The sequence below is a fragment of the Bradyrhizobium sp. 142 genome (genome assembly GCF_023074015.1).
GTDB lineage: Bacteria > Pseudomonadota > Alphaproteobacteria > Rhizobiales > Xanthobacteraceae > Bradyrhizobium.
Map to the genome: position 1 here is coordinate 1 of NZ_JADPKQ010000305.1, position 52,087 is coordinate 52,087.

At 63.3% G+C, this 52,087-nt stretch carries 45 protein-coding genes, 1 other RNA gene and 3 pseudogenes; 25 read left to right on the plus strand and 24 right to left on the minus strand.

All coding sequences use genetic code 11. The annotated features are described in order from the left end of the window. Positions 1-502 precede the first annotated feature (502 nt). Positions 503-1,012, plus strand: coding sequence for a DUF1465 family protein (locus IVA82_RS27285; RefSeq protein WP_247387035.1), 510 nt, complete (start codon positions 503-505; stop codon positions 1,010-1,012). Between the two features lie 237 nt (positions 1,013-1,249). Here IVA82_RS27285 and rpmE read toward each other — a convergent pair whose 3' ends face one another. Next, positions 1,250-1,477 (minus strand): 50S ribosomal protein L31, encoded by a 228-nt coding sequence (gene rpmE / locus IVA82_RS27290; protein ID WP_247387036.1) that lies wholly within the window; start codon positions 1,475-1,477, stop codon positions 1,250-1,252. 201 nt (positions 1,478-1,678) lie between these two features. Between rpmE and IVA82_RS27295 the strand changes: the two genes are divergently transcribed. Continuing rightward, the gene (locus IVA82_RS27295; protein WP_247387037.1) at positions 1,679-3,523 is read left to right on the plus strand and encodes an ABC transporter ATP-binding protein/permease; all 1,845 of its coding nucleotides are present in this window, start codon (positions 1,679-1,681) and stop codon (positions 3,521-3,523) included. A gap of 198 nt (positions 3,524-3,721) precedes the next feature. Here the strand turns inward: IVA82_RS27295 and IVA82_RS27300 are convergent, their stop codons facing one another. The 3 genes from IVA82_RS27300 to IVA82_RS27310 are packed head-to-tail and all read right to left on the minus strand — an operon-like array spanning position 3,722 to position 6,255. Next, a complete protein-coding gene (locus IVA82_RS27300) occupies positions 3,722-4,168 on the minus strand; it encodes a GNAT family N-acetyltransferase (RefSeq protein ID WP_247387038.1) in 447 nt (148 codons plus the stop codon). After that, complete coding sequence (locus IVA82_RS27305; protein WP_148738712.1) at positions 4,168-5,196, minus strand: peptidoglycan -binding protein; 1,029 nt, start codon at positions 5,194-5,196, stop codon at positions 4,168-4,170. Before IVA82_RS27305 ends, IVA82_RS27300 begins: the two co-directional genes overlap by 1 nt. 39 nt (positions 5,197-5,235) lie before the next feature. Then, positions 5,236-6,255 carry a flagellar motor protein MotA gene (locus IVA82_RS27310; RefSeq protein WP_247387039.1) on the minus strand — a complete coding sequence of 340 codons (1,020 nt, stop codon included), beginning with the start codon at positions 6,253-6,255 and terminating at the stop codon, positions 5,236-5,238. Between the two features lie 539 nt (positions 6,256-6,794). Between IVA82_RS27310 and IVA82_RS27315 the strand changes: the two are divergent. Together IVA82_RS27315 and IVA82_RS27320 are read left to right on the plus strand one after the other, a co-directional pair. Beyond that, positions 6,795-6,973 (plus strand): annotated as a pseudogene (locus IVA82_RS27315) (class I SAM-dependent methyltransferase); the annotation flags it as partial. Between the two features lie 358 nt (positions 6,974-7,331). Continuing rightward, on the plus strand, positions 7,332-7,556 hold the full coding sequence (locus tag IVA82_RS27320) for a hypothetical protein (RefSeq protein WP_247387071.1): 225 nt from the start codon (positions 7,332-7,334) through the stop codon (positions 7,554-7,556). Positions 7,557-7,727: 171 nt separating this feature from the next. Here IVA82_RS27320 and IVA82_RS27325 read toward each other — a convergent pair whose 3' ends face one another. Further along, entirely contained in the window at positions 7,728-8,132 is a 405-nt protein-coding gene (locus tag IVA82_RS27325) for a response regulator (RefSeq protein WP_247387040.1), read from the minus strand. 370 nt (positions 8,133-8,502) lie between these two features. On the opposite strand from IVA82_RS27325, the gene IVA82_RS27330 reads away from it, so the two are divergent. Both IVA82_RS27330 and IVA82_RS27335 read left to right on the plus strand, forming a co-directional pair. Further along, positions 8,503-9,696 (plus strand): efflux RND transporter periplasmic adaptor subunit, encoded by a 1,194-nt coding sequence (locus IVA82_RS27330; protein ID WP_247387041.1) that lies wholly within the window; start codon positions 8,503-8,505, stop codon positions 9,694-9,696. A 6-nt stretch (positions 9,697-9,702) separates the two neighbouring features. Next, on the plus strand, positions 9,703-12,852 hold the full coding sequence (locus tag IVA82_RS27335; RefSeq protein ID WP_247387042.1) for an efflux RND transporter permease subunit: 3,150 nt from the start codon (positions 9,703-9,705) through the stop codon (positions 12,850-12,852). A 134-nt stretch (positions 12,853-12,986) separates the two neighbouring features. Here the strand turns inward: IVA82_RS27335 and IVA82_RS27340 are convergent, their stop codons facing one another. The 8 genes from IVA82_RS27340 to tkt form a co-directional block, all read right to left on the minus strand. Continuing rightward, positions 12,987-13,778, minus strand: coding sequence for an inositol monophosphatase family protein (locus IVA82_RS27340; RefSeq protein WP_148738721.1), 792 nt, complete (start codon positions 13,776-13,778; stop codon positions 12,987-12,989). 96 nt (positions 13,779-13,874) lie between these two features. After that, entirely contained in the window at positions 13,875-14,951 is a 1,077-nt protein-coding gene (locus tag IVA82_RS27345; protein WP_247387043.1) for a tetratricopeptide repeat protein, read from the minus strand. 8 nt (positions 14,952-14,959) lie between these two features. Further along, on the minus strand, positions 14,960-15,628 hold the full coding sequence (locus IVA82_RS27350; RefSeq protein WP_247387044.1) for a thiamine phosphate synthase: 669 nt from the start codon (positions 15,626-15,628) through the stop codon (positions 14,960-14,962). A 3-nt stretch (positions 15,629-15,631) separates the two neighbouring features. Continuing rightward, positions 15,632-16,657: a class I fructose-bisphosphate aldolase gene (locus tag IVA82_RS27355; RefSeq protein WP_247387045.1), complete on the minus strand. Its 1,026-nt coding sequence runs from the start codon at positions 16,655-16,657 to the stop codon at positions 15,632-15,634. 335 nt (positions 16,658-16,992) lie between these two features. Beyond that, positions 16,993-18,060, minus strand: coding sequence for a class II fructose-bisphosphate aldolase (fba, locus tag IVA82_RS27360; RefSeq protein WP_247387046.1), 1,068 nt, complete (start codon positions 18,058-18,060; stop codon positions 16,993-16,995). A 38-nt stretch (positions 18,061-18,098) separates the two neighbouring features. Continuing rightward, entirely contained in the window at positions 18,099-19,310 is a 1,212-nt protein-coding gene (locus IVA82_RS27365) for a phosphoglycerate kinase (protein WP_247387047.1), read from the minus strand. A 138-nt stretch (positions 19,311-19,448) separates the two neighbouring features. Beyond that, the gene (gene gap / locus IVA82_RS27370) at positions 19,449-20,456 is read right to left on the minus strand and encodes a type I glyceraldehyde-3-phosphate dehydrogenase (RefSeq protein ID WP_247387048.1); all 1,008 of its coding nucleotides are present in this window, start codon (positions 20,454-20,456) and stop codon (positions 19,449-19,451) included. Between the two features lie 174 nt (positions 20,457-20,630). Then, on the minus strand, positions 20,631-22,646 hold the full coding sequence (tkt, locus tag IVA82_RS27375; RefSeq protein ID WP_247387049.1) for a transketolase: 2,016 nt from the start codon (positions 22,644-22,646) through the stop codon (positions 20,631-20,633). A 396-nt stretch (positions 22,647-23,042) separates the two neighbouring features. On the opposite strand from tkt, the gene IVA82_RS27380 reads away from it, so the two are divergent. The 5 genes from IVA82_RS27380 (at position 23,043) to IVA82_RS27400 (ending at position 25,740) form a co-directional block, all read left to right on the plus strand. Then, positions 23,043-23,333 carry a DUF4164 domain-containing protein gene (locus IVA82_RS27380; RefSeq protein ID WP_148738729.1) on the plus strand — a complete coding sequence of 97 codons (291 nt, stop codon included), beginning with the start codon at positions 23,043-23,045 and terminating at the stop codon, positions 23,331-23,333. After that, positions 23,330-23,713 carry a cell division protein ZapA gene (locus IVA82_RS27385; RefSeq protein ID WP_148738730.1) on the plus strand — a complete coding sequence of 128 codons (384 nt, stop codon included), beginning with the start codon at positions 23,330-23,332 and terminating at the stop codon, positions 23,711-23,713. Before IVA82_RS27380 ends, IVA82_RS27385 begins: the two co-directional genes overlap by 4 nt. Before the next feature lie 219 nt (positions 23,714-23,932). Beyond that, a non-coding RNA gene (gene ssrS / locus IVA82_RS27390) (6S RNA) lies at positions 23,933-24,093 on the plus strand. Between the two features lie 248 nt (positions 24,094-24,341). Continuing rightward, positions 24,342-24,938, plus strand: a complete 597-nt coding sequence (locus tag IVA82_RS27395) for a 5-formyltetrahydrofolate cyclo-ligase (protein WP_247387050.1) — start codon at positions 24,342-24,344, stop codon at positions 24,936-24,938. Further along, a complete protein-coding gene (locus tag IVA82_RS27400) occupies positions 24,916-25,740 on the plus strand; it encodes a TIGR00282 family metallophosphoesterase (protein WP_247387051.1) in 825 nt (274 codons plus the stop codon). The genes IVA82_RS27395 and IVA82_RS27400 overlap by 23 nt, the downstream gene beginning before the upstream one ends. A gap of 151 nt (positions 25,741-25,891) precedes the next feature. Here IVA82_RS27400 and IVA82_RS27405 read toward each other — a convergent pair whose 3' ends face one another. The 5 genes from IVA82_RS27405 to IVA82_RS27425 all read right to left on the minus strand — a co-directional run bounded on the left by IVA82_RS27405 (position 25,892) and on the right by IVA82_RS27425 (position 33,813). Continuing rightward, positions 25,892-27,235, minus strand: coding sequence for a cytochrome c (locus IVA82_RS27405; RefSeq protein WP_247387052.1), 1,344 nt, complete (start codon positions 27,233-27,235; stop codon positions 25,892-25,894). Further along, positions 27,232-29,406: a xanthine dehydrogenase family protein molybdopterin-binding subunit gene (locus tag IVA82_RS27410; RefSeq protein ID WP_247387053.1), complete on the minus strand. Its 2,175-nt coding sequence runs from the start codon at positions 29,404-29,406 to the stop codon at positions 27,232-27,234. The genes IVA82_RS27405 and IVA82_RS27410 overlap by 4 nt, the downstream gene beginning before the upstream one ends. An 8-nt stretch (positions 29,407-29,414) precedes the next feature. Next, complete coding sequence (locus IVA82_RS27415; protein WP_247387054.1) at positions 29,415-29,879, minus strand: (2Fe-2S)-binding protein; 465 nt, start codon at positions 29,877-29,879, stop codon at positions 29,415-29,417. A 576-nt stretch (positions 29,880-30,455) separates the two neighbouring features. Further along, complete coding sequence (locus tag IVA82_RS27420; protein ID WP_247387055.1) at positions 30,456-31,880, minus strand: methyl-accepting chemotaxis protein; 1,425 nt, start codon at positions 31,878-31,880, stop codon at positions 30,456-30,458. 184 nt (positions 31,881-32,064) lie between these two features. After that, complete coding sequence (locus IVA82_RS27425) at positions 32,065-33,813, minus strand: methyl-accepting chemotaxis protein (protein WP_247387056.1); 1,749 nt, start codon at positions 33,811-33,813, stop codon at positions 32,065-32,067. A 210-nt stretch (positions 33,814-34,023) separates the two neighbouring features. Between IVA82_RS27425 and IVA82_RS27430 the strand changes: the two genes are divergently transcribed. From IVA82_RS27430 to IVA82_RS27460, 7 genes and pseudogenes are all read left to right on the plus strand, one after another. Further along, a complete protein-coding gene (locus IVA82_RS27430; RefSeq protein ID WP_247387057.1) occupies positions 34,024-34,770 on the plus strand; it encodes a YebC/PmpR family DNA-binding transcriptional regulator in 747 nt (248 codons plus the stop codon). Positions 34,771-35,011: 241 nt separating this feature from the next. After that, positions 35,012-35,539, plus strand: coding sequence for a crossover junction endodeoxyribonuclease RuvC (ruvC, locus tag IVA82_RS27435; protein WP_247387058.1), 528 nt, complete (start codon positions 35,012-35,014; stop codon positions 35,537-35,539). 142 nt (positions 35,540-35,681) lie between these two features. Next, a complete protein-coding gene (gene ruvA, locus IVA82_RS27440) occupies positions 35,682-36,299 on the plus strand; it encodes a Holliday junction branch migration protein RuvA (protein WP_247387059.1) in 618 nt (205 codons plus the stop codon). Beyond that, positions 36,296-36,826 carry a hypothetical protein gene (locus IVA82_RS27445; protein ID WP_247387060.1) on the plus strand — a complete coding sequence of 177 codons (531 nt, stop codon included), beginning with the start codon at positions 36,296-36,298 and terminating at the stop codon, positions 36,824-36,826. Before ruvA ends, IVA82_RS27445 begins: the two co-directional genes overlap by 4 nt. Beyond that, positions 36,823-37,872 carry a Holliday junction branch migration DNA helicase RuvB gene (ruvB, locus tag IVA82_RS27450; RefSeq protein WP_247387061.1) on the plus strand — a complete coding sequence of 350 codons (1,050 nt, stop codon included), beginning with the start codon at positions 36,823-36,825 and terminating at the stop codon, positions 37,870-37,872. The genes IVA82_RS27445 and ruvB overlap by 4 nt, the downstream gene beginning before the upstream one ends. Before the next feature lie 132 nt (positions 37,873-38,004). Then, positions 38,005-38,922, plus strand: a complete 918-nt coding sequence (locus tag IVA82_RS27455; RefSeq protein WP_247387062.1) for a metallophosphoesterase — start codon at positions 38,005-38,007, stop codon at positions 38,920-38,922. A gap of 202 nt (positions 38,923-39,124) precedes the next feature. Next, positions 39,125-39,214, plus strand: a pseudogene (locus IVA82_RS27460) (acyl-CoA thioester hydrolase); the annotation flags it as partial. Here IVA82_RS27460 and IVA82_RS27465 read toward each other — a convergent pair. Next, on the minus strand, positions 39,187-40,890 hold the full coding sequence (locus IVA82_RS27465; protein WP_247387063.1) for a recombinase family protein: 1,704 nt from the start codon (positions 40,888-40,890) through the stop codon (positions 39,187-39,189). The pseudogene IVA82_RS27460 and the gene IVA82_RS27465 sit on opposite strands and share 28 nt — an antisense overlap. Positions 40,891-41,717: 827 nt before the next feature. On the opposite strand from IVA82_RS27465, the gene IVA82_RS27470 reads away from it, so the two are divergent. From IVA82_RS27470 to IVA82_RS27485, 4 genes are all read left to right on the plus strand, one after another. Further along, entirely contained in the window at positions 41,718-42,272 is a 555-nt protein-coding gene (locus IVA82_RS27470; RefSeq protein ID WP_247387064.1) for a hypothetical protein, read from the plus strand. A gap of 260 nt (positions 42,273-42,532) precedes the next feature. Beyond that, a complete protein-coding gene (locus IVA82_RS49095; RefSeq protein WP_346658764.1) occupies positions 42,533-42,952 on the plus strand; it encodes a hypothetical protein in 420 nt (139 codons plus the stop codon). Between the two features lie 21 nt (positions 42,953-42,973). Next, a complete protein-coding gene (locus IVA82_RS27480) occupies positions 42,974-43,417 on the plus strand; it encodes a protein phosphatase 2C domain-containing protein (protein ID WP_247387065.1) in 444 nt (147 codons plus the stop codon). Next, positions 43,392-43,742: a hypothetical protein gene (locus IVA82_RS27485; RefSeq protein ID WP_247387066.1), complete on the plus strand. Its 351-nt coding sequence runs from the start codon at positions 43,392-43,394 to the stop codon at positions 43,740-43,742. Before IVA82_RS27480 ends, IVA82_RS27485 begins: the two co-directional genes overlap by 26 nt. A gap of 102 nt (positions 43,743-43,844) precedes the next feature. Here the strand turns inward: IVA82_RS27485 and IVA82_RS27490 are convergent, their stop codons facing one another. Then, a complete protein-coding gene (locus tag IVA82_RS27490) occupies positions 43,845-44,690 on the minus strand; it encodes a hypothetical protein (protein WP_247387067.1) in 846 nt (281 codons plus the stop codon). A gap of 387 nt (positions 44,691-45,077) precedes the next feature. Here IVA82_RS27490 and IVA82_RS27495 point away from each other — a divergent pair. Further along, positions 45,078-45,194 (plus strand): annotated as a pseudogene (locus tag IVA82_RS27495) (ArdC-like ssDNA-binding domain-containing protein); the annotation flags it as partial. A 335-nt stretch (positions 45,195-45,529) separates the two neighbouring features. Continuing rightward, entirely contained in the window at positions 45,530-45,910 is a 381-nt protein-coding gene (locus IVA82_RS49100) for a cyclic GMP-AMP synthase DncV-like nucleotidyltransferase (protein ID WP_346658765.1), read from the plus strand. Here IVA82_RS49100 and IVA82_RS27500 read toward each other — a convergent pair. The 3 genes from IVA82_RS27500 to queD form a co-directional block, all read right to left on the minus strand. Further along, positions 45,811-47,583, minus strand: coding sequence for a recombinase family protein (locus tag IVA82_RS27500; protein WP_247387068.1), 1,773 nt, complete (start codon positions 47,581-47,583; stop codon positions 45,811-45,813). The two genes, IVA82_RS49100 and IVA82_RS27500, sit on opposite strands and share 100 nt — an antisense overlap. Further along, positions 47,504-47,767: a hypothetical protein gene (locus IVA82_RS27505; RefSeq protein WP_247493645.1), complete on the minus strand. Its 264-nt coding sequence runs from the start codon at positions 47,765-47,767 to the stop codon at positions 47,504-47,506. The genes IVA82_RS27500 and IVA82_RS27505 overlap by 80 nt, the downstream gene beginning before the upstream one ends. A gap of 1,161 nt (positions 47,768-48,928) precedes the next feature. Beyond that, positions 48,929-49,291, minus strand: a complete 363-nt coding sequence (gene queD / locus IVA82_RS27510) for a 6-carboxytetrahydropterin synthase QueD (RefSeq protein ID WP_247387072.1) — start codon at positions 49,289-49,291, stop codon at positions 48,929-48,931. Between the two features lie 780 nt (positions 49,292-50,071). Between queD and IVA82_RS27515 the strand changes: the two genes are divergently transcribed. Continuing rightward, positions 50,072-51,499 (plus strand): MATE family efflux transporter, encoded by a 1,428-nt coding sequence (locus IVA82_RS27515; protein ID WP_247387069.1) that lies wholly within the window; start codon positions 50,072-50,074, stop codon positions 51,497-51,499. A 337-nt stretch (positions 51,500-51,836) separates the two neighbouring features. Here IVA82_RS27515 and IVA82_RS27520 read toward each other — a convergent pair. Then, positions 51,837-52,087: hypothetical protein (locus tag IVA82_RS27520; protein ID WP_247387070.1), on the minus strand; the 251-nt coding region annotated here is incomplete at its 5' end.

Here is a 52,087-nt window from a genome sequence, read left to right on the forward strand (position 1 = left end):
CGAACGCTGGAAAGACGTTTTGGATGTGGAAACCTCGAGCCGGCCATGCGGCGGAAATCCAGGTCACTGGCCTTGGGAGCGGCGGGAAAGGGTGAAGCCGGACGGCGCCGCTCAAAGGAGCCGAAGCCGACGTGACGGAGCCCACCATCTGAACCTCTGGCGCGGACGCAAAACAAGCCGTACGCGCTCAATCCGGTGAACCGCCGTATACGGACCCGTATGTACGGTGGTGTGGGAGGGGAGAGTCGCGAGACTCCCCCTATCCCGATCCTCGCACAGCATGATCCGGCAAAGTGCGAAGCGGTTTTCCGATAGGATCATGCTCAAACAACACGCTAAAGCGCGATGCGCGCTTTAGCTCGGTTGCATTCCGAGGAATGACGCGCGGAAACCATATCCGCGCTTGTCGCTGGACTCCGCGGTTCGCCCGCGCAATGATTTGTTCATCATAATCCGGCGGCCAAGCCGGATCGGTAAATAAGTTGCGTAAGGGGCGTTAACCATGGAACGTTTGCAAGCCGACGGCGCTCTCGTTCAACTCAGCGAGCGGTTCACCAATTCTGCGGCGTTCGGCGCCCTGTTCCGTGAGGGCATGGACCTCGTCGAAGCAACCGCCGCCTATCTCGACGGCGCCGGCCGCACCGAGGCCAAGGCGCTCGACCGCGCCGTCAGCCTCACTTACGCCACCGAAAGCATGCGCCTCACCACCCGCCTGATGCAGCTCGCCTCGTGGCTGCTGCTGCATCGCGCGGTGAAGGAAGGCGAGATGACGCTGGGCCAGGCCAATCGCGAAAAGACCAAGGTCAAGCTTTCCGCCGCCGATCCCGGCCCCGCCGATACCATCGAGAAGCTGCCGTTGCAGCTCCAGGACCTGATCCATCGCTCGATGAGCCTACAGACCCGCGTGCGTCGTCTGGACACCACGATCCACACGCCGCCGGCCGAACAGCCGATGATCGGCAATCCGCTGGTGCCGCACCTGAACGCGCTGAAGGCCGCGTTCGAGCGGTGAGATCCAATCCGCGCACTTGAAACCGTCACACTGAGGTGGCCGCTACTTCAGCGGCCCTCGAAGGGCGACGGCCCGGCTGCTGCCGCGTGGCCGTTCATCCTTCGAGGCTCCCCACGCGACGCTTTGCGTCGCATGGCTCGCGCCTCAGGATGGCGGTTTGAAACCAGACTGCCGCCAAAAACAAAAACGCCCCTGGTTTTCCAGGGGCGTTTTTCGTTCGCGGCCGGAACGGCCGGATCAATCCTTTTTGAGGAAGCCCGAAAACTTCTTCTGGAAGCGCGAGACGCGGCCGCCGCGATCCATCAGCTGGGCGTTGCCGCCGGTCCAGGCCGGGTGCGACTTCGGGTCGATGTCGAGGTTCAGCGTGTCGCCTGCCTTGCCCCAGGTGGAGCGGGTCTGGTACTCGGTTCCGTCGGTCATCACGACCTTAATCATATGATAATCAGGATGAATTTCGGTTTTCATGGCAATTCGCCGGCGCCCGGCGCCTCTCGCTTGGGTGATGATCGATGACGGATTTGGGCGGCTCTATACCCCAGGGGGGACCTTAAAACAAGCCATTGCGGGGACAGGAGAACCGGGCCTCCCCCTAAGGGACATCCCGGATTTGCCAGTCCCCCTGCACCGGCCTATGTGGAGCAGACTTGTCCCCTTGGGTCCGATCTCATGAGCGCAGTGGAACGGCTTGACGACCAGTACCGCGACGAGGCCGCAAAAGTGCCCGTCGTCGAGATCGGCGCCGAGCTGATCGAGCAGCCGGCGAAGAGCCGTGCCCGGCTGCGGCCGCTGCTGGCGCTCGCGCCTTATGTGGCCCGCTATCGCGGCCGCGCGGCGCTCGCCTTCGTCGCGCTGACGATCGCCGCGCTGACGACACTGCTGGTGCCGATCGCGGTCCGGCGCATGATCGATTTCGGCCTGACGCCGGAAGGCATCGAGCTGATCAACAGCTACTTCTCGGTGATGATCGCTGTCGTCGCCGTGCTCGCGCTGGCCAGTGCCGCGCGCTACTACCTCGTTATGACGATCGGCGAGCGTATCGTCGCAGACCTGCGGCGCGACGTCTTCGTCCATCTCTTGTCGCTGTCGCCGGCCTTCTTCGATTCCGCGCGCAGCGGCGAGCTGGTGTCGCGGCTCACCGCCGACACCACCCAGATCAAATCCGCCGTCGGCGCCTCCGTCTCGATCGCGCTGCGCAATCTGATGATGTTCTTCGGCGCCGCGGCGATGATGGTGATCACGAGCCCGCGTCTCTCCGGCTTCGTGCTGCTGGCCATTCCGCTGATCGTGCTGCCGCTGGTCGCTTTCGGGCGCTGGGTGCGGCGTCTGTCGCGCAACGCGCAGGATACGCTCGCCGAGGCTTCGGCCTATGCCGGCGAGCTGGTCGGTGCGATCCGCACTGTGCAGGCCTATACCAGCGAGGAGCTGGCCGCAAAGCGCTTCGGCGGCGAGGTCGAGCAGGCCTACGAGGCCGCGCGCACGTCGACCCAGGCGCGCGCGGTGCTCACCGCCATCATCATCTTCATCGTGTTCGCAAGCGTGGTCGCGATCCTCTGGATCGGCTCCCATGACGTGCTGACCGGCACCATCACGCCGGGCCGGCTCGGCCAGTTCGTGCTCTATGCGGCTTTCGCAGCTGCCGGCCTCGGCCAGCTCAGCGAAGTCTGGGGCGAGGTTTCGGCCGCCTCGGGTGCCGCCGAGCGCCTGTTCGAGATCCTGCATGTCGAGCCGGAGATCGCCGCGCCCGCAACACCGCGCGCGCTGCCGGTGCCGGCGCGCGGCGAGGTCGGCTTCGATCAGGTCAGTTTCGCCTATCCGGCGCGGCCCGACGTCAATGTGCTCGACGCCGTCTCGTTCAGCGTGCGTCCCGGCGAGAAGGTCGCGATCGTCGGTCCGTCCGGCGCCGGCAAGAGCACGCTGTTTCATCTGCTGCTGCGCTTCTACGATCCGCGGGGCGGCGCGATCTCGCTCGACGGCGTGCCGGTCAGATCCGCCGATCCGCGCGACTTCCGCGCCCGCATCGCGCTGGTGCCGCAGGAATCCACCGTGTTCGCCGCAAGCGCCCGCGAGAACATCCGCTTCGGCCGGCCCGATGCGACCGACGCCGAGGTCGAGCGCGCCGCCGAGCTTGCGCACGCCGCCGAGTTCATCCGGCGCATGCCGGAAGGTTTCGAGACTCCGCTCGGCGAGCGCGGCGTGACGCTGTCAGGCGGACAGCGCCAGCGCATCGCGATCGCGCGTGCCATCCTGCGCGATGCGCCGCTGCTGCTGCTCGATGAAGCAACCTCCGCGCTCGACGCCGAAAGCGAGACGCTGGTGCAGACCGCGCTCGAAGAGCTGATGCGCCACCGCACCACACTGGTGATCGCCCACCGCCTCGCCACCGTGTTGTCCTGCGACCGCATCCTGGTGATCGATCAGGGCAGGATCGTCGAACAGGGCACCCATGCCGAGCTGGTGGCGGTGAACGGGCTTTATGCCAGGCTGGCGAGGTTGCAGTTCGAGGGGGCGTGAGGCGGTCCAAATATCCAAATATATGGTGTCGTCCCGGCGAAGGCCGGGACCCATAACCATAGGCCGTCGTTTGGCGAAGGCTCGTCGTTCGGTACTTCGATCGTCTGCAGTCGATAGATTCCGCGGTATGGGTCCCGCCCCCCGTGCGCAATTGCGCACTAGGCCGGGACGACACCGGGAGAGATCAGCGCACCTGCCTTACGGCTTCCATTCCATCTTCAGCACCGGCCGTCCCGAGGTCGGGTTCACGTCGTCGCCGGCTTGCGCAAAGCCGTTGCGCTCGTAGAAACGGATGGCTCGGGAATTGTCCTTGTTGACGAGCAGCGTGACGCCTGCCGGTGACAGGCGCTTCGCTTCCTCGACCAGCAGCCGCGCCGCATCCGAGCCCCAATGCGCGGGATCGACCACGAGCTGGTCGAGATAGCCGTCGCCGTCGATGGTGACGAAGCCGGTCAGCGCGCCGTCCTGCTCGGCGACGACGATCGAGGCCTTGGGTATCAAATCCTTGCGCCAGCGCTCGCGCCACCAGTCCAGCCGCGCCGCGAAGTCGATCTGCGGATAGGCCTGCTGCCAGGTGCGATGCCAGAGGTCGATGGAGGCTGCTTCGTCCTCGGGACGATAGGGGCGGAGGTTGAGGGCGCTCACTACCGCTCCGTCAGCTTCAGCTCGATGCGGCGGTTTCGCTTGTAGGCTTCCTCCGTGTTGCCGGTGTCGAGCGGCTGGAATTCACCGAAGCCGGCCGCGACCAGGCGCTGGGCCGGCACGCCGAGCGAGATCAGATATTGCACCACCGAGATCGAGCGGGCCGCGGACAGGTCCCAGTTCGACTTGAAGTTTGCGCCGCTGACCGGGCGCACGTCGGTATGGCCGTCGACGCGCAGCACCCAGGCGATCTCGTTCGGGATCTTCTTGTCGAGCTCGATCAGCGCGGTCGCCAGCGTATCGAGCTCGGCGCGGCCCTCGGGCAACAGCACCGCCTGTCCGGTGTCGAAGAACACCTCGGACTGGAACACGAAGCGGTCGCCGACGATGCGGATGTCGGGGCGGTTGCCGAGAATGGCGCGCAGACGGCCGAAGAATTCCGAGCGGTAGCGCGACAATTCCTGCACGCGCTGCGCCAGTGCGACATTCAGGCGGGAGCCGAGATCGGCGATGCGGTTTTGCGATTCCTTGTCGCGCTTCTCGGAAGCGTCGAGCGCCTCTTCCAGCGCCGCCAATTGCCGCCGCAGCGCGCTGATCTGCTGGTTCAGCACCTCGATCTGCGCCAGCGCCCGTGCCGATACCGCTTTCTCCGAGTCGAGCGCCTTGCCGAGCTCGGTGGTCTTGCCCTGCGCGTCGTTGCCGGCGCTGGCAAGGCCCTCATAGAGGCCCTTGATGCGGTCGCGCTCGGTCTCGGCCGAGGCGAGGCCGGCTTTCAGCTGCGAGACCTGATCGTCGAGGCTCAGCTTGCCGAGCTTCTCCAGCGACAATAGCTCGTTGAGCTGCGCGATTTTGGCGTTGAGCTGCTCCAGCGCCTTGTCCTTGCCGGTGACCTCCTGCGACAGGAAGAACTGCACGACCAGGAATACCGACAGCAGGAACACGATCGACAGCACCAGCGTCGACAGCGCGTCGACGAATCCGGGCCAGTAGTTGAAGGAGGTATCGCCGCGGCGGCCTCGGGCTAGAGCCATTTACTTCTCCGCTTCTTTCGTGTGCGGCATGCTATGTCGCTAACTCTTCTCCGGCTGGCGCGCGATGCGTTCCAGGAGGCGCCGGATCTCGCGGTTCTGCTCGCCCTGGCCGTCGGCCCATTCGCGGATCATCTGCTGCTCGGTCCGCATGTGCGAGACCAGCGCCTGGATGGCTTCGGCAAGGCTCGCCATCGCCGCGGTGGTGCCGCGGCTGGCGCTGCCTTCCTCAAACACGGAGCGCAGCCGCTCGACCGCGGCCTGCAGCTCGCCGGAGGCAACGCCGCCACCGCCGGAGGCGGCGGCCAGCTCACCGCTGCCGTATTCGCGCACGGTGGTGGCGAGCCAGTCCTCAAGGTCGGTGTAGAAGCGATTCTGCGCCTGGCTCGATTGCAGGTCGAGGAAACCGAGGATCAGCGAGCCGGCGAGACCGAACAGCGAGCTGGAGAACGAGATGCCCATGCCGCCGAGCGGGGCGGCCAGCCCCTCCTTCAGCGTGTCGAACAGCGCGCCGGAATCGCCCCCGACCTTGAGCCCGTCGATCACCTTGCCGACCGAGCCGACCGTCTCGATCAGGCCCCAGAAGGTGCCGAGCAGGCCGAGAAAGACCAGGAGGCCGGTCATGTAGCGCGAGATGTCGCGGGCCTCGTCGAGGCGGGTCGCGATCGAATCGAGCAGGTGCCGCATGGTCGTCTGGGTGATGGTCATCCGCCCCGAGCGCTCGCCGCCGAGGATCGCCGCCATCGGCGCCAGCAGCTTGGGGTGCCGGGCCGGCGCCAGGCCGGGATCGGCAATGCGGAAATTGTTGACCCAGGAGACCTCGGGATAGAGCCGGATCACCTGCCGGAACGCCAGCACGATGCCGATGAACAGCACCGCCCCGATCAGGGCATTGAGGCCGGGATTGGCGAAGAAGGCCTGGATGATCTGCTTGTACAGCACCACGCCCACCAGCGTGCATAGCACCAGGAAGACCAGCATCCGCACCAGGAAGACGCTGGGTGAGGACAGTTTTGTGTACTCGATATCGATGGAGGAGCGGGGCGAGGTGCCTGACGGCATGTCCGGTATCATCCGTTACGAAAGCTTGCTTGCAGTGCGCACTATGGCACAGCGCCGGCCCAAAAAAAGCGCCGGCTGGGCCGATTTCGCGGCGGGGCAGGGAACCCAAATGCCGAAACCGAGCCTTGATAGCTGCGTATTTTGCAAAACTTCGGCATTCCACTGGCTTGGGTCGGAATTTTTGCATGGCTTTGCATCTCGGGGGACTGCCCGTCATTCCGCTTCGGCTCGCGGTCCTGGCAGCGCTCGCTCTGATGGTGCAACGGCGCACCGGCCATTTGGAGCAGGACGATTCCATCCCGAGTCCTGCCGGCGGCCACACCGGCGGGGGGCGCGGCACTGTGGCCGCGCGCGAGCGAGGCGTCCAACGCGCGGCAAGGGCTGATCGGCGGGCTTGCGGGGCCGCCGGGTTACCGCGCCTCCCAATCCCCGATCAGCACGATCTTTCCGTTCGTCCCCAAACACGTCATGGCCAAGGGAGCGGTCGCATGAGCTTTGTGTCCACGATCATCGGGACCACCGAACGTGTGCCGCTGCCGGACCTGGTCGTCGTCGAGAAGGAATGGCGCTGGAGCGGCACGCATTATCCATGTCTATGGCGAGGACACAGCATTGTGGGCGGCGCTGGCGCTGGTTCTTTCTCGCGCCCGCCGGGCTGTTCGGCTACGCCGACGGCAGCGAATGGGGCGTGAGCCACTACCGGATGAAGGTGGAGTAGGGCGCTCCTCATGTGCGCCGAAGATCGAGAGATGAATAAGATCCGCCCTGCTAATCGGATGTCGCCTTCGAACCAGAAATGCTCTTCAAGCCGGACCGGCTTGTAAAGAATTCCGGCCGCAATCGGAAACGTCAGGGTCCTCCGTCGTTATCGGCAAACAACCTGTGGAGAAAACGTCATGCGGCATCTCGCATTGGCAGCAATTGCGCTGGTGGCCGGCTTTGCGACACCGGCGATGGCGCAACAGGCCCCGCCATCGCAGAGCCTCCAGAATGAAGCCGACAAGGGCATCAAGACTGAGAACTCCGGTGCATCGGGTTACGTGTCCGAACAGGACAAGCCTGGGTCCGCGGCCCAAATCCCGGGGAGTCCTTCTCGCGCCGACTCCGGCAGCGCGGCAACAGCGCCGAGTGCACAGAACTCAGGGGCCGGAATTGCCGGCGCTCCCGGGAACAAGAACGGGCCGCCCGCCCATGGCGGCACCGTTGGCTCGGCGTCTCAGAATCAGTCGGTGCAGCAGCAGGATCCGGCGAACATCAAGGGATTGCCGGGCAACAAGAGTGGTCCGCCGGCCAAGCGATAGGTCCGCTGACCATTCAGCAGGCTCCGCAGGTGGCTTCATGCCACCGGCGGGTCCGCTGCACTCGGGCGGCGCGACGGCTCTTCGGGGCCAGAAAGCCTTTCTCTGCAGAGGAGTTGCTCTGCCGAGGATTTGGCGCACACGATGCAACAGACCTTCGCCCTTTGGTTCCGGCTAACCCTGGTCAGGGCGCTCCGCTGGCGGCGCCTGGGCGTTGAGGAGATTGGACAGGGCAGTCACGAGCTGCGCCGGCGCGAAAGGTTTGCTCAAGAGAACGCTGTTCGGCACGCCCTTGGAAGCCCAGTCCTCTGCGTGTGTACCCGTCATATAGATAACGGGCATCGACGGGTCGATTTCCCGGGATCGCTGGGCCACCTCCCATCCGTTACGCCGCCCAACCAGATTGATGTCGGTGATGATCGCCCGATAATGGGTTTCGTTGGCTTGAAGAAGCTCAATCGCTTCTTCGCCCGAGCCGGTGACGGCCGACTGAAAACCGCCGTCCGAAAGAGCGTCTTCGATCATCGCCTGAATGAGCCGGTCATCCTCGACGACCAGAACCGCAACAGCATCACCCACGTCACGTTCTCCCCTGCTGCGTCGTTGCAGTCCTGCGGCGGGGTAAGTGAGTGGGGACGCCAACAGTTCCGCGAAATGTTCAAAGGTGCAGTAAGGTCGTAAAGGCGCAGCAGTCGGCCTCCGCAGCCGAAACATCGTTCGTTGCGGTCTTCTGCCGCAGCACGCGGTGATGGAACCCGACTCACAATCTGGTGAGTCCTGAAAATAGGCCTGATCTCAGTCCGATAGGGCGTGTGACATTGAGCCGCCCACCTGATGCGTTGCGTCGCAGCAAGACCAATCTATGTTCGCGCCATCAGCCGCGGGAATTGTCCAGAATGGGCTCGCGCGGAGTTTGATCAGTTTCAACAACATCGGGGCACCCCACTTCATGTCTGGACTTCGAGCGCGATCGGCATGCGTTGCAATGATGCTCGCGGCCTTTGCGCCGCTGCTGGCGGGCTGCGACGAATCCAGCTCGGCCTTCTCTGCCGCCCCGCCTGCCGACCCTGATGTCAGCATTGTCGTCGTCAAGCCGCAGTCGCGCGCCGTGGTACGCGAGCTGCCGGGGCGCATCGCGCCGACGCGCGTCTCCGAGGTGCGCCCGCGCGTTTCCGGCATCGTGGTCGAGCGCCTGTTCCGCCAGGGCAGTGAGGTGAAGGCGGGCGACGCGCTCTATCGTATCGACCCGCGCCCGTTCGAGGTCGAGGTGATGGCGAACGAGGCCGCGGTTGCTAAGGCCGAGGCCGCATTCATGCAGGCCAGGCAACAGGCGCACCGCATCGCGACGCTCACGAAAGATCGTGCCGCCCCGGAAGCCGAAAACGAGAAGGCGATCGCGGCCGAGCGTCAGGCCTATGCCGAGGTCGAGGGCCGCAAGGCCGACCTCGCGCGTGCCAAGCTCAACCTCGACTACGCCACCGTACGCGCGCCGATCGACGGCGTCGTCGGTGCGGCGCTGGTCAGTGAGGGCGCGCTCGCGGTGCAGAACGAGACCAATCTCGCCACCATCCAACAGCTCGATCCGATCTATGCCGATTTCACCCAGTCGGTGACCGAGCTCAACCAGCTCCGCCGCGCCTTCGAGAGCGGCGACCTCGAGCGCATCGCCGCCGATGCCGCCAAGGTACGCCTCGTGCTCGACGACAACACCCTCTATTCGCTCGACGGCAAGCTCCTGTTCTCTGATGCCAAGGTCGACGCCCATACCGGGCAGGTGACGCTGCGCGGCGAGTTTCCCAATCCCAAGCGTGAGCTCTTGCCGGGCATGTATGTCCGCGTGCGGATCGACCAGGGCCTCGATTCCGATGCCATCGCGGTGCCGCAGCAGGCGGTCCAGCGCAATGGCGGCGGCGGCAGCGAGGTGTTCGTCGTCAAGGACGATAACCGCATTGCCGTGCTGCCGGTGCGTACCGGCTCGGTGCAGGACGGAATCTGGTTCGTCACCGAGGGCCTGAAGGCCGGCGACAAGGTCGTGGTCGAAGGCTTCCAGAAGTTCGCCGCCGGCGACAAGGTCAAGCCGCAATCCTGGTCCGAGGCGGACGCGACCGCGGACAACCGGCACGCCCAGAAGCTCACCCGGTAACGCCCCATGGCGAGTTTTTTCATCGACAGGCCGATCTTCGCCTGGGTCGTCGCGCTATTCATCTGCCTGGTCGGCGCGATCTCGATCCCGCTATTGCCGATTGCGCAATATCCGATCATCGCGCCGCCCTCGATCTCGATCTCGACCAGCTATCCCGGCGCCTCGCCCGAGAACCTCTACAACAGTGTCACGCGCCTGATCGAGGAGGAGCTCAACGGTGCCTCGGGCATCCTTAACTTCGAATCGACCAGCGACTCGCTCGGCCAGGTCGAGATCATCGCGAATTTCGTGCCGGGCACCGACACGAGCGCAGCTTCCGTCGAAGTGCAGAACCGCATCAAGCGCGTCGAAGCGCGCTTGCCGCGCGCCGTGATCCAGCAAGGCATCCTGATCGAGGAAGCTTCCAGCGCGGTGCTCCAGATTATCACGCTGAATTCGACCGACGGCAGTCTCGACGAGGTCGGCCTCGGCGATTTCATGATCCGCAACGTGCTCGGCGAGATCCGCCGCATCCCCGGCGTCGGCCGCGCCACCCTTTATTCGACCGAACGTTCGCTGCGGGTCTGGGTCGATCCGGCCAAGCTGGTCGGCTATGGAATGACTGCGGACGACGTCAACAAGGCGATCGCGGCGCAGAACGCGCAGGTCGCCTCGGGCAGCATCGGCGCCGAGCCGTCGACTGCAACCCAGCGCACCTCTTCGCTGGTCCTGGTCAAGGGCCAGCTCTCGTCCCCCGATGAATTCGGCGCCATCATCCTGCGCGCCAATGCCGATGGTTCGACCGTGCGCCTTCGCGATGTCGCGCGGATCGAGGTCGGCGGTCTCAGCTACCAGTTCAACACCCGCCTCGACGGCAAGCCGACCGCCGGCCTTTCCGTGCTGATGTCGCCGACCGGCAATGCGCTGGCGACCGCGAGTGCGGTACAGGACAAGATGAAGGAGCTGTCGCGCTTCTTCCCGGCCAACATCACCTACGAGATTCCCTACAACATCACGCCGGTGGTCGAAGCCTCGATCAAGAAGGTGCTGTCGACGCTGGTGGAAGCCATCGTGCTGGTGTTCGTGGTGATGTTCCTGTTCCTCCAGAACATCCGCTACACCATCATTCCGACCATCGTGGTGCCGGTTGCACTCCTGGGCGCCTGCACGACGCTGCTCCTCGCCGGCTATTCCATCAACATGCTCTCGATGTTTGGCATGGTGCTCGCGGTCGGTATCCTCGTCGACGACGCCATCGTCGTGGTCGAGAACGTCGAACGCATCATGGCGGAGGAAGGCCTGCCGCCGAAGGAGGCGACACGGAAAGCCATGTCGCAGATCACCGGAGCGATCATCGGCATCACGCTGGTGCTGATGGCGGTGTTCGTGCCGATGGCGTTCTTCCCGGGCTCGGTCGGCATCATCTACCGCCAGTTTTCCGTGACCATGGTCGCCGCGATCGGCTTTTCCGCCTTCCTGGCGCTGTCGCTGACGCCGGCCTTGTGCGCGACCTTGCTGAAGCCCGTCGCGGCCGGCCATGGCCATGCCAGGAAAGGCGTGTTCGGCTGGTTCAACCGCATGCTGGAAGGCGGCAAGGAGGGCTACTCCCGCACCGTCGGCTTTTCGCTCAAGCGCACGGGCCGGCTGATGCTGGTCTATGTGGCGCTGCTGGCCGGCTTGTCCTGGGTCTTCGTCAACTTGCCCGGCGGTTTTCTGCCCGTCGACGACCAGGGCTTCGTCACCACCGACGTGCAGACGCCGTCGGATTCGTCCTACGCCCGCACCGAGGCCGTGATCGAGAAGGTCGAGAAATATCTGGCGCAGCGGGCTGGCGTCGACAACGTCACCTTCCTCACCGGCTTCAGCTTCTCCGGCCAGGGCATGAACACCGCGCAGGCCTTCATCACGCTGAAGGACTGGTCGGAGCGCGGCCCGAAGGATTCCGCCGCCGCGATCGTCAATGACATCAACCGGGATCTGTCGTTGTCAATCCACGACGCCAAGATCTCCGCGCTGCAGCCGCCGCCGATCGACAATCTCGGCAATTCCTCGGGCTTCTCGTTCCGCCTCCAGGACCGTGGCCAGAAGGGCTATCCGGCCTTGATGCGCGCCGCCGACCAGTTGATCGCGGAAGCCAATGCGAGCTCGGTGCTTCAGAAGGTCTATATCGAGGGCCTGCCCGAAGCGGGCGTGGTCAATCTCGTGATCGACCGCGAGAAGGCCGGCGCCTTCGGCGTCACCTTCGAGGACATCAACAACACGATCTCGACCAATCTCGGCTCGAACTACATCAACGACTTCCCCAATCGCGGCCGCATGCAGCGCGTCGTGGTGCAGGCCGACGCCCGCGATCGCATGCGAACCGAGGACATCCTCAACTACAACGTCAAGAACAGCCGCGGTCAGCTGGTGCCGTTCTCGTCCTTCACCACGGTCGAATGGGCGCGCGGCCCGACGCAGATCGCCGGCTTCAACTATTATCCGGCGGTGCGCATCTCCGGCGAGGCCAAGCCCGGCTTCACCTCGGGCGACGCCATCGCCGAGATGGAGCGGCTCGCCGGCAAGCTGCCGCGCGGCTTCGGCTTTGAATGGACCGGACAGTCGCTCCAGGAAAAGCTGTCGGGCTCGCAGGCGCCGTTCCTGCTGGCGCTGTCGGTGTTCGTGGTGTTCCTGTGTCTGGCCGCGCTCTACGAGAGCTGGACCATTCCGCTCGCGGTGCTGCTCACGGTGCCGCTCGGCATCGTCGGTGCCGTCATCGCGGCAATGCTGCGCGGCCTTCCCAACGACGTCTATTTCACCGTCGGCCTGATCACCATCATCGGTCTTGCGGCGAAAGACGCGATCCTGATCATCGAGTTTGCCAAGGATCTGCGGAAGGAAGGCAAGCCGCTGGTCGAAGCCACCATCGAAGCCTGCCGCCTGCGCTTCCGCCCGATCCTGATGACGGGCCTCGCCTTCATCTGCGGCGTGCTGCCGATGGCCATCGCCCACGGCGCCGGCGGCGCCAGCCAGCAATCGCTCGGCACCGTCGTGATGGGCGGCATGATCGCCGTGGTGATCCTGGCGCTGCTGATGGTGCCGGTGTTCTTCGTATCGGTGCAGCGCGTGCTGGGCGGAGATCGGGAGAAGGTGGCGAAGGCGGAAGCGTATGGCCCGCCGACGCCGGTCGAGCCGTAAGGCACACTGTCATGCCCGCGAAGGCGGGCATCCAGTACGCCGCGGCCTCTCCGTATTCAACGAACGTCTCTGGAATACTGGATCACCCGCTTTCACGGGTGATGACAGCGGAAAATGTGGGAGAGGCCTTTACGCTACGCTGCCTTCCGCAAAATCTTCACCAGCTCCCCGTGCACGAACTCGTTCCCGCACACGACATGCCCGGTCACCAGTGCATCGCCCGGCGTATCGATGTCGCTGATCGTGCCGCCCGCTTCCCGCAGCATGATCTGCCCCGCGGCGATGTCCCAGGGTTGCAAATTGCGCTCCCAGTAGCCGTCGAGGCGGCCGGCGGCGACGAAGGCTAAATCGAGGGAGGCGGCGCCGAAGCGGCGCAGGCCGGCGACGCGGTCCTGGATCGCAGTCATCTCGCGGCGGAATTCCTCGTGGTCGCCGCGGCCGATATGGGGCAGGCCGCAGGCCACCACGCATTCGTTGAGCTGGCGGCGGCCGGCGACGCGCAGGCGCTGGTCGTTGAGAAAGGCGCCCTTGCCGCGCTCGGCAATATAGAGCTCGTCATTGGCCGGATTGTAGATCACGCCGGCGATGATGGTGCCTTCGCGCGAAAGGCCGATCGAGATCGCAAATTGCGGGATGCCGTGCAGGAAGTTGGTGGTGCCGTCGAGCGGATCGACGATCCAGGTGTGGCTCTTGTCGGGGCCCTCGCGGGTGCCGCCTTCCTCGCCGATGAAGCCGTAGCCGGGCCGCGCCTTGGCGAGGTCCTGGTAGAGGATCTCCTCGGCGCGCTTGTCGGCGAGCGAGACGAAGTTCGCAGGCCCCTTCAGCGAGACCTGAAGATGCTCGATCTCGCCGAGATCGCGCTTGAGGCTGCGGCCGGCGCGGCGCGCGGCCTTGACCATGACGTTGATAGTGGCGGAATACAGCATGAGCTCTGGTCTTGATCGGGGAAATGGCGCGCAATCGCGCCCGTTTGAGAGATGGGGTGCCCTGCGAGGGGCTTGACGTCAAGTCATTGCGTCAAGTCATTTGGTCCCGAGCCATTTCCGGGCGGCGGCGTCGGCCTTGGCCCGGTCGTCGGGCGACAAATCGGACAATTGCTTGTCGAGCTCCGGATCGCCCTTACCGGCGGTTTTGGCCACCAGGTGCCATTTGAAGCCCTCGACCTTGTCTATCGGGGTGCCCACGCCGTTGATCAGGACCCAGGCCAGCCGGTTCTGTGCGATCGCACTGCCCTGTCGGGATGCCTTGCGGAGCAACGCGACCGCCGCCGGCTGGTTCTTCGGCGTGCCGGTGCCGTTGAACAGCGCGATGGCGTATTCGACCTCGGCATCGACATTGTCGGTCAGCGTTGCCGCCTGAAGCAGCCGCACCGCCCTTTCGGGGTCCTTCGGCACGCCGGTGCCTTCCTTGTAGAACGTCGCCAGCGCGTATTGCGCCTCGGGCAGGCCGGCGTCGGCGGCCTGCCGCAGCAGCTCGGCGGAGCGCTTGACGTCCTGTGGCAGGGTCTGTCCATCGAGATAGAGCAGCGCGAGATTATAGGCCGCCTTGGGCTCGCCGAGCTTGGCGGCGGACGCCATCAGCTTGACCGCCTCGCCCTTGTCGACAGGGCCGCCGCGGCCGGACATACGCAGCATGGCGAGCGCGAACATCGCTTCGCGGTCGCCGGCGTCGGACGCGCGCTTGTACCACTGCGACGCCTTGGCGTAGTCGCGCCTGATGCCCATCGCGTTGGAATAGAGCTCGCCCAGCATGGTCATCGCCTTGGCATCGCCGGCTTGCGCGCGGGCGGTGGCGAGCTCGAGCGCCGTCTTGTATTGGCCGCGCTGATAGGCGCCGTACACCAGGTCGACATTGGAATTGTCGGTGGGAGGCGCGGGGATCACGGTCGCAGCGGGCGCCGGGCTCGGCGAGGCAGATGGTTTTGGCGCGGCATCCTTCTTCTTGGTGATGGTGTGCGGCTTGGTCGCGGGTTTTTCTTTGGCTTTTTCCTTGGCGGGCGCCGCGCTCGGCGTTGCCACCGGCGGGGTGATCTGAAGCTGCGCGGCCGCGGGCGCCGTCAGCAGCAGCGTGGCCAGGATGGTGATGCGCGGGAGTTTCATGTCGGGCGCTAGCCCTGCCCCACAGCGAGAGCCGCGTAAGCCTTCTTGATCGCGGCGTCGGCCTCGATCAGCGCGGCCTTGGCCCCGCGCGGATCGGCCCAGATGAAATCAGCAACCAGCACGAAATCGGCACCGCTGGCAGCGAAGTCATGGGCCTCCTCCAACGAGGTGGCAAAGCCGACGCACGGCGGCTCGAACAGCTCGGCCCACCAATCCAGTCGCTCGGCAATCGCTTGCGCCGACGGCCGCTGTCCGGTCGCATCGGGCTCGCCGAACAACACATAATCTGCGCCCATCTCGCCCGCTGCCATGGAGTCGTGGCGGGTCTCAAGTCCGCCGACCCCGGCGATGCGATCGGGCTTGAGCGAGGGCATCGCCTCTTCCAGAGCGGCGATGCCGGAGAGGTGGGCGCCGTCGGCGCCGCCGCGCGCGACGAGCTCGGCGTGGCCGTCGACCAGCAACGCAGCACCTGCGTTCTGCACGATTGGCGCCAGCGCCTTGATGAGCGAAATCATGCTGCGCTGGTCGGCGTCTTTCAACCGCACCAGCACGGCGGCGACGTCGGCCGATGCGAGCAGCCCTGGCAGCTCGGCAACAAGCGAAGCGGGATCGTCGACGATCGGCGTCGCGAGATAGAGGCGCGGCGCCGGGCGCGGTGGAGGCGATTTGTTCGACAAGATCTAGGCCGCCTTCTGTTCCAGGCTGCTTTGCCATTCGCCCTTGGAGGCGAGCCCATTCATTCGCGCGCGATGACTGAAGGCGCGCTGCCCGGCCGCGACGTTCTCGGCCTTGCCCGACCAGGCCTTCTGCGGCGCGGCCTGCAGCGCCCGGCCGTAGGAGAAGGTCAGGCCCCAGGGCAGCGGGCCCAGCTTGTGCATGGCGTTGAGATGCGCGGTCGCCTCCTCGTCGGACTGGCCGCCGGAGAGGAAGGCGATACCAGGCACCGCCGCCGGCACGCAGGCCTTGAGCAGCCGTATCGTCTTCTCCGCGACCTCCTCGACGGAGGCCTGCTTTGCGCATTTCTTGCCGGAGACCGCCATGTTGGGCTTGAGCACCATGCCCTCGAGCGCGACGCGCTGCACACGCAATTCCTGAAAGGTCTTATTGAGCACGCGGCTCGTCGCCTCAAAACAGCGGTCGATGTCGTGATCGCCGTCCATCAGCACTTCCGGCTCGACGATCGGCACGATCTGCGCGGCCTGGCATAGCGCGGCGTAGCGGGCCAGCGCATGGGCGTTGACGCTGATCGCGGTCATGGAGGGAATCCCGCTGCCGATATCGATCACCGCGCGCCATTTGGCAAAGCGCGCGCCGCGGTCGTAATATTTCTTCAGCCGCTCGGCGAGCTTGTCGAGCCCGACGGTGACGAGCTCGCCCGGGCACATCGGCAAGGCCTGCGTGCCCTCGTCGACCTTGATGCCGGGAATGGCGCCGCTCTGCTCGATCAGCCTGACCAGCGGCGTGCCGTCCTTTGCGTCCTGCCAGATCGTCTCGTCATAGAGAATGACGCCGGAGATGTACTGGCTCATGGCCTCCTTCGACCGGAACAGCATCTCGCGATAGTCACGGCGATTGCCTTCCGTCGATTCGACGCCGATCGCGTCGAACCGCTTCTTGATGGTGCCAGAGGATTCGTCGGCGGCAAGGATGCCCTTGCCGGGGGCGACCATGGCGGTCGCGATCCTGTTGAGCTCAGTCAGATTCATCGAGATGTCCTCCCAAAACGATTCTGCCCTTGCCCGTGAAAATAGACCGTTCTCGGGCAATTGCCGAGTTAACGTTCGTCGCAGGGTGAAGGGGCGATCGGCTGGGGTAAGCGTTGGGCCGGCCGGGCGGGTCTTCACCTCGCCCCGCTTGCGGGGAGAGGTCGGTCGCGAAGCAACCGGGTGTGGGGGAGTCTCCGCGAGTCCGTCTGCTACTCGCTTTGCGGAAGCAGCCCCTTACCCCGACGCTCTCAGCGCGAGCGCAGCTCGTCGCGGCCCCGTAAGAACGAGGCGGGGGAGGGATAGGGCGAATCCAGCCCTACGCCACCGCGCGATCGCTACGCGACGCGGGGGTCGAGCTCGCCCTTGGCGTAGCGCTTGGCCATTTCGGCGGTGGTCAGGACCTTCTTGATCTTGGCGGCCTGGCCGGCGGTGTTGAACTCCTGGAGGCGCTGCTTGCACAGCTTGGTCATCGCCTCCATTGCCGGCTTCAGGTACTTGCGCGGATCGAACTCTTCCGGATTGTCATTCAGGACCTTGCGGATCTGGCCGGTCATCGCCATGCGGTTGTCGGTGTCGATATTGATCTTGCGCACGCCGTTCTTGATGCCGCGCTGGATCTCGGCGACCGGCACGCCCCAGGTCGGCTTCATCTTGCCGCCGTTGGCGTTGATGATCTCCTGGAGGTCCTGCGGCACCGAGGACGAGCCGTGCATCACCAGATGCATGTTCGGCAGCTTGCGGTGGATCTCCTCGATCACGTTCATGGCGAGGATGTCGCCGTCCGGCTTGCGGGTAAATTTGTAAGCACCGTGAGAAGTCCCCATCGCGATCGCCAGCGCATCGACCTTGGTCTCCTGGACGAACTTCACGGCTTCGTCCGGATTGGTGAGGAGCTGGTCGTGGCTGAGCTTGCCTTCGGCGCCATGGCCGTCTTCCTTGTCGCCCATGCCGGTCTCGAGCGAACCGAGCACGCCGAGCTCGCCCTCGACCGAAATGCCGCCGAGATGGGCCATGTCGGTCACGGTCCTGGTGACGCCGACATTGTAGCCCCAGTCGCCGGGGGTCTTGCCGTCGGCCTTGAGCGAGCCGTCCATCATCACCGAGGTGAAGCCGGCCTGGATCGCGGTCATGCAGGTCGCGGGCTCGTTGCCGTGGTCGAGATGCACGCAGACCGGGATGTGCGGATAGATCTCGGTCACCGCGTCCATCATGTGCTTGAGCATAACGTCGTTGGCATAGGAGCGTGCACCGCGCGAGGCCTGGATGATGACGGGCGCATCGACCTGATTGGCGGCGTCCATAATCGCCAGCGCCTGCTCCATATTGTTGATATTGAAGGCCGGTACGCCGTAATCGTTCTCCGCCGCATGGTCGAGCAATTGACGCAACGTGATCCGAGCCATCTATCTTTTTCTCCCGTTTGGGCCTGCGGGCCCGCTAGCTACTCGCCGACCGACGACTTGACGCGCAAGACCTCGACGCCGGGCAGAGGCTTGCCTTCCATCCATTCAAGAAATGCGCCACCTGCGGTCGAGACATAGGTGAAATTGCCGGCCACACCGGCCTGGTTGAGGGCTGCGACGGTGTCGCCGCCGCCCGCAATCGAAATCAGCTTCTTGGCCTTGGTACGCTGGGCAGCATGCTTGGCGGCCGCGACCGTACCGCGGTCGAAGGGCTGCAGCTCGAAGGCGCCGAGCGGTCCGTTCCAGACCAGCGTCGCCGCATCGTCGATCGCAGCATGGATGCGGGCGATCGATTGCGGGCCGACGTCGAGGATCATGCCGTCGGCCGGGATCGCGTCGAGGCCATAGGCGTGAGACGGCGCATTGGCGGCGAAATGATACGCGACGGTGGCGTCGACCGGCAGGATGATGGCGCAGTTCGCGGCGTCCGCCTTCTCCATGATGCGCAGAGCGGTCGCGGCCAGATCCTTCTCCGCCAGTGACTTGCCGATCCCGACGCCGTGGGCGTGCAGGAAGGTGTTGGCCATGCCGCCGCCGATCACCAGCGCGTCGACTTTGCTCACGAGGTTTTCGAGCAGGTCGATCTTGGTCGAGACCTTGGCGCCGCCGATGATCGCGATGACGGGTTTGGTCGGAGAACCCAGCGCCTTCTCCAGCGCGACGAGCTCGGCCTGCATCGTGCGGCCGGCATAGGCCGGCAGCTTGTGGCCGAGGCCCTCGGTCGAGGCGTGGGCGCGGTGTGCGGCGGAGAAGGCGTCATTGACCCAGATGTCGCCGAGCTTGGCGAGCTCGGCGACGAAGGCCGGATCGTTCTTTTCCTCTTCCTTGTGGAAGCGGGTGTTTTCCAGGCAGAGGATGTCGCTATCGTTCAGCGCCGCCACGGCCGTGGACGCAGGCTCGCCGATGCAGTCGTCGGCAAAGGCGACGGGCTTCTTCACGACCTTCGACAGCGCCTCGGCGACGGGCTTGAGCGACTCCTTGGGATCGCGCCCTTTCGGCCGGCCGAAATGCGCGAGCAAAATGACCTTGCCGCCTTTGTCGGAGATTTCCGTGATGGTCGGCGCGACGCGCTCGAGCCGCGTTGCGTCGCTGACGCGCCCGTTCTCCATGGGCACGTTGAGATCGACGCGGAGCAGCACGCGCTTGCCCTTCACGTCGACGTCGTCGAGGCTGCGGAATGATTTAGTCATCTTTGGCTCTCTTGTCCCGCGCGCACTGCGGCGCGAAGTGCCGCTGTGCAGAACCGGGACCTACGGTGTAGCTGGGTCCCGGCACTGCGGCGCGCCGTGAAGACACGCTGCGCCGCGTCCGAGACACGAGGCCTTGGCTCAGATCACCTTGCTCATCGCGACAGCGGTGTCCGCCATGCGGTTCGAGAAGCCCCACTCGTTGTCGTACCAGGACATCACGCGCACCAGCGTGCCGTTCTGCACCTTGGTCTGGTCCATGTGGAAGGTCGAGGAGTGCGGGTCATGATTGAAGTCGATCGAGACGTTCGGCGCCGTGGTGTAGCCAAGGATGCCCTTGAGCTGCTGCTCGGAGGCGCGCTTCATCGCCTCGTTGATTTCCTTCGGATCGGTGGCGCGCTTGGCGACGATCTTGAGGTCGACGACCGAGACGTTCGGGGTCGGCACGCGGATCGCGACGCCATCGAGCTTACCCTTCAACTCCGGCAGCACGAGGCCGATCGCCTTGGCGGCACCGGTCGAGGTTGGGATCATCGACATCGCCGCCGCGCGGCCGCGATAGAGATCCTTGTGCATGGTGTCGAGCGTCGGCTGGTCGCCGGTATAGGCGTGGATCGTGGTCATGAAGCCGGTCTCGATGCCCACCAGGTCGTTCAGCACCTTGGCGACCGGCGCGAGGCAGTTGGTGGTGCAGGAACCGTTCGAGACGACCAGATGATCCCTGGTCAGCGTATCGTGGTTGACGCCGTAGACGATGGTCGCATCGGCGCCGTCGGCGGGCGCGGAGACCAGCACGCGCTTGGCGCCGGCGGTCAGATGCGCGGAGGCCTTCTCCTTCGCGGTGAAGATGCCGGTGCACTCCATCGCGATGTCGATGCCGAGATCCTTCCAGGGCAGCTTCGAGGGATCGCGCTCAGCGGTCACCTTGATTCTGCCGCCGCCGAGGCTGATCGTGTCGCCATCGACGGTCACGGTGCCGGGGAACCGGCCATGGACGCTATCGAAGCGGAGCAGATGGGCGTTGGTCTCGACCGGGCCGAGATCGTTGATGCCGACGACCTCGATGTCCTTGCGGCCGGACTCGACGATAGCCCGCAGGATGTTACGACCGATGCGGCCAAAACCGTTAATTCCAACGCGGACTACCATGTTTCGTCTCCTTGTGACCGTTCGATGACGTCTGGTTCAATGACATCCGTTCTTCCCGCACAACGCGCTTAGCGCGCCTGCGAGGGTTTTTTTAGGGCGGACGTCCGGTTCGGCCGGGCGGTGCTTGATCATATGAGGCAGTTACGTAATCCTTTTTTTTGGCAAGCTCAACTCTCAGGACACGCACTTCAGCACAGCGTTAACCGCAGCCTCGGCGGTAATGCCGAAGTGCTTGTAAAGGTCCTTTGCCGGCCCGCTCTCGCCGAAGGAATGCATGCCGACAAATTCGCCGTCCTGGCCGATCACGGCATCCCAGCCCCAGCGTACCGCCGCCTCGATCGCGACCTTCACCGGCGCGTTGCCGATGATCGCCGCACGCTTCGCCTCTGGTTGCGCTAACAACAGCTCGAGCGAGGGCACCGAGACCACCCGCGACGCGATGCCGCGTTCGGCGAGCTGCTTCTGGGCGGCGACCGCGATCTCGACCTCGGAGCCGGACGCGAACAGCGTCGCCTTGGCCTCGCCCTGGGCGGCGACCAATTCATAGGCGCCCTGCTGGCAGGGATTTTCGTTCGGCGCGTTGGTGCGCAGTTGCGGCAGGTTCTGCCGCGTCAGCGCCAGCACGGTCGGGCCGTCGATGCGGTTCAGCGCCAACTCCCAGCACTCGGCGACTTCGATGGAATCGCAGGGGCGGAACACGCGCATGTTCGGAATGGCGCGAAGCGCGGCGAGATGCTCGACCGGCTGATGGGTCGGGCCATCTTCGCCAAGGCCGATGGAATCGTGGGTCATCACGTAGACGACGCCGGCGCCCATCAAGGCGGCAAGGCGCATCGCCGGCCGCGCGTAATCGGTGAACACCAGGAAGGTCGCCCCGTTCGGCGCGAAACCGCCGTGCAGGAAGATGCCGTTCATGGCGGCGGCCATGCCGTGCTCGCGGATGCCGTAATGGATGAAGCGGCCCTTCGGCGTCTTGGCGGAGAAAGCGGTCGCCGACTTCGCCTTGTTGTTGTTGGAGCCGGTAAGGTCGGCCGAGCCTGCCAGGAATTCCATCGGCATCGCGCTAGCGATGACTTCGATCACGGCTTCCGAGGATTTGCGGGTCGCCGCGACCATCGGCTTTTCCAGCAGCTCCTTCTTGTAGGCGCGCACCGCCTTCGCGAGCGACGCCGGACGCTCATGGCGCAACCGGCGCTCGAACTCGGCACGTTTGCGGCTGCCGAGCTCAGCGAGCCTTCCTTCCCATTCCTGTCGTGCCGCCGCGCCGCGGCTGCCGGCTTCACGCCAGGCTTTGAGCACATCATCGGGCACCGTGAACGGCTCGAGCGAGATGCCGAGATTCTCCTTGGCGGCCTTGAGCTCCTCGGCGCCGAGCGCCTCGCCATGCGCCTTTGCCGTGCCGGCCTTGTGCGGCGCGCCGAAGCCGATGGTGGTGCGGCAGGCGATCAGCGTCGGCTTGCTGGATTTCTTCGCGCGGGTGATCGCGGCTGCGATCGCGGCCTGGTCCTGGCCGTCGATCTTCTCGGCGGCCCAGCCCGCGGATTTGAAGCGCTTCACCTGGTCGACGGAATCGGAGATCGAGGTCGGGCCGTCGATCGAGATGCCGTTGTCGTCGTAGAGCACGATCATCTTGTTGAGCTTCCAGTGCCCGGCCATCGCGATCGCTTCCTGCGACACGCCTTCCATCAGGTCGCCGTCGGAGGCGAGCACGAAGGTGTGGTGGTCGACGATCTTCTTGCCGAACTCGGCGGCGAGCATCTTCTCGGCGAGCGCCATGCCGACCGCGGTCGAGATGCCCTGGCCAAGCGGGCCCGTCGTGGTCTCGATACCGTTGGTGCGGAAATTCTCGGGGTGTCCGGGGGTCAGCGAGTCGACCTGGCGGAACTGCTTGATCTGATCCAAGGTCATTTCGGAATTGCCGGTCAGATAGAGCAGCGCATAGAGCAGCATCGAACCGTGGCCGGCCGAGAGCACGAAGCGGTCGCGGTCGGGCCAGCTCGGTGTGGCTGCATCGAATTTCAGGAACTGGGTGAACAGCACCGTAGCCATGTCGGCCGCGCCCATCGGCAGGCCGGGATGGCCCGACTTCGCCTTCTCGACCGCGTCCATCGCGAGGCCGCGGATCGCGTTGGCCATACGGGTGTGGTCGACCTGCGTATGGGCCATACGGGTGGCATCGAGCTGCATCATGATGAAAATCCGTCTGGAATGAGGTGCTTGATGGCCGTGCGCGCCGCGCTGGATCGAGCCTGGCGGTCACGGGAGGTTGGGGGCTGGATAGCATCTCGGTTCCGGGAGTCCAAGGCAATCAAACGCCATCCCCGAGCGAAAAGTTGCGCGCCGCGCGATCCGGAAAAGCCGCAGCCGGAGATGGTGCAGGCCAGGAACCAGCCGGCCGGGATGCTCAGGGCCGATCTATCGGTGCATAGTTTCGCGGCGACGTTGCGATTTGCTAGCTTGCCACGTAAATTTCTGCTTCTAACCGCTTGCCGAACCGAGTCTTTTGCCGGACGGCAAGCCCCGATGCAAAGGCCACCAAGGTCCGCCGCTGAGCGCATGAACGATCGCGTTTCCAACAGTTCCGCCATGACGGAGTCGTCTGCCGTCGAGATCGAGATCGCGACCCGCAGGCTCATGGCGGCGCTCGACTCGCTGGAAAGCGCGGTCGAGCGTCGGCGCGATGCCGATCGCGACGAGAACGAGCTCGCGACGCGAATACAGGCGCTGGGCGCAGACCGTTCGCGGCTTGCCGACGAACTCGACGGCGCGTTGGTCAAGGCGCGCAAGCTTGAGCGTACCAATCGCGAGATCGCCGACCGGCTGGACTCCGCGATCGTCACGATCCGCTCGGTGCTCGATACCGGAGAGGACGGATGAGCCACATCAACGTCACCATCAACGGCCGGCAATACCGCATGGCCTGCGAGGAAGGCCAGGAGGTGCGGCTGCTGAAGCTGGCCGAAAGCCTGGAGACGCGAATCCAGTCGCTGCGTGGAAAGTTTGGCGAGATCGGCGATGCGCGCCTCACCGTGATGGCGGCGCTGACCGTCTGCGACGAGCTGGTCGATGCCGGCAACCGCATCCGCACCATGGAGCAGGAGTTGACCGAACTGCGGGATTTCCGCAATGCCGCCGTCGAGCGCGCCCGGATGACCCAGACTGCGGTGGTCAATGCGCTGAACGCCGCGGCCGAACGCATCGAGAAGTCGACCCAGGTCCTGAACCGTACTGTCGGCAACGGGATTGCGATCGGGTAGGTCAAGAAAGCTCAACTGGATTGTTGCCACGCGGCCGGTGCGCTCCCTCCCCGCGTGCGGGGGAGGGGTCGGGGAGAGGGTGTTTCCACAGTCGAGAACCCCCGAGAGGACAGAGCCCTCACCCGGCGCTCTGCGCCGAACTCTCCCGCAAGCAGGAGAGGTGAGCAGCAACCGCGACTCGGGCTGGCGATTCGTCAGTATCGTTGTTACATTGCGCGGGCGAGGCTGCGACGCGCGTCCGGAGCCATATATCCCCGGGGCCTTATCGATCCTTTAGGGAACTGTCCCTGGCCGGGCCCGTGGGCCCGGACATATGGTGCCCACCTACTTTCGTAGGGAACTCCGGGATCGAGTGCTTCAACGGCGGCTGCGGCTTCGCACTTTGCTTTCTTCCTTGGGGTTCGTGCCTGTCGAAATTGCGTCCCCGACACGCTCGCGGTTTAATTTCGGTGTCATGCCCCCGCCGAGTGCGCACTTGCGCACGGGGGCGGGGCATCCAGTTTCGCCGCGCTGTCGAGGTTCTTGCATTGGCGTCTCTGGAATACTGGATCGCCCGCTCCAGTGCGCAAGTGCGCACAAGGCGGACGATGACGGCGGAGCAAGGCTCTGCCTTCGGGGGAAAACGCACATGTCCAACTCCAAAGCCGAACTCCGTGCCAAAGCCCTCGCGGCGCGCGACGCGTTGAGCGAGAAGAAGCGCAGCACCGCCGCCGCTAAGCTCGCCAAGCGCGGGCTGCCGTTCAAGCTTTTGCCCGGCAGCATCGTCTCCGGCTATTCGCCGATCCGCAGCGAGATCGATCCGATGCCGCTGCTGAAGAGGCTCGCCGAGGCGGGCGCAAAGCTGGCGCTGCCTTGCGTCACTGCGCGCGGCCAGTCGCTGATCTTCCGCATCTTTCATCCGAACGACCGCCTGATGCTCGGCCCGCTCGGTATTCCCGAGCCGTCGCCGGCTGCGGCCGAGGTCGTCCCCGACATCATGTTGACGCCGCTCGCCGCCTTCGACCGTCTCGGCCATCGCATCGGCTATGGCGCCGGGCACTACGACCACACCTTCGCGCACCTGCGCAAGGCCAAGCAGATCGTCGGCATCGGGCTTGCTTTTGCGGCGCAGGAGATCAAGGCGGTTCCTGCACTATCGCACGACGTCGCGCTGGATTATGTGCTAACGGAATCGGACGTGTTTGATTTCCGGAGTTCTGAAGTTGCGCATTCTCTTCGTGGGTGATGTCGTCGGCCGTACCGGGCGCAACGCCATCGCCGAATATCTGCCCGGCATGGTCAAGGACTGGTCGCTCGATTTCGTCGTCGTCAACGGCGAGAATTCTGCCGGAGGCTTCGGCATCACCGAGGCGATCTATCAGGAACTTCTCGATGCCGGTGCCGACGCGGTGACGCTCGGCAACCATTCCTGGGACCAGCGCGAGGCGCTGGTGTTCATCGAGCGTGCCGAGCGCCTGGTGCGGCCGACGAACTATCCGCGCGGCACGCCCGGCCGCGGCGCGGCGCTGGTCGAGACCAAGAACGGCAAGCATGCGCTGGTGGTCAACGCGCTCGGCCGCGTCTTCATGACCCCGTTCGACGATCCCTTTGCGGCGCTGGAGCGCGAGCTCGGCGCCTGTCCGCTCGGCGTTGCCGCCGATGCCATCGTCGTCGATTTTCATTGCGAGGCGAGCAGCGAGAAGCAGGGCATCGGCTTCTTCTGCGATGGCCGCGCCAGCCTCGTCGTCGGCACCCACACCCATGTGCCGACCGCCGACCACCAGATCCTGTCTGGCGGCACCGCCTACATGACCGACGCCGGCATGACCGGCGACTACGATTCAATCATCGGCATGCAGAAAGAAGAACCGCTGCGAAGGTTCACATCGGGAATACCGTCGGGCCGGTTCGAGCCGGCCGCAGGCGTTGCGACGCTCAGCGGCGTCGCGGTGGAGACGGACGATGCGACGGGCCTCGCGCTCCGCATTGCGCCGGTGCGCGCCGGTGGCAGGTTGGAGCCGGCCACGCCGAAGTTTTGGCTGAGTTGAACGGCGGTACCGCACACTCAGTGTCGTCCTGGCGAAAGCCAGGACCCATTGCCACCAGCCGTGGTAGCGGGCAGGCTCGTGGTTGAAGGTGTCGCGCCAAACAGGCAGTAGGGGTAATGGGTCCTGGCTTTCGCCAGGACGACACAAGCACTTACTCCGCCGTCTGCTCCCTCAACCCCGCCACATCCTTCGCCGTCAGCGTCGAGCCCTTGGTGCCGAACCGCGCCGTGACGTAGTTCGCGACCGCCGCGATCTCGTCGTCGGTGTAGGCGTTGCCGAAGGCGGGCATCGAGAGGGCGCCGTCCGGTGTGTGGCGTTTGGTGCCTGAGAGCACGATCTGCGCGACGTTGATGGCGGCGGGATCGTTCACGGCCCAGGTGCCGGTCAGTGTCGCCATCGGCGACACCGGGCTCGCGCCGCTCCAGCCGTGGCAGCTGACGCAGGCGCCGGCGAACACCTTCTTGCCGCGTGCATCCGCCGTGGCGCCGTCCTTGTGCGAGGCGGGCGCAACGGGCGCCATGTCGGCGGGCAGGTAGGGCGAGGGCGCCGGCGGCACGCTGCGCAGATACGCGACGATGCTGCGGATGTCTTCAGGAGCGAACTGGCTCAAGCTGTGATCGACCGCTTCACCCATCGGACCCGAGGCCGAGCCGTGGCCCGGCGCGTGACCGAGCGACAGATACGCGATCAGGTCCTCGTCGCGCCAATTGCCGAGCCCGGTCGCCTTGTCCGAGGAGATGTTGAAGGCGCGCCAGCCCGCTGTGATGGCGCCGGCGAACTTCTTGCGGTTGTCCAACGCAAAGCCGAGATTGCGCGGCGTGTGACACTCGCCGCAATGCGCCAGCGCTTCCGTCAGATACGCACCGCGATTCCACTCCGGGCTCTTGGAGGTATCAGGCGTAAAGCGCGTGTCCGGATTGAACACGGCCGACCAGAAGATCATCGCCCAGCGTTGGTTGAACGGGAACGACAAACTGTTCTCGGGCGCCTTGGCGCGCACCGCCGGCAGGCTGAACAGATACGCCTTCACCGCCAGCACGTCCTCGTCGGTCATATAGGTATAGGACGTGTAGGGCATTGCCGGATACAGCCGCGCGCCGTCATGGCGCCTGCCGCGCTGGACCGCGCCCAGGAAATCCTGGTCGCTGTAATTGCCGATGCCGGTGTCCTTGTCCGGCGTGATGTTGGTCGAATAGAGCGTGCCGAACGGCAGCTTGAAGCCGAGCCCGCCGGAATACTCCTTCTCGCCGGGCTTGGTGTGGCAGACCATGCAGTCGGCCGCCTTCGCAAGATACTCGCCGCGTTCGACTAGGCTCGCCTTCTCGAGCCTTGCCGGCACGCCGGCCGGTTTGCCGGCGCGGTAGTCGGCCAGCGCCACTTTCGTGCCGCCGGCGAAATCGAGCGGGCCGGACCCGCGGATGATCCAGATGCCGAGCGCCACCGCGACGATGGCGATCACCACCAGGCTTGCGAGGATACGCATCTTGCCGCTCATGCCTTCTTCCCCGCAGTCAGAAGTTTCCGGTCGATCGGCAGGCGCCGCAGCGCCACGCCGGTTGCGGCAAGAATCGCGTTGCGCAATGCGGGCGGTCCGGCGTTGACGCCGGCCTCGCCGATGCCGCCGGGCGCCTCGCCGCTCTTGACGACGGTGACCTCGATCTTCGGTGTCTCGTTGATGCGCATCATGCGGTAGTCGTGGAAGTTCGACTGCTGCACGCGGCCCTTGTCGATGGTGATCTCACCATAGAGCGCGGCGGTGAGGCCGAAGATCAGGCCGCCTTCGATCTGCGCCTTCACCGTGTCGGGGTTGACCGCGATGCCGGTGTCGACCACCGAGGTAATGCGGCGGAGCACGATCTCGCCGAGATCGTCGATCTCAGCTTCCACCACGGTCGCGAGGAAGCTCGCAAACGACGGCTGCACGCAGACGCCGCGGCCGATGCGCGGCGGCAGCGGTTGTCCCCAGCCGGATTTCTCCGCGGCGAGGTTGAGCACTGCGAGCGCCCGCGGGTTCTTCGTCAGCATGGAGCGGCGGAATTCCACCGGATCCTTGCCGGCCTTGCGCGCTAGCTCGTCCATCGCGCATTCGACCGCGAACACGTTGTTGTTCGGGCCGACGCCGCGCCAGAAGCCGGTGGGTACCGCCGGCGGCTCGGCTCGGACATATTCGACGTGGAAGTTTGGAAAGTCGTAGGGCGTCTCCACGGCAGCGTCGACCGCGTCGATGTCGATTCCCTTCTCGAACGCCGGCGGCAGCCAGCGCGCAATCACCGCCGAACCGGCGACCTTGTACTTCCAGGCCGCGACCTTGCCGTCGACCAGCGACGCCGTAACCTGGTCGCGGTAGATCGGGCGGTAGACGTCGTGCTGGATATCTTCCTCGCGAGTCCACACCACCTTCACGGGGTAGTCGACCTGTTTTGCGATCTTCACCGCCGCGATCACCATGTCCGGCTCGAGCTTGCGGCCGAAACCGCCGCCGAGCAGGTGGTTGTTGACGATCACCTTGTCGACGGGAAGGCCGGCCGCCTTCGCCGCCTCCGACTGCACGCGCGTTATGATCTGCGTGCCGGTCCAGATCTCGCAGGCATCCGGCCTGACGTGGACGGTGGCGTTGATCGGCTCCATCGAGGCATGCGCAAGGAAAGGCAGTTCGAAGTTCGCCTCGAATTTGTCGCCGCTCGCGAGCCCCTTGGTGATGTCGCCGACCGATTTTGCGACCACGCCGTCCTTCTCGCTGGCGGCGCGCAGATCCTGCCAGATGTCCCTGGTGGTGAGCCCTGCGTGCGGTCCCTCGTTCCACTCGATCTTGAGCGCTTCGAGGCCCTTTTTTGCGGCCCACATGTGATCGCCGATCACCGCGACCGTGTCGTCGAGCACCACGACCTTGCGCACGCCGGGGACTTTCACCGCGGCACTGTCGTCGACCTTGCCGACCTTGCCGCCGAACACGGGGCAGGCGGCAACGGTGGCGAATTTCATGCCGGGCAGGATCGCGTCGATGCCGTAGACGGCCTTACCGTTGACCTTGTCCGGCGTGTCGAGACGCTTCAATGGCTGGCCGATATAGACGAAATCCTTGGGGTCCTTGAGCGGCACGTCCTTCGGGGGCGACTGCTTTGCGGCGGCAAGCGCCAGCGCGCCGTAGGGGCTGCGGCCGCTTGCGGCATGCAGGACCTCGCCTTTCGATGTCGTGCAGCTTGCAGGCTCGACCTGCCATTGCGCCGCGGCGGCCTGCACCAGCATCGCTCGCGCGCTGGCGCCCGCTGTGCGCAACGGTTTCCACCAGGCGCGGATCGAGGTCGAGCCGCCCGTCGCCTGCAAGCCGAAGGCCGGATTGGCGTAAGACTGGTCGTTGGGCGGCGCGTGCAGCACTGCAACCTTTGCCCAGTCGGCATCGAGCTCTTCGGCCAGGATCATCGAAATCGAGGTATAGATGCCCTGGCCCATCTCGACCTGCGGCATGATCAGGACAGTGCGGCCGGTCTCGTCGATGCGAATGAAGGCGTTCGGCGCGAACTTGCCGTCGGTCGCGTCCTTCGGCTGCTCCGGTTCGTTGACGGCGGCGCGCAGCGGCAGATGGAAGGCAAGAACGAAACCGGCGGCGAGGCCGCCGGTCAGAAGCGTGCGGCGGGAGACGCCTTGAAGGGAATTGTCTGCGATCATGGCGGACCTCACGACTGACGGCCGTTTGCGGCCTGCTTGATGGCCTCGCGGATACGCACATAGGTGCCGCAGCGGCAGATGTTGCCGGCCATCGCGGCGTCGATGTCGGAATCATCGGGATGCGACGTTTCCGCCAGCAGCGCCGCGGCCGCCATGATCTGGCCAGACTGGCAGTAGCCGCACTGGATCACTTCGAGATCGAGCCAGGCTTTCTGCACCTTCGCACCCGACGGCGTGTTGCCGACGGCTTCGATGGTGGTGATGGCGCCGTTCTCGACCGCGCTGACCGGCAGCACGCAGGAGCGCACCGCCTTGCCGTCGACATGCACCGTGCAGGCGCCGCACTGCGCGATGCCGCAGCCGAATTTCGTGCCGGTCATCCCGAGGATGTCGCGCAGCACCCATAGCAGCGGCATCTCGGGGGGCGCGTCGAATGATTTCGTCTCGCCGTTGATGGTTAGAGTTTGTGCCATATGCATCCCCTTGCTCGACGATCGCTTGCGGCGATCGGGTCGGCGAATTGGCGCGACCATAATCATACCAGTGCGAAACGACGAAGCGTCGAAATTCCTGGCAATGCATATTTGCGCAGGTAGCGCGTCAGGCCATGACGTTCACGAATTTGTGCGGCGATCGCTGCATCGGTTTTGGGCTAATTGATATGATAATCGTCATGTTTTGAGGTGTTTTCTTCCCATGCGTCATTGATCGCCGCAGATGATCGTGCGAATGCGCAAAATCATGCGATGTCGATATTCGTGCGATTGGGAAAGTCAGGCGACGGCGAGCACGGTGCGCTTCTGACGGGATCAATCAGAACGGCCAATCGCTGCATCTGCGATGCGATAGCCAGCCTGCGCGATGATGGCATCATGCGCCTGTTTTGCCCGACGGGGCAACGGGTTCTACCAGGCGCCTAAGCCAACCGCTTCATCAGGCGCCTAAGCCATTGATTCCGCGCGCCCCGGCTACTGTGCATGGGGTTGTTTTGCCGCTTTTTGATGCAGGAGCGCCACAGCACTGTGGCGCGATGCGCATCGCGGCGGCCGTCAGCTGTGCCGGAAGCCCATCCGGAATGCGCCCCAGTGTCTGCCACGGATCATGATCGGCGACGACAGGTCTTTCATCAGCACGAACTGCCCGCCGCCCATGTCGCGGCGATAGGTTTGCAGCAGGAAGGGCTTCGTGTTCGCCGCGACCTTCTGCACCGCCCGATCGGTGAACAGGCGGCGGTTGCGGCAATTGGCGTTGTTCCAGACCGGGTCCTTGCCCTGCGGCAGGCGGTAGTTCGGATTGTGGGTCGGCAGATAGCCGCCTTTGGCCCAGGCGACGCAGAACACGATGCGGGGATCGGATTGCTGGATCGGGTCCTGGATCGCGGGCAGTACGCGATCGGTGAATTCGACGTAGCTGGTGAGATATTGTTTGGGATCGGTGCCGGCGATCTCCCGATAGGTCTCGTCCATCAGCTGATCGAGGGTGATCTCGCCGCGGTCGATCGCGGCCTCGAACTCGGCCGAGATCTGCTTTGCGGTATCGACGACGGCGCGGATCAAGGAGGCATCCGACGTCTCGACGCCGCTGTCGGCGATCAGTGCGATCAGGCCTTCGGAGGTGTCGAGCAGTTTTGTCACCCGCTGGTCGGCATTCTTGAGATCGCGAGAGGAGAGGTCGACGCCCTTGGCGAGTTCGCTGAGCTCGCCAATGACGGTGTCGCAGTGACCGAGATTGGAGGTCGCGGCGCGCGTGACGCTATCGATCTCGGCTTCCACCGAGGCAAAGCCCCGCTGCACGCGTGAGATGATGTCGGAGATCTGCTGGGCGCCTTCACCCGCGGTCTTGGCACGCAGCGAGGCGTCGCTGCTCTCGCCGATCAGGCCTTCGATCTGGCCGTCGAGATCGCGCACGGTGTCGGAGATCTGGTGCGTCGCCTGGCGGGTGGCCTCTGCGAGGTTCTTCACTTCGCTTGCGACCACGGCGAAGCCGCGGCCGGCATCGCCGGCGCGCGCCGCCTCGATCGTTGCGTTGAGCGCGAGCAGGTTGGTTTGCTTGGCAATGGCCTCGATCGAGCCGGAAACCTTGGCGACCTGAGCCAGCGCGGAGCCGACCGCGCTGAGCCGCGCCTCGATCCGGCCGACGGCCGCGACGAGCTCCGCGATATGGCTGACCGCCGTGTCGACGGCGTTGCGTGACTGGGCGATCTCGCCGACCGCAGCCGAGGTGGTCGATTGCACCGCCTGCGATGCATTGGCGATGTCGTGGTTGGCCGAGACCATCCTCTCGGCCGTCTTCTGGAGGTGATGGAATCGTTCAGACTGGTTCGCAACACGGCTTGCGACCTCCTGGACGTTGCCGGCGATGTCGGCAAGCTCCACGCCGAGGCCGCCGATGCGGTCGGCAAGCTGGTCGATGAGGCGCTCGGCCAGTGTCCGGTTCGATCCGGTGTCCAATACTGCAAGCTGCGCGACGGACATGTTTGGGCTTCCTCCAGTCAGAGCCGTTCGCCGGCCCTCCGCGCATTCCCATTCCAATTCCGACTCTAAAGGATGATTCGCGCCTGGCGTCTTGCCTGAACGTGCACTCGAGCGCGAAGAAATATCATCGCGCTTCAGGTCCTTGTTCGCGCGAAAGCTGCGGCTCGCCTCTTCGAAACTTGCGCTAGAGCTTGTAGGCCGTCCTGAATCCGCCCCAGTGCCGGCCCTGCACGCGGATCGGAACGTCGATCTCGCGCATCATGACCGTGTTCCCGTAGCCCATGTCGCGCGCATAGCTCTGTACCAGATACGAGCGCAGGTTGTGCGCCGCCGCCAACCCCGCCGGATCGTTGAAAATCCGCCGGTTGCGGCTGTTGGCCGTATTCCAGGCGGCATCGCCCGGCCGCTGCGGATGCGAATAGATCTTGTTGTGCACCGGCAGGAAGCCGTTGCGGTCGACCATGGCGCAGAACGCCATGCGCGGCTCCTTCGCCAAAAATGCCTCTTGGAACGGCGGCAGCGCGCGGTCGGCCCAGTCCAGATATTTGGTGCGGTACTGCTGCGGATTCGTGCCGGCGATTTCGACGTAATCGGTGTCGAAGAGGTCGTCGATCTTGACCTCGCCACGCGCAACCGCGTGTTCGAAGATCCTGGTCAGCGCGGTGCCCGCCTCCATGGCACGGGTGACGTACTCTGTGTTCTCCTCGTGGATCGACCAGAGCTTGTCCTCGATCTTCTCGCTCAGTTCGGCATTGGGGCTGACGAATAGCGTGCGGGCGCCGGCCTTGGTCTGCTCGACCACGCGCAGCCGGCAGGCCCCGACATCCTCGAGGCTGCCGTCGATGATCGCCTGCGCTGCGAGACGGCCTGCGTCCGCGCCGCCGATCAGCACGCCATCCATTGAGATCTCGTAGACCGGCAAGATTCCGCGCGCGGTTTCGAGTTTGAGATGGCAGGGCAGTCGCTCGGTCTTGCGGCGATCGTCGTGCTCGCTCTGCCTGAGCAGGATCGCGCACCGCGATTTCAGCTTCTGCGCGAAAGTCGTGACGGCCTTCCCGGCACTGGCGACGTTCTCGCCGTGGGTCCAGGCGGCCTTGGTCGCGGCATCGATCTCCGCCGCGCTCTCGCCGACCGAGATGATGAACTGCGACGCGCTGGCGGCGTTGCTGGAAACCTCGCCGGTGGTCGCATTCTGCTCGGCAACCGCGCCGTTGACGGTGTCGAACACCGGGCGGATCGCCTCGATCGCCTGCGAGATGCGGTGCACTGCGTCCGCAGAGCCGGCGGCGTCGCGCTGGAGCGCGTCGATCTTCTTCGTGATCTCTTCCGTTGCGCCCTGGGTCTGTACCGCGAGCGCCTTGACCTCGGTGGCGACGACTGCAAAGCCCTTTCCAGCAGTGCCGGCGCGCGCCGCCTCGATGGTCGAGTTGAGCGCGAGCAGCGTCGTCTGCCGTGCGATCTGCGCGATCAGGTTGACGACATTGCCGATCGCCGCCGACGACTCGCGCAGCCGGTCGACATTGGCGCGCGCCTCCTGCGCAGCGGCGCTGGCCTGGTCGGCGAGCTTGCCGGCCTCGCGGACCTGCGCGCCGATCCCGTGCGCGGATTGGGTGAACTTGTCGGCGGCCTGGGCGAAGGTAGAGGCGTTCGATTGCGCGAAATTGGTCCGGCCGGTCAGTGCGTCGGTGCGCTGGCGGATATCGGCAAGCGTCGCCGCGGTCGCCTCCGCGCCGCCGGCCACCGAATTGGCGGCACGCTCGAGCTGGCGAATCATCCCTCCCAGCTCGAGTTCCAACAGTTCGAGGATTTCCCTGGCCGAATCGCCCTCGGCGGCTGGCGCAGGCTCGGAATTGGCGGCCGGCTGCGCAGCCGGCGGGGCTGCCATAGGCGCGGCCAAATCCGGCAGACGTTTCCGAAACAGTCCGAATGCCATCAGGTCTCTCTTGTCGGGGGACGGGCGGACGCTATTTTCGCAAGCCGAAATGAAGTCAGGGTTAACGATGCCTGACATCTGGACACGAGCCACTACGCTATTACCTTAAAGTATGAGAGACCCTTTCATTCCGGCGGGTTGGCAGCCTATAAGGCCGCGCTTCCCACTCTCGCTGGCGGACGCTTCCCGTAAGAGACCAAGAGACCACGCATGGCCGGACATTCCCAATTCAAGAACATCATGCACCGCAAGGGGCGGCAGGATGCCCAGAAGTCGAAGCTGTTCGGCAAGCTGGCGCGGGAAATCACCGTTGCGGCCAAGCTCGGGACGCCCGATCCCAACATGAATCCGCGCCTGCGTGCGGCGATCACCGCGGCGCGCCAAGAGAACATGCCGAAGGACAATATCGAGCGCGCCGTCAAGAAGGCGCTCGGCAATGAGAGCGAGAACTATGACGAGATTCGCTACGAAGGCTATGGCCCCGGCGGCGTCGCCGTCATCGTCGAGGCCCTGACCGACAACCGCAACCGCGCCGCCTCCGACATCCGCTCCTTCTTCACCAAGTCCGGTGGCAATCTCGGCGAAACCGGCTCGGTGTCCTTCATGTTCGATCGCACCGGCATCATCGAATATGAGCGCAGCGTCGCCTCCGACGATGCGGTGCTGGATGCGGCGATCGAGGCCGGCGCCGACGATGTCGTCTCCGGCGAGAGCGGCCACGAGATCTACGCCTCGACCGAAAGCTATCGCGACGTCGCCAAGGCGCTGGAAGCCAAATTCGGCGAGCCGCGCAAGGCCGCGCTGATCTGGAAGCCGCAGAACACGATCGCCGTCGATGACGACACCGGCGAGAAGCTGCTCAAGCTGATGGACCTGCTCAATGAGCACGACGACGTCCAGCACGTCTACGCCAATTTCGAGGTCTCCGACGCGCTGATGGCGAAGATAGGCGGGTAGGGCCCGTCAGATAGCCGCGCAATCTCCGCTGTCATCGTCCGGCTTGACCGGGCGACCCAATATTTCAGAGACTGTGATGGGGTACGGACAAGCTGCGGCGTACTGGATACCCCGCTTTCGCGGGGTATGACGGCGTGTGTTGTGGCTTGCAGCGCGGACTCTGGCACCGGAGCCCTCTTTCCTCTGTTACTTCCGTTCTGTTTCTGTTTCGCTCCTTCCGGCCAGCCGCTATCACTGGTCCATGACCGCGCTCCCGATTCGCGTCCCCGTTCGCATCATCGGCATCGACCCTGGCCTGCGCCGCACCGGCTGGGGCATGATCGAGTCCGAGGGCAATCGCCTGATCTATGTCGCCTGCGGTTCGGTGGAACCGCCGGACGACCTGCCGCTGGCAAGCCGCCTGCTCGCGATTCATGAGGGCCTTGCGGCCGTTCTCTCCGCCCACAAGCCGGTGGAAGCCGCGGTCGAGCAGACCTTCGTCAACAAGGACGGGGTTGCGACGCTCAAGCTCGGCCAAGCCCGCGGGGTGGCCATGCTGGCGCCCGCCATGTTCGGCATCAGTGTCGCCGAATACGCGCCGAACCAAGTCAAGAAGACGGTGGTCGGCGCCGGCCACGCCGACAAGCAGCAGATCGCGATGATGCTGAAGATTTTGTTGCCGAAGGCCGAGCCGCCGTCAGCGGACGCCGCCGACGCGCTGGCCGTCGCCATCACCCACGCTCATCATCGCCAGAGCACGGCGCTGCGGCTGAAGGTGGTGGGAATATGATTGTTCGCCACGCATCACCGTCGTCATGCCCGGCCTTGTGCCGGGCATCCACGTGCTTTCTTGCCGATGTCAAAAGCGTGGATGGCCGGGACAAGCCCGGCCATGACCAGCGAGACTTGCCTGCCGCCGCCGGGGAATCAATATGATCGGCAAGCTCAAGGGCCTGATCGATTCCTACGGCGAGGATTATGTGCTCCTCGACGTCGGCGGCGTCGGCTACCAGGTGCATTGCTCGGCGCGCACGCTGCAACATCTGCCGGCGCCGGGCGAAGCCGCAGTGCTGTCGATCGAGACTTACGTCCGCGAGGATCAGATCAAGCTGTTCGGCTTCCGCACCGACCAGGAGCGCGAATGGTTTCGCTTGCTTCAGACCGTGCAAGGCGTCGGCGCCAAGGTCGCGCTGGCCGTGCTCGGCACCCTGTCGCCGTCCGACCTCGCCAATGCGATTGCGCTGCGCGACAAGGCCGCGGTGGCGCGCACGCCTGGCGTCGGTCCCAAGGTTGCGGAGCGCATCGTCACCGAATTGAAGGACAAGGCGCCGGCCTTCGCCAATGTCGATCCGGCGGTGGTGCATCTTGCCGGCGCTGTCGACGACCAGCGCGCCCCGCGGCCCGTCGCGGATGCAATCTCCGCGCTGGTCAATCTCGGCTATGGCCAGCCGCAGGCGGCAGCGGCGATTGCATCGGCCGCGCGCAGTGCCGGCGAGAGCGCCGAGACGGCGCAGCTCATTCGGCTGGGCCTGAAGGAGCTGTCAAAGTGATCGCGGCCCACGCCAATCCCGTCGCCGCCCTGTTTCGTCGCCTTTCGCGCGTGGCCGGTATCGTCGTGATTTTCTCCGTTGTGGGGCCGCTGACAACCGCCGCGCTGGTTTCGGTGACGGTGACAGCGCTCGGTGCCGCGATGCTGCAGATGTTTCTTGCGCTCCTCGATCTGGAGGCGCTGCGCGCTCTGCTTTCGATCGCGGTCGTGCTGCTGGCCATCGCCACGGTTCTTGCCTCCTTCCTTCCTGCAGTCATCGCCGGCTTGATATTCGCGCTGGCTGTGGTCTACGCCGATCTCAACATGATCTGGATGGCGTGGCTCGCCGCGGCCGTGGCCGCGGCCGGCTTCGTCGCGTTGGGCGTGTTCATTGTGCCCTCCGAAACCTCCGCGGTGATCTTGCCGAGTGTCCGTTCCGCGCCTGAGGCGCTTAAGCTTTCGGCGATGCTTGCCATCCTCGCCGTCATTCCGGCTAGCCTGTGCTGGTGGCTCGCGAAACCGCTGCATCGTGTTATCCTGCCCGCATGACCACACCCCCACGCATCGTCACGCCCGAGCGCCGCAGCGATGATGTCGGCGACACTGCGCTGCGGCCGCAGTCGCTGTCCGATTTCGTCGGCCAGCAGCAGGCGCGCAAGAACCTCTCGATCTTCATCGAGGCGGCGCGCAAGCGCGGCGAGGCGCTGGATCACGTGCTGTTCGTCGGTCCACCCGGCCTCGGCAAAACCACGCTGGCGCAGATCGTCGCCAAGGAGCTCGGCGTCGGCTTTCGCGCCACCTCCGGCCCGGTGATCGCCAAGGCCGGCGATCTCGCCGCGCTGCTGACCAACCTGGAAGAGCGCGACGTGCTCTTCATCGACGAGATCCATCGGCTCAGCCCGGCGGTGGAAGAGGTGCTCTATCCCGCGATGGAGGATTTTCAGCTTGATCTCATCATCGGCGAGGGCCCGGCGGCGCGCTCGGTCAAGATCGAACTGTCGAAATTCACCCTCGTCGGCGCCACCACGCGCGCCGGTCTTCTGACCAATCCATTACGCGATCGCTTCGGCATTCCGGTCCGGCTCAACTTCTATACGATCGACGAGCTGGAAAGCATCGTCACTCGCGGCGCGCGCGTGATCAATGTCGGCATGAGCGCCGACGGCGCCAACGAGATCGCGCGCCGCGCTCGCGGCACGCCGCGCATCGCCGGCCGCCTGCTGCGGCGCGTGCGTGATTTTGCCTCAGCCGCCGATGCCGCCTCGATCGATCGCAAGATCGCGGACCACGCGCTGAGCGCGCTCGAGGTCGACGCCGCCGGCCTCGATGCCATGGACCGCCGCTACCTCACGACCATCGCGCAGAACTATGGCGGCGGCCCGGTCGGCGTCGAGACGATGGCTGCTGCGCTGTCCGAGCCGCGCGATGCGATCGAGGACATCATCGAGCCCTATCTAATCCAGTGCGGCTATCTCCAGCGCACCCCGCGCGGCCGCTTGCTCACCTCGCACGCCTTCCGTCATCTCGGGATCAGCGAGCCCTCGCGCGATGCGGCGCAGTTCGGCCTGTTCGGCACGGACGAGAGCGACGACTGATCTGCGCAAATGCCGATTGCCCGGGTCGTCATGAATTTCCGGTAATCCTCGTGCAGGCGATCTGCACAAGTGCCACCCCAATTTCGCTCCAATCGGGCCGCATCACGCAAGGTGCATCACAATCGAGCCGCCATGATCACGCGCCGTCATCTCATCCGTTCCATCGGCGGTCTGTCCGCCCTCGGCATCTCAACCGCTGCCTATGGCGTCGGCGTCGAGCCGGTGCTGCGGCTTCGCGTCACCCGCTATCACCCGACCCCGCGGCAGTGGCCCGGGGACTTTCCGCTGAAGATCGCCGTGATCGCCGACATCCATGCCTGCGATCCCTGGATGCCGCTGGAGCGGATCGAGGCGATCGTCGACCGCACCAACGCGCTGAACGCCGACCTCATCGTGCTGCTCGGCGACTATGTCGCCGGTCTACACCAGGTCACGCGCATCATTCCGTCCAACGAATGGGCCAGAATGCTGGCCGGCCTCAAGGCGCCGCTCGGAGTCCATGCTGTCATGGGCAATCACGACTATTGGGACGACAGAACCGTGCAGCAGACAGGGCACGGGACGACGATCGCACATCGTGCTCTGGAGGCAGCCGGCATTCCCGTCTACGAGAACGACGCCGTGCGTCTTACCAAGGACGGCCGCCCGTTCTGGCTCGCCGGCCTCGGCGATCAGCTCGCCTTTCTGCCGGCGCGGCGCTTCCGGAGCACGGGGCGCTTCGGCGCCGACGATCTCACCGCCACGCTGGCAAAGATTACCGACGACGCGCCGGTGATCCTGCTCGCGCATGAGCCCAACATCGCGCCACGCGTGCCCGCGCGCGTCGCGCTGCAACTGTCCGGCCACACCCATGGCGGCCAGGTCCGCCTGCTCGGCTGGTCGCCGGCCGTTTCGCCGCAGCACGGCCTCCGGCTTGCCTATGGCCATTTCCGGCTGAAATGCGACGTCATCATCTCCGGCGGCCTCGGTTGCAGCATCATCCCGGTCCGCGTCGGCGTGCCGCCCGAGATCGTCGAGGTGACGCTGGGGCGGGGGGCGGTGGTCGCGTAGTATCGCCGTGTCGGATTGTGCGGCAGCGGTTGAAGCGCTAGCATCGCGCAATGGAGCGAATTGCGGAAGACACTGAGAAACTGCGCTCGCTTAGATCTGCCATAGATAGAGGAATGGCGGATGTAGCGGCGGATCGCGTTGTACCTTGGAATTTGGAAGAGTTTCTCGAGGAAGCTCGCAGACAGAGAAGCCCTAACCCGAAATGACTGCCCATCTCGATGGCGAGATCCGCGACGGTCGCCACCACATGCAGGTCCGCGTCTATTACGAGGACACGGACTTCTCTGACTTGCCATTATCGTAGTATGCAAACATGCCAATTTCTTCTGCCTTGCGGCGGTTTTCGGGGAAAAGCTTCTTGCCGAAAAGGGCGGCACTGTTCAGGTATGGCGTATATTCGTAGGGCGTCCGCTTGCGGCCGGGATGCACCACAATGCAGTCGATCAAATTGCGGAAGGCGACGCGGGTTTCGATCGCTTTCGGATTGATCTTCAGCGCGCTGACGAGTTTCTTCACCTCCGAACGGTAGAGTTCGCCGAACTTCGGATGGTCGAACGGGATCACATTCTCGCTGCCATTGCCCAGCAGCCGCAAGCGCGCATCCACATTCTCCCGCTCTAGATCGCACTCATCGATACGCTTAAGCAGCTCATCCGGTTTACGACGACTGTTTGCGATCGCATATGACAGGCGCTCTATCTCGGTAGTCAGTACTCGCCGTCGACGCTCCAGGTTGTCGCGTTCACTGCCTTTTTTTCGGTCTTTCTTGCGTTCCTCCTGCCAAGCACCCATCGCTTCTTCAATGGCTTTTGGCGAAAGCAATTTCGCATCGATCTTGATGGAAACATCCTCAAGTAGAACGTCCATGTCAAAGCTTCGGGTGTGCTCGCAGGTGCCTCGCTGATGCGCGTTGGCGCATGCCGCACGCGGCGCGCCGTTCCGAGACGATTGTGCAATTCGCATATGGCCGTTGCAAACGCCGCAGCGGAGTACGCCGGCAAGCGGGTGCTCATTGTTACGCGGGATCAGCGGGCGACGCTGCGGTTTACCCGTTGGTCCGAACATATGGATGGCGCGCGCGCTGCGCACTTTCTGCACCGTATCCCAGAGTCCTTGCGGAATGATTCGCAGCTTGGGATTCTTGACCAAGATGTGGCGTTCTTCCGGATTGCGGCGCTTCTGCTTCTTCTGTGTCTCCGGGTTCAGAATTGTTGAGCGAACATTCCAATGAATTTCGCCGATGTACAACTCGTTGCCGAGAATTCCGCGACCATGACGACCACCAGTGATGCACTGATGATTCCAAGTGGAACGGCCAGCCTTGTTCTTGTGACGGGTGGCACCGGGCGAGTGCACGCCTTCGTGGGTAAGATCGGCGGCAATCTCTCGGGTTGAACGGCCCGAAGCATATTCTTTGAAAATGCGGAGTACGATCTTCGCTTCGTTCTTGTCGATCAAGCGCTCACCGGGCGCGCCAGGCTTCAGCCGATAACCGTACGCATACGCGCCGGGAATTTTTCCGTTGGCGACGGCGTTGTCGTGCCCGCGCCGAACTTTGTCAGCAAGCTGCGGCTTGTAGATCGTGTTGTAGAGACTCGCGATGCTGATATCGGTGGCGGTCGCGTAAATGCCTTTCTGATCCATTAGGTCAACGCCGTTGAACTCGAAGACCTGTTTTAGGCGCTGGATCGTTGCGGGATCGCGCGACAGCCGATCAAAGTGCTCAACGACGACCACGTCAAAGTCGTGATTTCGCACGCCGTTGAGAAGTCGCTGATAGCCATCACGCGCCTCTTCGGTAAGGCCAGACTTTGCGGCGTCAACGAATTCACCGATCACGTCCAGGTTGTTGCGTTCGGCGATCTTTCGGCAAAGCAATAGCTGACCGTCAATCGAGGTCGCCTTTTGCATGTCGCTGGAATAACGGGCGTATAGCACGGCCCTCTTTTTCGGTGACACTATCGTCATGCCGTTCCCTTATCGGCTGTTCCAAATCGGCTTTTTCGTCCCGTGCAATTTGTCGTCCGATGGCGCGCGCCAACTCGAGCCAGACTTCCTCATCGTCGGGATTGTCCCAGCTCTGAGGGTGCGAAGGGGCAAGCGGTCGGATGATCGCTTTTTGTCTCGGATGCGATCGCGTCCCGTTACGCATTACACAGTAGCGCAGGCGATCGCGTCTGCAAGCATCAATGGCGTAGCGCGCGTGATTTCTCGAAGTTTTTCGGATGCCATCGCATGAACCTGGACGGAGTAGCTGAATTCTCCTCTCGACAACTTTGACAAACGTCCGCGCCAAGATAAACGCGGTCGCCGCTGCACCGCAAGTGCGATGTCGCGCGTTTGCGTTGCGGCTGCATGTTCGTCGTAGCGATGGGAAAACGCGGCGGAAAAAATTACGAAAAAATACTTGCGCTATCGAAACGATTCCGGCCGATCACTTATCGCCTCCGTAAACCAAGTGGGCATGCCCGCGCTATGGCTTGCGTTTGAAAGCCGGCAGCCGCACTCCAGTCTCCTTGCAGGGATGTCTTAGGCCTGCTCGCTAGCATCTGCACCATCCTCTCAATCCCCGTGGTCGCGGCAGAATCTGGGAGCCGGCGCACAGCAAGGAGGCCACCGAAACACGATCCCGAGCGACCTAAGGAAGGACCCGTCGAATATCCTTAAGAAGCTGCTACCCACGCCGATCTCTAGCTGGTTCGGCGCGAGGAACTATCTGGCGATTCTGCTGAATCCGAGTTCTGAAAACTTGACCCTAGTGTCCTCTGTCCGAGGACTGAGGACAGCGCGGAACCATGAAAAGCCAGGATATTGTCGTCCTGCTAAAGCTCGTCAGCTTGCAGGATCATGAACACGCAACCGGGACAGACATCCACCTGGACGGTGAGGACCCGTACTCGGTGAGAGGGCTCGAAGCCTCTCTCGGAATCAGCAAAACGGAAATCGCGGCCTCGATCAATCGCAGTCTCGCATCCGGCATGGCGATCAAGGACCGCGACACCAACCGTCCAAATCCCAATCGCAGGAACCTGCGCGATTTTATTGCCCACGGGCTGAAGTTTGTTTTCCCGGCAAAACCAGGTCCGATGCAGCGCGGCGTGCCGACAGCTTTCGCCGCCCCTGTCCTAAAGGACTCGCTCCACAGCGCTGGCAGCCTGATCCACGTCTGGCCGTATGCGCGCGGCCGCGAGATGGGCGAGTCAATCGAGCCTCTGTTCAAGACCGTGCTAGAAGCCGCAGAGAAGGACGATCGCCTTTACGCCTATTTGGCTCTCGTGGACGCGATACGACTCGGTAATCAGCGCGAAGCACACCTCGCCAGCAATTTGCTTAAGGAGCGGCTAGGATGACGATCCAAGGCCGTCTCAAGGAAATGCTGAAGACAGTTGCCGTCGCGCTCGGCGATCACTTCTTGCGCGATTGGTCTTTGTGGGCGGCTGCACAACAGCTCTCCATATAACGGATCCGGTCACGCTTGAGGGAGTAAGAGCCACAGATGATGTCGACCTGATTGTGGATCTGGCCGGCTTCCCGGAGTGGGCAAAGTTACTGGAGCAACTTCGCAAGCAGGGCTTCTCCGAGGCAGTCGGACGACAATGTCATATGCCGGATGAAGCTTGGCGAGCTCAAGGTCGACTTTATGCCGGACGACGAGGAGATCCTCGGCTTCAGCAATCGTTGGTACGCAAAGGGGATCGAAACAGCCGTTGAGACGTCACTGGATGAAAACATCACGATCCGGCATCTCACCCCGCCCATGTTCATCGCAACGAAGCTGGAGGCTTATCGCGGCAGAGGTGGCGGCGACCTTATCGGCAGCCGCGACGCTGAAGATATCCTGCTCCTCGTTGACGGGCGGCAAGAACTGGTTGACGAAGTTGCCGCCGCCGATGCGGACATTCGCTCATACATTGCCGGGGAATTCAAAAGGCTACTTTCAGATCGCGATACTTCGATCATTTCCTCGAAGGAAATATTCGCGGCCCGGAGGGACGTGCTGACATTGTCCGCGACCGCTTCATCGCATTGAGCAGGCTCGGCGACGGCTGACATGGCCTTTGCAATCCGCTGGCAGAGCCAGCAAGGAACAAGGACGACCGACAACCGGGATTGTGCCGGAATCGGCATACGTCAAACGGAGGTCCTCGCCATCGTCCTTGACGGTTCGAGCTCCGGAGCAAACAGTGGAGTCTTCGCCTCCGAGATTGCGCGCCGAATAGTCGATTGGTTCGTGTCGACGGACCACGCAATCATCGTAGCGGTCCTAACTGCCCAGCTTCGGGCGACGCATGCCGAGCTCACCGAGCATTTCCAGAGGGATTCGGCGAGCTACCTCTTGATACGCGTCGGCGATGGACGCGAGGCACTCATTCTGCACGCAGGCGGTTGCCTGGTTGGCCATTACGCGCCAGCGGGCAAGGTGTCTTGGCTGGTCCAACCGCATACGCTCGCCAACGCTGTAACGCACGATGAAGATCTGCGATCTGGCAAATGATATCGGTCGTCATCATCTTACGCGTAGCTTCCGCTCGCGAGAATTTGTCGAACCGGCTTTCTGTTCAATCCCGGCGGACAAAATGGCGCGGCTTGTGGCAACGGATGGATTCTGGGCTGAGCTGGATCACGCCCAGCAGAACGCGTTCATCCATGGCCGCATGGCGGAGCACGCCGGAGAGGGAGATGACCGCAGCGTACTTCAGATCACGCGCATCGCCGGAGATGCATTGACCAAGGTTTCAGGGACCGAGCCTCCTCGCAAGATCTACATAAAAAGGGCGCGAGAGAAGCAATTGTGGAATGCGACGAAAACCAAGAAATAATAGTGTGCTTCTGCCAAGCGAACTCCGCAGTTACGCGCTTTATCGATGAGACGCCCGACCGGACCTGGCTGTACGAGATCAAGACGAGCGAAAACGATTGCCTCAGCCGATCCCGAATGCGGGCACCACATCTTCCTCCCAGATCTGAATCGCAGGCACACCAGCCCTGGCTTCGATATTGACGCGTTCGAGCGGAACATCGAGGGCCGTCGAGCCAGAGGCCACGTATCTAAGCACTAGCTCGTCCAACACGCCCCTTCGAGGTGGGAAAATCGCTCCGAACCGCTTTTGATCCGGCAATGCGCGGTGCATTTCTGCGTCAGCTCCGGATCGAATGAGGGCAGGCGCAATGACGTCATCGGCGCGTGCTTTGACGATCTCTGTACGCTCGGCCAGCACCACCTTGGGCGCCAAGGTCTGAAACACTTCATCTCCGCGCCGCCAACGCTGATGGTAGAGGCTGAGGTCAACGATATCGAATGGCGGTGCAACGAGCCAGTAGTGTCCGGTCTCGTAACCACGACCCTCATGTTTATCGACAATCGCGAAATGACGTGACTGGCCGTCTGAATTTCTTATGGATACCGAGCCCTTCATCACTGTGTTCCAAACGCCGAGGCGGTCGAGCATTCTTGTGAGGATACCCGTTACAGCGATGCACGAGCCAAACCATTGATAACGGTCCAACCGCGCCGAAATGATCGGCGCAAGCCTCGCCAAGACCTCGCGCACATGGGCGTCGTAGTCTGCGGTGCGTTCGCGGTGGACAACCCATTCCGAGTACAACTCGAGAAATCGACGATCCCGACGTTCCTCAGCGACGAACTGTGGATCATCGAAGAAGCCTGGCGCGGAGGTGTCGATACCAACGCTCTCAAAACGTCTCGGCAACTGGCCTCTCCGCACGGCGGAAGCGCCCAGCATCTTCTTGCGTTTGCCTTCGCCCATCGCCCGCCCCCCAAAAAGCATCCCAGAGAAATATTCTTACAACGAATCGCATGTGCGGCGCGCTCAATCGGAACCTTCGCATACAAGCTGCACCTGCAGCGATCCTCTTGGCAGCGCTCCGAGCAGCCGGAAGTCGGGCTTGCTGATCCGGTAGTCCTTGGGCGTCTCCCTGCGGGCCGGGCTGTCGGCTTCGCTAAAGGCCCGGCTGACGCCGGGTCTTCACCCTTCGGGCTTCCATCCCTGACGCGGCCCTCGCGGAAGCGTTCGCCGAAATTGCTCCTTTTTGAGCGCGCTGAGCGCGTCCAGGAGTGAGAGTGCCGGCCGGGTTGGCCGTGACGGGTTGGAAGTCGCGAGAAAGGCTCGCGGCGCCCGTCGCGGAGACCCGCGATGTCGAGACATGTTGTTCGGGCGCGCGCCGGCGAGAGCCGGGCGAATCTCTATGACGAAATCACCGACAAGATCATCACTGAGTTGGAGGCGGGCCGCGTGCCCTGGGTCCATCCCCGTCACGATGGCGATGCGATCCTCATGCTCCGCCTTCATCTCGAGAAGAACGTTTTCCGGATGATCCGCCAGATAATCGACGTCCACGCCCTTGTGGTGCTTTGCGCAGGGCAGCATCAGGTTGTTCAGGTCTCTGGCGAGCGCTGGCGAACGAACGGGATCGCCGCGTGGCCCGTCTGCACTGTCGGCCACGATATGCGCGATGAAGCCAAACTTTCCATCCTCACGGCCGGCGATCAGGTCACCGATGAGATCCTCGTTGCATCCGCGATACTCGCAGCGTCCCCCAGCCTTGGCCCAGAGAGCGACCTGAATTTTGCTTGGGATTTGCGATTTTGCCATGGTGGAGGTCCGATACGACTCGGTATAGTGTTCACGTTTTACCCCAAAAGCTCAACCGCGCGGTTCGACAATCCCCACGCGCTTCCTGGGCTGCATCTGGAGGCCGAAGGTGGTCAGCAGAGCCGACCCGCGAGAGCGAGGAATTCCTGGAAGATATTGCCGAGGAGCTGAGCGTCCCGCCTGGCCGCTACGAGCAGGCGGAGCGAAGTTACAACTCGCTTGGAGAGTGGCTGCATCGTGACGCCTCGAGCGTCAGGCAGTATAGCCCCAAGGTCTACGTCCAGGGCTCTTTCCGGCTCGGCACCACGATCCGACCTTCCAACGACGCGGAGGAGTACGATGTCGACTCCGGTTGCGAATTTTCCCTGACTTGATTGTCGTAGTAGGCAAACGTGCTGATTTCTCGCTCCTTGCTGCGGTTTTCGGGGAAAAAGTTCTTGCCGTAAAGCGCGGAGCTGTTCAGGTAGGGCGTATATTCGTAGGGCATCCGCTTGCGAACCGGATGCACTACTATGCATTCAATCAAGTTGCGGAAGGCGACGCGAGTTTCGATCGCCTTCGGATTGGTCTTGAGCGCGGTGACCAGCCTTCTAACCTCCGAACGGTATCGGTCACCGAATTTCGGGTGATCGAAGCCAATGACATTTTCGCCGCCACCGCCCAGCAGCCGCAAGCGCTCTTCAACGCTTTCCCGCTCCAGGTCGCACTCATCGATCCGCTTGAGCAACTCGTCCGGCTTCCGACGGCTATTTGCGATGGCATATGACAGGCGTTCGATCTCGGTAGTCAACACGCGGCGTCGACGCTCTAGCTTAGCGTGTTCGCTGCCCTTGTTCCGATCGTTTTTGCGCTCCTCCTTCCAGGCACACATCGCCTCTTCAATGGCTTTCGGCGAAAGCAATTTCAGTTGGAGTTTGTCGGAAGCATCCTCGAGCAGAACGTCCATGTCAAAGCTACGGGTGTGCTCGCAGGTGCCCCGCTGATGCGCGCTCGCGCATGCCGCGCGCGGTGCACCGTTACGCGAGGATTGAGCGATTCGCATGTGGCCATTGCAGACGCCACACCGGAGCACACCGGCAAGCGGGTGCTCATTGTTGCGCGGGATCACGACCCGACGCCGCGGCTTGCCAGTCGGTCCGAACATAGATACGGCGCGCGCGCTACGAACCTCCTGCGCTCGATTCCAGAGCACTTGCGGAACGATCCGCAGCTCTGGCTTCTTGACTACGATGTGGCGCTCTTCTGGATTGCGGCGCTTCTGTTTCTTCTGGGTCTCCGGGTTGAGAATTGTCGAGCGAACGTTCCAATGTATCTCGCCGATATATAGATTGTTGCCGATAATGCCGCGACCATGCCGACCGCCTGTGATGCACTGATGATTCCAGGTGGTACGGCCAGCCTTGTTCTTGTGACGAGTTGCCCCTGGTGAGGGCACGCCTTCGCGGGTGAGATCAGCGGCGATAGTTCGGGTCGAGCGGCCCGCTGCATATTCGGTGAAGATGCGGAGCACAATCTTTGCTTCGTTCTCATCGATCACGCGTTCGCCCGGCGCGCCCGGCCTCGGTCGATAACCATAGGCGTATGAGCCAGGAATTCTTCCGTTGGCAACAGCGTTGTCATGGCCGCGCCGAACCTTTTCGGCGAGCTGCGGCTTGTAAATCGTGTTGTAGAGACTTGCGATGCTGATGTCAGTGGCGGTCGCATAGACCCCTTTCTGATCCATCAGCTCAACGCCGTTGAACTCGAAAACCTGCTTGAGACGCTGGATGGTTGCGGGATCGCGCGACAAGCGGTCGAAATGCTCAACCACGACTACGTCAAAGTCCTGGTTTCTCACACCGTTGAGCAAGCGCTGATAGCCGTCCCGCGCACCTTCGGTAAGACCAGATTTTGCGGCATCCACAAACTCGCCGATGACATCGAGGTCGTTGCGCAATGCGACCTTCCGGCAGAGCAATAGCTGACCGTCAATCGAGGTCGCCTTTTGTATGTCGCTGGAATAACGGGCGTATAGTACGGCCGTTTTCTTCGATGACGCTGTCGTCATGCCGGTCCTTTATCGGCTGCCCCGAGCCGTGATTTTCATCCCGTGCGACCTGACGTCCGATAGCGCGCGCCAACTCAAACCAGATTTCCTCATTGTCCGGATTATCCCAGCTCTGAGGATGAGAGGGGGCAAGCGGTCGAATGATCGCTCGTTGTCTTCGGAGAGATCGGATGCGGGTACGCATTTGCAAACTCGCGAGCAGAAGCTAGCGTAAATTTCTGCGCTGCGCTACAGCCAAGCCGCAGCGATTGCTCGCAACGCTTCTCTCATGCTGACTTCGGCAGCGTCGAATGAAAATGAAATTCTTCAAGTGCCGCGGCGCGCGTGAGGGCATTCCTAGCGATGAGGCGCGTAGTCGAGAGCAGATACGCTAAACAAAGCGGAGTAAAAATACTTGCGGGTGACGGCGACGTAAGTCTGTGGCTGGGTGACCGGTGCCTAGCGGACCCGTTCTCGGTTCACGGGGCTTCTCGTACAGATGTGTAGTGGCTGCCGCGGAGCGCCGGCTCGTCCATCAATAAAATTTGGCCGCTGGCGGCGAATTGTCGCGCACAGCCCAGACGCGGTGGTCCGACCCCAAGGAACCGTCGCTGATTGGGTCTTTCTTATTCCGCTGGTTCGATGACCCTTGCGTCGAGCCTCCAAGAGCAAGCACTCCGTCTGCGTGAGCTCCGTACTCGGGCGTCGAAAAGCACTGTCAGAAAAACGCATACTTCTGATAGAGACCTTCCGCTCCGATATCCAAGGAGTTCAAAACTGAACTCGCTGCCCAGGTCCCGTCCGGTGTCTGGATCCTCACGGATTTCCTCCATGTCGGCTGGCGAGACACCATCGATGGTGCCCGTGGCCTATTTTATCGAATGTTGTCGGGTTTATGTGTCCATGTTTTGCGGGAACGGAGACCGCGACCCCAAAGCATCAGACCTCGCTTGAAAAGATCGAACAGAAGATCGAGCGGAAGAAGGATGCTCCTCGCATTCGCGGCTAGCGCCGACCTGCTGCAGCACCGAGATCGCCCAGCCGCGAGCGTCCGGCATCGAGGGTCCTCTCTCCGGTACAATCAGCATCGAATTCGCTCCAACGAATCCCCCAGACAGTTCCGGCGGTTAGCACAACGCGGGATTCCGGATCGTCTGGCCGAATGCGGTCACGTGCTAGGGGGGCCTCATGACCCAGCCGGGCGCGGTCCTCTGACCTCCCGCGAGATCCAAGGGCCTTCCGCGAGCACGGGAATCTGCCCGCGGACCCGGCCGACGAGGAGCCGAAGTGCAGATCGAGCAAGTCGGCTTCGGAGCCGAAGAAGGACAGGCGTGCTGCATCGACACAGCCCAAATGAGCGCTGAATTCAGCGATCGGGCCCGTCATATTCCGCCCAACAATCGGTCGTCTCGTACACCCTCACGCTCGAGAGTTGCGCAAGGCGCGGTTTCGCGTGCTTCCAGATCCAGATGGCGATATTTTCCGCCGTCGGATTTTCCAGTCCCGGGACTTCGTTCAGGCAATGGTGATCGAGCTTCTTTAGAAGAAAACCGAACGCTTCTTCCATGTTGAAGAAATCCATTACGAACCCGGTGTGCGGATCGACGGGCCCGTTCAGCACGACCTCGACCCGATAGGAATGACCGTGCATCCGATGACAGCGATGTGTCTGCGGGACGTTTGGAAGTCGGTGCGCTGCCTCGAACTTAAATACCTGGGATATCTTCATCTGATGCCGGGATGTTTGTGGGATTGCACGCCGAGTCGCCATTTCCGATGAGCAGACATTACGCGACGGCGTGCCGCATGTGGTCGACGGCGTCGAATTGTCGAGCCCCCTCTCATCGAACCGGTCCGGCAGAGCTTCCGGCTGCGGCTACACGAATTTTGAGTTCGTGTCCGCGAGTGATGCCCACGCGGCGCGATTTGCTGACGCAAATCCAGTTACCACGCCGGCCGGGACCGGCAGCCTGCCGTTCGTCTCGATCGCGATAAGGAACCCGAGATCATGGAGCGCTTGCACGAGATCGTCGCCGAACCGCAACAGTGGTTCTGGGCACGTTCATTGCCTGTGCCATGCAGGCGATGGAGCGTCTACTACAAGATCCGGTAGATGCCGAAGCCAACTTGAGGCGCTAGGGTCCGGCCGCGTTCCCCCGCCGATCATCATCGAGGAAACAGAAATGAACGCAACCGACGAGAAGCCAACAAAGGGCAGAACGGCACAATATGACTGGCAAAACCTGGGTGGCTACCCACGAACACCTCAATCAGGATCCTCGTTGTTCTGACTTAAGAGCCGCAGAAGGCTACGATTGGCGGGAGGCGTATACCTAGGGAAAATCGACTAAGGCAAAAATCAGCTTGTGAAACGTCAAACGGATTTACGCGATCACGGCGATCGATTGGCGCAGATAAACTTATGTACCCCTGTGCAAGAGCAGATCCGGAGAGGGTTGCGCTGAGTACGCGATCAGCGAATTTGGAAAAGCTCGCGACACGTTCATCCATGAATGAGCCGGATACGGAATTCGCGCTCGAGAGCGAGCGCAATTTGATGCCACAGAAGAAACAGCACATCGATCTATCGGACCCGAATCTCTCGAGCCTTATCCTGCGGCTCGCCATTCCATCTGTTGTTGGGTTATCGATCCATGCGTTACAGCAAGTCGTCAATGCGATCTTTGTTGGCGCACTTGGCGCGCAAGCGATCGCAGCTGTGAGCATGACGTTGCCGATCATGGTCCTGCTCGCGGCAGCCGGACAGGGGATCGGTGTTGGAACGGCGTCGTTCATATCTCGTCATCTGGGCGCTCGTGAGTACCTAGAGGCGAGTCGAGGCGCAAGTACAGCACTCGCCCTCACCGCTCCGACCGGTATCATAGTTACCGTCGCACTGCTTCCAAATCTGCCAGCGATATTCGCAACCCTCGGAGCCACTCCAACCATCATGCCCGTGGCGCTCGACTACGCGGGTACGCTTTTGTTCGGGAACACCCTGATGCTTCTAAACATCGTCAGCGGGTTCATTGTCAGAGCCGAAGGCGATACGCGATTCAGCATGTGGGCGATGCTTATCGCGTTTCTACTAAACGCTGTGCTTGACCCCGTCTTCATATTCCTGCTTCACCTTGGTGTGCGAGGCGCAGCCATCGCAACGCTGGTATCGCAGATCGCTGCTATTGGACTCTATATCGCGTATTTTACGAAGCTTGGCGGGACAGTTCTCGTCAGGATATCTCACATATCATTGCGAGCAGATCGGATCAGACAGCTCGCGTTGGTAGGCGCGCCGGCGACAATGACGAGTATCTTATCTGCTTTTGCCGTTATGCTGTTGTACGGAGCTGCTGCGCCGTTCGGCGATGATTCAATCGCCGCAGTTGGAATAGCTGTGCGAATCTTGATGGTCGGCGCACTGCCTATCACCGGGTTCTGCATAGGCGCTCAAGCTATCCTGGGTTTCGGTTGGGGCGCACGCGACTATGTTCGTATTCTGAAGGCTGCGAAGTTCATGCTCTTCGTGACGGTCGCATTCTCCATGGTGTATTCTGCAGCCGTTGTGATTTTTGCAAGGCCTTTGGCGAGCCTATTTAGCGATAACGAGAAGGTCACGGAAATAGCCGTGTCGACCTGCATCGTGTTCCATCTCTTCTTTGGGCTGTTTGGGGTTCAGAGTTTCGTGACGGCAATGCTTCAGTCGTTTGGGAGAGCACGCCTCAGTGCAATTGTGTCCCTGGCGAGGCAGGGGTATCTCTTCATACCGGCCGTACTGTTATTCCCGATGGTTGCGGGTTTCAACGGACTGTTAGCCAGTCAAGCAATCGCTGAGCTGGGCGCCGGAATGATCGCTCTGTTCGTCATGTTCCACCAGTTCGGTGAGCTCAGACGAGCGCTCCGGCACCGTGGTTCAAGAGCAATCGGGATAGCGGGTTGACCTGAGAACGGATGTCATCGAGCCCAGAGCATTGGGCGTAAGCCTCCTGAGAAGCTCGCGGCAAGATGCGCTGCCAGTGGGCACGGATTTTGCGGGCTCGCGGGCGTGCGATCGGCGCGGTCCTTCATCCAGGCGTGCTCCTCGCACTCGCGGATCGCACCGGCTCGCCTAGCGGACGGATCGGGCAGTTCGGCGAGCGATAGCCAATGTGCTCCCGCTCGCCAGGCGGGGGGTGCCTTTTTGCGAGCGCGTTGGCGGGGCGGCAAGGGCTCTACGCGCGGTCGAAAAGCTCGGCTTTAGCAGAGTGGGTGTTTCTGCGCATATGCGGGTTTGTCTCTCAACCCGGGTCTTTGGAGCTGACTTGAATGCCGCCGCTTTGGGTCGACACTTCGCCTCTTGAATTTTCGCCTGCCACGATTCGCTGTTGGGCCGTCGTGGCCGCCTCGGTCAATCTCGCTTTCATCGCATTGGTCATATTTTTGGCGTGACTGAACCGCCCCGGGTTTGCCGGAGGCTCCAACTCCTGAGAGGATGGAGCCATGACGAGCAAGACGACGAACAAGTTTTCACCCGAGGTCCGGGCCCGTG

What these genes read in the sequence shown, in the direction of transcription:
- IVA82_RS27415 (WP_247387054.1), bottom strand. Translation starts at nt 29,879, where the DNA reads ATGGCACAAACTCTAACCATCAACGGCGAGACGAAATCATTCGACGCG.
- ruvA (WP_247387059.1), top strand. Translation starts at nt 35,682, where the DNA reads ATGATCGGCAAGCTCAAGGGCCTGATCGATTCCTACGGCGAGGATTAT.
- IVA82_RS27310 (WP_247387039.1), bottom strand. Translation starts at nt 6,255, where the DNA reads ATGCCGTCAGGCACCTCGCCCCGCTCCTCCATCGATATCGAGTACACA.
- IVA82_RS27505 (WP_247493645.1), bottom strand. Translation starts at nt 47,767, where the DNA reads ATGCGTACCCGCATCCGATCTCTCCGAAGACAACGAGCGATCATTCGA.
- IVA82_RS27515 (WP_247387069.1), top strand. Translation starts at nt 50,072, where the DNA reads ATGAATGAGCCGGATACGGAATTCGCGCTCGAGAGCGAGCGCAATTTG.
- IVA82_RS27395 (WP_247387050.1), top strand. Translation starts at nt 24,342, where the DNA reads ATGTCCAACTCCAAAGCCGAACTCCGTGCCAAAGCCCTCGCGGCGCGC.
- IVA82_RS27305 (WP_148738712.1), bottom strand. Translation starts at nt 5,196, where the DNA reads ATGGCTCTAGCCCGAGGCCGCCGCGGCGATACCTCCTTCAACTACTGG.
- IVA82_RS27485 (WP_247387066.1), top strand. Translation starts at nt 43,392, where the DNA reads ATGAAGATCTGCGATCTGGCAAATGATATCGGTCGTCATCATCTTACG.
- ruvC (WP_247387058.1), top strand. Translation starts at nt 35,012, where the DNA reads ATGACCGCGCTCCCGATTCGCGTCCCCGTTCGCATCATCGGCATCGAC.
- fba (WP_247387046.1), bottom strand. Translation starts at nt 18,060, where the DNA reads ATGGCTCGGATCACGTTGCGTCAATTGCTCGACCATGCGGCGGAGAAC.
- IVA82_RS27500 (WP_247387068.1), bottom strand. Translation starts at nt 47,583, where the DNA reads ATGACGACAGCGTCATCGAAGAAAACGGCCGTACTATACGCCCGTTAT.
- queD (WP_247387072.1), bottom strand. Translation starts at nt 49,291, where the DNA reads ATGAAGATATCCCAGGTATTTAAGTTCGAGGCAGCGCACCGACTTCCA.
- IVA82_RS27420 (WP_247387055.1), bottom strand. Translation starts at nt 31,880, where the DNA reads ATGTCCGTCGCGCAGCTTGCAGTATTGGACACCGGATCGAACCGGACA.
- gap (WP_247387048.1), bottom strand. Translation starts at nt 20,456, where the DNA reads ATGGTAGTCCGCGTTGGAATTAACGGTTTTGGCCGCATCGGTCGTAAC.
- IVA82_RS27425 (WP_247387056.1), bottom strand. Translation starts at nt 33,813, where the DNA reads ATGGCATTCGGACTGTTTCGGAAACGTCTGCCGGATTTGGCCGCGCCT.
- IVA82_RS27295 (WP_247387037.1), top strand. Translation starts at nt 1,679, where the DNA reads ATGAGCGCAGTGGAACGGCTTGACGACCAGTACCGCGACGAGGCCGCA.
- IVA82_RS27405 (WP_247387052.1), bottom strand. Translation starts at nt 27,235, where the DNA reads ATGAGCGGCAAGATGCGTATCCTCGCAAGCCTGGTGGTGATCGCCATC.
- IVA82_RS27465 (WP_247387063.1), bottom strand. Translation starts at nt 40,890, where the DNA reads ATGACGATAGTGTCACCGAAAAAGAGGGCCGTGCTATACGCCCGTTAT.
- IVA82_RS27365 (WP_247387047.1), bottom strand. Translation starts at nt 19,310, where the DNA reads ATGACTAAATCATTCCGCAGCCTCGACGACGTCGACGTGAAGGGCAAG.
- IVA82_RS49095 (WP_346658764.1), top strand. Translation starts at nt 42,533, where the DNA reads ATGAAGCTTGGCGAGCTCAAGGTCGACTTTATGCCGGACGACGAGGAG.
- IVA82_RS27455 (WP_247387062.1), top strand. Translation starts at nt 38,005, where the DNA reads ATGATCACGCGCCGTCATCTCATCCGTTCCATCGGCGGTCTGTCCGCC.
- ruvB (WP_247387061.1), top strand. Translation starts at nt 36,823, where the DNA reads ATGACCACACCCCCACGCATCGTCACGCCCGAGCGCCGCAGCGATGAT.
- IVA82_RS27490 (WP_247387067.1), bottom strand. Translation starts at nt 44,690, where the DNA reads ATGGGCGAAGGCAAACGCAAGAAGATGCTGGGCGCTTCCGCCGTGCGG.
- IVA82_RS27330 (WP_247387041.1), top strand. Translation starts at nt 8,503, where the DNA reads ATGTCTGGACTTCGAGCGCGATCGGCATGCGTTGCAATGATGCTCGCG.
- IVA82_RS27430 (WP_247387057.1), top strand. Translation starts at nt 34,024, where the DNA reads ATGGCCGGACATTCCCAATTCAAGAACATCATGCACCGCAAGGGGCGG.
- IVA82_RS27335 (WP_247387042.1), top strand. Translation starts at nt 9,703, where the DNA reads ATGGCGAGTTTTTTCATCGACAGGCCGATCTTCGCCTGGGTCGTCGCG.
- IVA82_RS27380 (WP_148738729.1), top strand. Translation starts at nt 23,043, where the DNA reads ATGACGGAGTCGTCTGCCGTCGAGATCGAGATCGCGACCCGCAGGCTC.
- IVA82_RS27480 (WP_247387065.1), top strand. Translation starts at nt 42,974, where the DNA reads ATGGCCTTTGCAATCCGCTGGCAGAGCCAGCAAGGAACAAGGACGACC.
- IVA82_RS27345 (WP_247387043.1), bottom strand. Translation starts at nt 14,951, where the DNA reads ATGAAACTCCCGCGCATCACCATCCTGGCCACGCTGCTGCTGACGGCG.
- IVA82_RS27385 (WP_148738730.1), top strand. Translation starts at nt 23,330, where the DNA reads ATGAGCCACATCAACGTCACCATCAACGGCCGGCAATACCGCATGGCC.
- tkt (WP_247387049.1), bottom strand. Translation starts at nt 22,646, where the DNA reads ATGATGCAGCTCGATGCCACCCGTATGGCCCATACGCAGGTCGACCAC.
- IVA82_RS27340 (WP_148738721.1), bottom strand. Translation starts at nt 13,778, where the DNA reads ATGCTGTATTCCGCCACTATCAACGTCATGGTCAAGGCCGCGCGCCGC.
- IVA82_RS27285 (WP_247387035.1), top strand. Translation starts at nt 503, where the DNA reads ATGGAACGTTTGCAAGCCGACGGCGCTCTCGTTCAACTCAGCGAGCGG.
- IVA82_RS27355 (WP_247387045.1), bottom strand. Translation starts at nt 16,657, where the DNA reads ATGAATCTGACTGAGCTCAACAGGATCGCGACCGCCATGGTCGCCCCC.
- IVA82_RS27410 (WP_247387053.1), bottom strand. Translation starts at nt 29,406, where the DNA reads ATGATCGCAGACAATTCCCTTCAAGGCGTCTCCCGCCGCACGCTTCTG.
- rpmE (WP_247387036.1), bottom strand. Translation starts at nt 1,477, where the DNA reads ATGAAAACCGAAATTCATCCTGATTATCATATGATTAAGGTCGTGATG.
- IVA82_RS27470 (WP_247387064.1), top strand. Translation starts at nt 41,718, where the DNA reads ATGAAAAGCCAGGATATTGTCGTCCTGCTAAAGCTCGTCAGCTTGCAG.